This is a genomic window from Desulfuromonas acetoxidans DSM 684 (assembly GCF_000167355.1).
GTDB lineage: Bacteria > Desulfobacterota > Desulfuromonadia > Desulfuromonadales > Desulfuromonadaceae > Desulfuromonas > Desulfuromonas acetoxidans.
Genome location: NZ_AAEW02000016.1, coordinates 1 through 57671, shown reverse-complemented (window position 1 = coordinate 57671; position 57671 = coordinate 1). Strand labels below are relative to the sequence as shown.

Annotated in this window: 46 protein-coding genes and 6 tRNA genes (1 of these 52 running past the window's edge); 44 read left to right on the top strand and 8 right to left on the bottom strand. The window is 53.0% G+C overall.

Features of this window, described 5'->3' with window-relative positions:
- The 13 genes from mraY to DACE_RS17505 all read left to right on the top strand — a co-directional run.
- On the top strand, positions 1–560 hold the 3' portion of the coding sequence (gene mraY / locus DACE_RS12985) for a phospho-N-acetylmuramoyl-pentapeptide-transferase (protein ID WP_006001976.1). The gene continues 517 nt to the left of window position 1, outside the view; the window shows 560 of its 1077 coding nt (coding positions 518–1077); its start codon lies beyond the left edge, outside the window; it ends in the stop codon at positions 558–560.
- A gap of 1 nt (position 561) precedes the next feature.
- A complete protein-coding gene (gene murD, locus DACE_RS12980) occupies positions 562–1908 on the top strand; it encodes a UDP-N-acetylmuramoyl-L-alanine--D-glutamate ligase (protein ID WP_006001975.1) in 1347 nt (448 codons plus the stop codon).
- A gap of 2 nt (positions 1909–1910) precedes the next feature.
- The gene (gene ftsW, locus DACE_RS12975; protein WP_006001974.1) at positions 1911–3014 is read left to right on the top strand and encodes a putative lipid II flippase FtsW; all 1104 of its coding nucleotides are present in this window, start codon (positions 1911–1913) and stop codon (positions 3012–3014) included.
- A complete protein-coding gene (gene murG, locus DACE_RS12970; protein WP_006001973.1) occupies positions 3011–4093 on the top strand; it encodes an undecaprenyldiphospho-muramoylpentapeptide beta-N-acetylglucosaminyltransferase in 1083 nt (360 codons plus the stop codon). Before ftsW ends, murG begins: the two co-directional genes overlap by 4 nt.
- Positions 4093–5463, top strand: coding sequence for a UDP-N-acetylmuramate--L-alanine ligase (gene murC, locus DACE_RS12965; protein WP_006001972.1), 1371 nt, complete (start codon positions 4093–4095; stop codon positions 5461–5463). The genes murG and murC overlap by 1 nt, the downstream gene beginning before the upstream one ends.
- Complete coding sequence (gene murB, locus DACE_RS12960; RefSeq protein WP_006001971.1) at positions 5460–6389, top strand: UDP-N-acetylmuramate dehydrogenase; 930 nt, start codon at positions 5460–5462, stop codon at positions 6387–6389. The genes murC and murB overlap by 4 nt, the downstream gene beginning before the upstream one ends.
- Entirely contained in the window at positions 6379–7296 is a 918-nt protein-coding gene (locus DACE_RS12955; RefSeq protein WP_006001970.1) for a D-alanine--D-alanine ligase, read from the top strand. Before murB ends, DACE_RS12955 begins: the two co-directional genes overlap by 11 nt.
- Positions 7297–7335: 39 nt before the next feature.
- Positions 7336–8166: a cell division protein FtsQ/DivIB gene (locus DACE_RS12950; protein WP_006001969.1), complete on the top strand. Its 831-nt coding sequence runs from the start codon at positions 7336–7338 to the stop codon at positions 8164–8166.
- Between the two features lie 67 nt (positions 8167–8233).
- Complete coding sequence (gene ftsA, locus DACE_RS12945; protein WP_006001968.1) at positions 8234–9463, top strand: cell division protein FtsA; 1230 nt, start codon at positions 8234–8236, stop codon at positions 9461–9463.
- Between the two features lie 91 nt (positions 9464–9554).
- Positions 9555–10703, top strand: a complete 1149-nt coding sequence (ftsZ, locus tag DACE_RS12940; RefSeq protein ID WP_006001966.1) for a cell division protein FtsZ — start codon at positions 9555–9557, stop codon at positions 10701–10703.
- A 157-nt stretch (positions 10704–10860) separates the two neighbouring features.
- Positions 10861–12606, top strand: coding sequence for a radical SAM protein (locus DACE_RS12935; protein ID WP_006001965.1), 1746 nt, complete (start codon positions 10861–10863; stop codon positions 12604–12606).
- Positions 12603–13184, top strand: a complete 582-nt coding sequence (locus DACE_RS12930) for a flavin reductase family protein (RefSeq protein ID WP_006001963.1) — start codon at positions 12603–12605, stop codon at positions 13182–13184. The genes DACE_RS12935 and DACE_RS12930 overlap by 4 nt, the downstream gene beginning before the upstream one ends.
- A 162-nt stretch (positions 13185–13346) precedes the next feature.
- Entirely contained in the window at positions 13347–15260 is a 1914-nt protein-coding gene (locus DACE_RS17505) for a GGDEF domain-containing protein (RefSeq protein ID WP_006001961.1), read from the top strand.
- A gap of 1894 nt (positions 15261–17154) precedes the next feature.
- Here DACE_RS17505 and selD read toward each other — a convergent pair.
- Genes selD through selA form a run of 3 tightly spaced genes read right to left on the bottom strand, consistent with a single transcriptional unit; the run spans position 17155 to position 21558 of the window.
- Positions 17155–18195: a selenide, water dikinase SelD gene (selD, locus tag DACE_RS12920; protein WP_081450023.1), complete on the bottom strand. Its 1041-nt coding sequence runs from the start codon at positions 18193–18195 to the stop codon at positions 17155–17157.
- A 29-nt stretch (positions 18196–18224) separates the two neighbouring features.
- Positions 18225–20141: a selenocysteine-specific translation elongation factor gene (gene selB, locus DACE_RS12915; protein ID WP_006001957.1), complete on the bottom strand. Its 1917-nt coding sequence runs from the start codon at positions 20139–20141 to the stop codon at positions 18225–18227.
- Between the two features lie 10 nt (positions 20142–20151).
- On the bottom strand, positions 20152–21558 hold the full coding sequence (gene selA, locus DACE_RS12910) for an L-seryl-tRNA(Sec) selenium transferase (RefSeq protein WP_006001955.1): 1407 nt from the start codon (positions 21556–21558) through the stop codon (positions 20152–20154).
- A 130-nt stretch (positions 21559–21688) separates the two neighbouring features.
- Here selA and DACE_RS12905 point away from each other — a divergent pair, with 130 nt between their 5' ends.
- From DACE_RS12905 to DACE_RS12890, 4 genes are all read left to right on the top strand, one after another.
- Positions 21689–22147, top strand: coding sequence for an Lcl C-terminal domain-containing protein (locus DACE_RS12905; protein ID WP_006001953.1), 459 nt, complete (start codon positions 21689–21691; stop codon positions 22145–22147).
- Positions 22148–22275: 128 nt separating this feature from the next.
- A complete protein-coding gene (locus DACE_RS17500) occupies positions 22276–24942 on the top strand; it encodes an EAL domain-containing protein (RefSeq protein ID WP_006001951.1) in 2667 nt (888 codons plus the stop codon).
- Position 24943: 1 nt separating this feature from the next.
- Complete coding sequence (locus DACE_RS12895) at positions 24944–25633, top strand: YkgJ family cysteine cluster protein (protein WP_050770030.1); 690 nt, start codon at positions 24944–24946, stop codon at positions 25631–25633.
- Between the two features lie 108 nt (positions 25634–25741).
- Positions 25742–25966 (top strand): hypothetical protein, encoded by a 225-nt coding sequence (locus DACE_RS12890; protein WP_394708475.1) that lies wholly within the window; start codon positions 25742–25744, stop codon positions 25964–25966.
- A gap of 112 nt (positions 25967–26078) precedes the next feature.
- Here DACE_RS12890 and DACE_RS12885 read toward each other — a convergent pair whose 3' ends face one another.
- Entirely contained in the window at positions 26079–27695 is a 1617-nt protein-coding gene (locus DACE_RS12885; RefSeq protein WP_006001945.1) for a sigma-54-dependent Fis family transcriptional regulator, read from the bottom strand.
- A gap of 170 nt (positions 27696–27865) precedes the next feature.
- Here DACE_RS12885 and DACE_RS12880 point away from each other — a divergent pair, with 170 nt between their 5' ends.
- The 7 genes from DACE_RS12880 to DACE_RS12855 all read left to right on the top strand — a co-directional run bounded on the left by DACE_RS12880 (position 27866) and on the right by DACE_RS12855 (position 34034).
- Positions 27866–28222: a cytochrome c3 family protein gene (locus DACE_RS12880; RefSeq protein WP_006001944.1), complete on the top strand. Its 357-nt coding sequence runs from the start codon at positions 27866–27868 to the stop codon at positions 28220–28222.
- A gap of 68 nt (positions 28223–28290) precedes the next feature.
- Complete coding sequence (locus tag DACE_RS12875) at positions 28291–29838, top strand: FAD-dependent oxidoreductase (RefSeq protein ID WP_006001942.1); 1548 nt, start codon at positions 28291–28293, stop codon at positions 29836–29838.
- 117 nt (positions 29839–29955) lie between these two features.
- Positions 29956–30756, top strand: coding sequence for an OprD family outer membrane porin (locus DACE_RS18860; protein ID WP_198920330.1), 801 nt, complete (start codon positions 29956–29958; stop codon positions 30754–30756).
- On the top strand, positions 30687–31139 hold the full coding sequence (locus DACE_RS18855) for an OprD family outer membrane porin (protein ID WP_050770028.1): 453 nt from the start codon (positions 30687–30689) through the stop codon (positions 31137–31139). Before DACE_RS18860 ends, DACE_RS18855 begins: the two co-directional genes overlap by 70 nt.
- A 205-nt stretch (positions 31140–31344) precedes the next feature.
- On the top strand, positions 31345–32547 hold the full coding sequence (locus tag DACE_RS12865) for a bifunctional 3,4-dihydroxy-2-butanone-4-phosphate synthase/GTP cyclohydrolase II (protein ID WP_006001940.1): 1203 nt from the start codon (positions 31345–31347) through the stop codon (positions 32545–32547).
- A gap of 52 nt (positions 32548–32599) precedes the next feature.
- Positions 32600–33805, top strand: a complete 1206-nt coding sequence (locus DACE_RS12860; RefSeq protein ID WP_006001938.1) for an MFS transporter — start codon at positions 32600–32602, stop codon at positions 33803–33805.
- Positions 33806–33824: 19 nt separating this feature from the next.
- Positions 33825–34034, top strand: coding sequence for a hypothetical protein (locus DACE_RS12855; protein WP_040367419.1), 210 nt, complete (start codon positions 33825–33827; stop codon positions 34032–34034).
- Positions 34035–34151: 117 nt separating this feature from the next.
- Here DACE_RS12855 and DACE_RS12850 read toward each other — a convergent pair.
- The 3 genes from DACE_RS12850 to rlmD all read right to left on the bottom strand — a co-directional run bounded on the left by DACE_RS12850 (position 34152) and on the right by rlmD (position 36392).
- A tRNA-Sec gene (locus tag DACE_RS12850) sits at positions 34152–34247 on the bottom strand.
- A 62-nt stretch (positions 34248–34309) separates the two neighbouring features.
- Positions 34310–34912 carry a sulfurtransferase-like selenium metabolism protein YedF gene (gene yedF, locus DACE_RS12845; protein WP_006001935.1) on the bottom strand — a complete coding sequence of 201 codons (603 nt, stop codon included), beginning with the start codon at positions 34910–34912 and terminating at the stop codon, positions 34310–34312.
- 76 nt (positions 34913–34988) lie between these two features.
- Positions 34989–36392, bottom strand: coding sequence for a 23S rRNA (uracil(1939)-C(5))-methyltransferase RlmD (rlmD, locus tag DACE_RS12840; protein WP_006001933.1), 1404 nt, complete (start codon positions 36390–36392; stop codon positions 34989–34991).
- Positions 36393–36627: 235 nt separating this feature from the next.
- Here rlmD and ispG point away from each other — a divergent pair, with 235 nt between their 5' ends.
- Positions 36628–37704 carry a flavodoxin-dependent (E)-4-hydroxy-3-methylbut-2-enyl-diphosphate synthase gene (gene ispG, locus DACE_RS12835; RefSeq protein ID WP_006001932.1) on the top strand — a complete coding sequence of 359 codons (1077 nt, stop codon included), beginning with the start codon at positions 36628–36630 and terminating at the stop codon, positions 37702–37704.
- Between the two features lie 16 nt (positions 37705–37720).
- Here ispG and DACE_RS12830 read toward each other — a convergent pair whose 3' ends face one another.
- Positions 37721–39211 (bottom strand): AAA family ATPase, encoded by a 1491-nt coding sequence (locus tag DACE_RS12830; RefSeq protein ID WP_006001930.1) that lies wholly within the window; start codon positions 39209–39211, stop codon positions 37721–37723.
- 232 nt (positions 39212–39443) lie between these two features.
- Between DACE_RS12830 and DACE_RS12825 the strand changes: the two genes are divergently transcribed.
- The 19 genes from DACE_RS12825 to rpoC all read left to right on the top strand — a co-directional run bounded on the left by DACE_RS12825 (position 39444) and on the right by rpoC (position 57528).
- On the top strand, positions 39444–41159 hold the full coding sequence (locus tag DACE_RS12825) for a proline--tRNA ligase (RefSeq protein ID WP_006001929.1): 1716 nt from the start codon (positions 39444–39446) through the stop codon (positions 41157–41159).
- A gap of 3 nt (positions 41160–41162) precedes the next feature.
- A complete protein-coding gene (locus DACE_RS12820) occupies positions 41163–42380 on the top strand; it encodes a DUF4388 domain-containing protein (RefSeq protein ID WP_006001927.1) in 1218 nt (405 codons plus the stop codon).
- A 12-nt stretch (positions 42381–42392) separates the two neighbouring features.
- Positions 42393–43109 carry an orotidine-5'-phosphate decarboxylase gene (gene pyrF / locus DACE_RS12815; protein WP_006001925.1) on the top strand — a complete coding sequence of 239 codons (717 nt, stop codon included), beginning with the start codon at positions 42393–42395 and terminating at the stop codon, positions 43107–43109.
- Positions 43106–43840, top strand: a complete 735-nt coding sequence (gene rlmB, locus DACE_RS12810; protein ID WP_006001923.1) for a 23S rRNA (guanosine(2251)-2'-O)-methyltransferase RlmB — start codon at positions 43106–43108, stop codon at positions 43838–43840. The genes pyrF and rlmB overlap by 4 nt, the downstream gene beginning before the upstream one ends.
- A gap of 129 nt (positions 43841–43969) precedes the next feature.
- Positions 43970–44045 (top strand) — tRNA-Thr (locus DACE_RS12805).
- Positions 44046–44083: 38 nt separating this feature from the next.
- Positions 44084–44168: transfer RNA gene (locus tag DACE_RS12800), tRNA-Tyr, on the top strand.
- Positions 44169–44272: 104 nt separating this feature from the next.
- Positions 44273–44349: transfer RNA gene (locus DACE_RS12795), tRNA-Gly, on the top strand.
- Positions 44350–44372: 23 nt separating this feature from the next.
- Positions 44373–44448: transfer RNA gene (locus tag DACE_RS12790), tRNA-Thr, on the top strand.
- Positions 44449–44546: 98 nt separating this feature from the next.
- Positions 44547–45737, top strand: a complete 1191-nt coding sequence (gene tuf, locus DACE_RS12785) for an elongation factor Tu (RefSeq protein WP_006001921.1) — start codon at positions 44547–44549, stop codon at positions 45735–45737.
- A gap of 58 nt (positions 45738–45795) precedes the next feature.
- Entirely contained in the window at positions 45796–45945 is a 150-nt protein-coding gene (gene rpmG / locus DACE_RS17955; protein WP_081450021.1) for a 50S ribosomal protein L33, read from the top strand.
- Positions 45946–45971: 26 nt separating this feature from the next.
- A tRNA-Trp gene (locus tag DACE_RS12780) sits at positions 45972–46048 on the top strand.
- A 30-nt stretch (positions 46049–46078) separates the two neighbouring features.
- Positions 46079–46264 carry a preprotein translocase subunit SecE gene (secE, locus tag DACE_RS12775; protein WP_006001919.1) on the top strand — a complete coding sequence of 62 codons (186 nt, stop codon included), beginning with the start codon at positions 46079–46081 and terminating at the stop codon, positions 46262–46264.
- A gap of 15 nt (positions 46265–46279) precedes the next feature.
- Positions 46280–46813, top strand: coding sequence for a transcription termination/antitermination protein NusG (nusG, locus tag DACE_RS12770; RefSeq protein WP_006001917.1), 534 nt, complete (start codon positions 46280–46282; stop codon positions 46811–46813).
- A gap of 27 nt (positions 46814–46840) precedes the next feature.
- On the top strand, positions 46841–47263 hold the full coding sequence (gene rplK, locus DACE_RS12765) for a 50S ribosomal protein L11 (protein WP_006001915.1): 423 nt from the start codon (positions 46841–46843) through the stop codon (positions 47261–47263).
- A gap of 17 nt (positions 47264–47280) precedes the next feature.
- The gene (gene rplA / locus DACE_RS12760) at positions 47281–47982 is read left to right on the top strand and encodes a 50S ribosomal protein L1 (protein ID WP_006001913.1); all 702 of its coding nucleotides are present in this window, start codon (positions 47281–47283) and stop codon (positions 47980–47982) included.
- Positions 47983–48192: 210 nt separating this feature from the next.
- Positions 48193–48711 carry a 50S ribosomal protein L10 gene (rplJ, locus tag DACE_RS12755; protein WP_006001910.1) on the top strand — a complete coding sequence of 173 codons (519 nt, stop codon included), beginning with the start codon at positions 48193–48195 and terminating at the stop codon, positions 48709–48711.
- Positions 48712–48768: 57 nt separating this feature from the next.
- Positions 48769–49152, top strand: coding sequence for a 50S ribosomal protein L7/L12 (gene rplL / locus DACE_RS12750; RefSeq protein ID WP_006001908.1), 384 nt, complete (start codon positions 48769–48771; stop codon positions 49150–49152).
- An 82-nt stretch (positions 49153–49234) separates the two neighbouring features.
- Positions 49235–53344, top strand: a complete 4110-nt coding sequence (rpoB, locus tag DACE_RS12745) for a DNA-directed RNA polymerase subunit beta (protein ID WP_006001906.1) — start codon at positions 49235–49237, stop codon at positions 53342–53344.
- A gap of 26 nt (positions 53345–53370) precedes the next feature.
- Positions 53371–57528, top strand: a complete 4158-nt coding sequence (gene rpoC, locus DACE_RS12740) for a DNA-directed RNA polymerase subunit beta' (protein ID WP_006001904.1) — start codon at positions 53371–53373, stop codon at positions 57526–57528.
- Positions 57529–57671 lie beyond the last annotated feature (143 nt).

Genomic DNA, 57671 nt, shown 5'->3' with positions numbered 1-57671 from the left:
TTTATATTCCGTTGATTCTGCTGGTGGTGGTGGGTAGCGGTAATGCCGTCAACCTGACCGATGGTCTTGACGGTCTGGCTATCGGGCCGATGATCAGCGCGTCGAGTGCGTATCTGCTGTTTGCCTATCTGGCTGGTAATGCCAAGTTGTCCTCCTATCTGCAGATCGGTGGTGTTCCCGGAGCCGGGGAATTGTCCATCATGTGCGGAGCTATGGTGGGCGCCGGGTTGGGTTTTCTGTGGTTTAACACCTATCCGGCTCAAGTGTTTATGGGCGATGTCGGCAGTTTGTCACTCGGCGGAGCGCTGGGCATTATTGCCATCATTGTTAAGCAGGAGCTGGTGCTGGTGATTGTCGGCGGCATCTTTGTTGTGGAAGCGTTGTCGGTGATTGTTCAAGTGATGTCGTTTCGTTTTCTGGGCCGACGGGTGTTTCGTATGGCGCCGATCCATCACCATTTCGAACTTAAAGGTTGGCCGGAACCGAAGATTATCGTCCGATTCTGGATTATCAGTATCGTACTGGCTCTGGTGGCCCTGTCGACTTTGAAACTGAGATAGCATGACGAACATTGCCGGGAAACGAATTGTTGTAGTGGGGGCCGGTCTCAGTGGACTGGCGGTATGTCGCCATGCGATCTCTGCCGGTGCCGACGTGACACTGAGTGACCGGCGCAGTGCGGAGCAGATTCCAGGTCTTGAGATTCTGGATAGCCGGGTGCAGCGCGATCTCGGTGGCCACGATGACGCTGTGTTTCAGCAGGCGGATCTGATCGTTGTCAGCCCCGGTGTGCCGTTGACGGTGCCGGTGCTGGCCAAAGCCATTGATCGCGGAATACCGGTGTGGGGGGAAGTGGAATACGCCTCTCGCCACCTGACGGCGCCGGTGATTGCGATTACCGGAACCAACGGCAAGTCGACCACCACCGAGCTGGTGGGTCAGATGCTGCGTGGCTGCGGAAAACGGGTGTTTGTCGGTGGCAACATTGGTGTGCCGCTGATTGAGGCGGCAGGGCAGGATGTCGATTACGTGGTCGTGGAACTGTCATCGTTTCAGTTGGAAACCATCGACCAGCTTCATCCACGCTATGCGCTGATGCTCAATGTGTCGGTAGATCACCTCGACCGCTATCCGGATATGGCGGCCTATGTGGCGGCCAAAAAGGCGATCTTTGCCAACCAGACCGCTGATGATATCGCGGTGCTCAATGGCGAAGATGAACTGGTTATGGCTATGGTACCGGGCATCGACAGTCGTCCGGTGAGATTTTCCTCCCAACGGTTGTTGGAGCAGGGGATCAGCTTTACTCAGGGAACGATCCATTGGTGCAACAAGGGCGAACAGTGCTGTTTCAATACCGACGAACTCATGTTGTCCGGATTGCACAATATTGAAAATGTCATGGCCGCGCTGGTGCCGGTATTGTTGGAAGGTTGTGATCCTGAGCAGGCCTGGCAGGCGGCTTGTCGCTTTACCGGCCTGCCCCATCGTATGGTGCTGGTGCGTACTCTTAATGGTGTGCGCTGGTACAACGATTCCAAAGGGACCAACCTCGGCAGTGTTGAGAAGAGTGTCGGCGGACTTTCCGCTCCAGTGACCCTGATTGCCGGTGGCAAAGATAAGGGTGGTGATTACCGGGACATTCGCTCGGCGTTACAGGGGCGGGTGACAGCGTTGGTGTTGATCGGACAGGCTGCAGACTTGATGGAACAGGCGTGGGGCGATCTTTGCCCGATTTATCGGGCGGAGTCCATGGAGCAGGCCGTTGACGTGGCGCATAAGGTGACGCCGTCGCCGGGCCAGGTAGTGTTGTCGCCCGGCTGCTCAAGTTTTGACATGTTCAAAAGTTTCGAAGAACGTGGTGAGCGATTCAGTGAGGCGGTTCGGGCCCTGCATGGGAAAGAGTAACCATGGTCAAACGCGAGTATGACAACACGATTCTGATTCTCACTGTGGCTCTGGCCTGCTTCGGAGTGATGATGGTCTATTCCGCCTCGTCGATGATGGCGCTCAAGGTCCACGGTGACGGGTTCTATTTTTTGAAACGACAGGGCGTGTTTGCCCTGTTGGGCTTTGCCGCCCTGGCCATCACCATGCGCATTGATTATCACTGGTGGCGCAAGCTGGCCGTGCCGTTGTTGTTGCTGTGCACGCTGCTGCTGGCGGCGGTGTTTATTCCCGGTGTCGGCGCGAAAGCCGGCGGTGCTTACCGCTGGATTCGCATGCCAGGGTTCACGTTTCAGCCGTCTGAAGCGGCCAAACTGGCGCTGATTTTTTACCTGGCCCACTCGGCGACTAAAAAGGAAGACCGGCTCAAGGATTTTCGTTACGGCTTTGTGCCCTACATGGTGGTGCTGTTGATGTTGATCGGCCTGATGCTGGCCCAGCGAGATCTGGGCGGCTCAGCCACGATGGCGGCGGTGACCGGCAGTATGCTGCTGGTCGCGGGAACACGCTGGCGCTATCTGGTCTCCAGCGTGATCGTCGCCATGCCGACCCTGGTGTATTTCATCATGCAGGAGGAGTATCGGCGCAAACGGATCATGGCGTTCTGGGATCCCTGGCAGGACCCATTTGACACGGGGTTTCAAGTGATTCAGAGCCAGATGGGGTTTGGTCTGGGCGGTTTGATGGGCCAGGGCCTCGGCGAGGGCAAGCAGAAGCTGTTTTACCTGCCCGAAGCGCACACCGATTTTATCTTCTCCATCATTGGTGAGGAGATGGGCTATGTCACCGTGGCACTGATCATTACCATGTACTTGGTTGTGGTTTTGCTTGGTTTGCGGGTGGCGTATCAGGCACCAGATGGATTCGGACGACTGACGGCGTTCGGCATCAGTATTTTGTTTGGGTTGCAGGCGTTTGCCAATATGGGAGTGGCCATGTCTATGCTGCCCAATAAAGGGTTGGCCTTGCCGCTGATCTCTTATGGCGGCACCAGTCTGTTGTGCACGCTGTTTTCGATTGGGGTGCTGTTGAATATTTCCAGCCAAACGGTAAGGAGCCCATCATGAATATTCTGATTGCCGGGGGGGGGACCGGAGGGCATGTGTTTCCGGCTCTGGCTATTGCCCGGCGGGCCATGGAGCTGGATACGGCCAACGAAATTCTGTTTGTCGGCACCCGGCAGGGGATTGAAGCCCGGGTGGTGGAGCCGGCGGGGTTTGACATCGACTATGTTGATTTTAGTGGCTTTGCCGGTAAAAGCGTTTGGCAGAAAGCCTGCGTCATGGCCAAGCTGGTGTCGAGTACCCGGGAAGCCTTGGAGATTTTAGGCGACTTCAATGCCGATGTGGTGATCGGTGTTGGCGGCTATGCCTCGTTGCCGATGCTGGTGGCTGCCGGGCTGAAACGGATTCCGGTGGTATTGCATGAGCAGAACGCCTGGCCGGGACTGGCCAATCGGCTGGCCGCACGCTGGGCCAAACGCGTGTGCATATCGATGGCCGATGTGGCCCAGCACTTCCACGGTCGTCCGGTGGTCTTGACCGGTAATCCGGTGCGTCAGGAGTTATTCAGTTGTCGCGCCTGGCGTGGCGACCATCCCAGCCTGTTGATCTTTGGCGGCAGCCAAGGCGCTCGGGCGATTAATCAGGCGATAGTGGAGGCCCTGCCGCTGCTTAAGCGGGCGCTGCCCGAGCTGACCATTGTACATCAGACCGGCGAAGCGGCTCTGGCCGATATGGTCGCCGCGTATAATGACCGCAATTTCGACCGGGTGACCTTGCTGCCGTTTATCGATGATATGGCTGCAGCGTATCGCGACAATCAACTGGTACTGTGTCGTTCTGGGGCTACCACTGTGGCGGAATTGGCGGCCTGCGGGCGCCCGGCGGTGCTGGTGCCTTTCCCTCAAGCGGCAGCGGACCATCAGACGTGCAATGCCCGGGTGCTTGCTAAACATGATGCGGCGGTTTTACTCCCCCAAGACCAATTGACGCCACAGCGTTTGGCGGATGAATTGATTAGCCTGTTTCAAGACCCGCAGCGTCTGGCCGACATGGGCCGTCAGGCGAAAATGCTTGCTGCCAAAGGTGCTGCCGATCTGATCCTTAACGAGTGTCGTCACGTGGCACGGAAACGGACGAAATAATGTACGGAAAAATTAAACGAATTCATTTTGTCGGTATCGGCGGTATCGGCATGAGCGGGATTGCCGAGGTATTGCTTAACCTGGGCTATGAGGTCTCTGGCTCGGATCTGCGCGCCAGCGAGCTGACCCGACGCTTGGAATCTCTCGGTGGTCGGGTGAATTACGGCCATGCGGCTGAAAATGTTCAGGAAGCCCAAGTGGTGGTCACCAGTACCGCCGTGTCCTCGGATAATCCGGAAGTGGTGGAAGCCCATCGTCTGCTGGTGCCGGTGATTCCGCGCGCCGAGATGCTGGCCGAACTGATGCGCCTCAAATACGGCATTGCCGTTGCAGGCACTCATGGCAAAACCACCACAACCAGCATGGTGGCAACCCTGTTGTCTCATGGCGGCATTGACCCAACTGCCGTCGTTGGTGGCCGTCTTAACGCTCTGGGCTCCAATGCCAAGCTTGGCCAGGGAGAGTTCATGGTGGTCGAGGCCGATGAGTCCGACGGCTCATTTCTTAAACTGACACCGACCATTGCCGTGGTGACCAATATTGATGAAGATCACCTCGACTACTATTCCGGCATGGATGAGATCCGCGGTGTGTTTCTCGACTTTATCAACAAAATCCCGTTTTACGGGCTGGCAGTATTGTGCCTCGATGATGCCAATATTCAGACGCTGTTGCCTCAGGTTCAGAAGCGTTATGTCACCTACGGATTGACACCGCAGGCCGATTTCAGTGCCACGGAGATTGAACACCGTGCCGGTGGCACCGAATTTACCGTCCATTTCCGCCAGGAAAAACTGGGGCGCATCCGCCTGGAGATGCCCGGTCGTCACAATGTGCTTAATGCACTGGCGTCCCTGGCGGTTGCGCGTGAGCTGGATGTGCCGATGAAAACCATCTGTGAAGGCTTCGAGTCGTTTGCCGGGGTGCAGCGACGTTTCCAGATCAAGCTTGATGACGAAGTGATGGTGGTGGATGATTACGGTCATCATCCGGCTGAAATCAAGGCAACACTCTCCGCCGCCCGCAATGGCTGGGATCGGCGTGTGGTGGTGATTTTTCAGCCGCATCGTTACAGTCGCACCCAGGCTCTGTTTGATGACTTTGTCACGGCCTTTTATCAGGCTGATGTGCTGCTGGTGATGGATGTGTATGCTGCAAGTGAAGCGCCGATCGAAGGGGTGTGCGGTGAGGATCTGGCCAAGGCGATTGCCGGTCATGGTCACCGTCAGGTCACCTATTGCAACAGTGAAGAAGCTGTTGTTAAACAGGTGCTTGATGTACTCAAACCGGACGATATCGTCATAACGCTTGGGGCCGGTTCCGTATGGAAGGTGGGCGAAACCCTGATCGAGCATCTGACTCGTGTATGAGTAACGACTGGCGCACAGTGTTACGACAGCGCATTTGCGGCGACTGCCTGTTTGATGAACCCCTGGCGCCGCTGACCACATGGAAAGTGGGTGGTGCGACCCAGTGTTTGGTTCGTCCACGGCATGAGGAGGACCTGAAGGTCCTTTCTGCAGTGATTCAAGACGCGGGTGTGCCCTGGTGGGTGCTTGGTGGTGGCAGTAATGTGTTGATCTCGGATCAGGGTCTGCCTGGAGTGGTGGTTCAACTTAGCCATTTGTCTCAGATCGAAACGCAGCCAGAGCAACGACTCAGCGTTGGAGGCGGTTGTTCTTTGGCAGAACTGGTGCGTACCACCGTTGAGCAGGGGCTCGGCGGTATTGAAGCTCTGGCTGGTATTCCCGGTAGTGTCGGTGGTGCCGTGTCCGGCAATGCCGGTGCCGCAGGCCAGCAGATTGGCCAGCGTGTTGTCGATGCCCGGGTGTGGACTCCGCTGGAGCATCACGATGTCACAACCTGGTCGGCAGAGCAGTGTGACTTTGGCTACCGCCACAGTGCGTTGATTCCAGACCATGTTGTGATCAACGTGACATTACAGCTTGACCATTGCTCTGTCGAAGCATTACGTGCCCGAAGCAGCGAGGTGCTGGCGCACCGTCGTCAGGCGCACAATGTTGGCGGTCCTAATGCCGGGTCCGTGTTTCGTAATCCACCGGGGCAACAGGCTTGGCGTTTGATCGGTGATTGCGGTATGCGCGGTGTTCAGGTTGGAAAAGCACAGGTTTCATCGCAACATGCCAATTTTATTGTAAATACTGGCGGTGCAACAGCCGAAGAGATCTATCAATTGATCCATAAGGTGCAGCACGCTGTAGCGCGACACCATGGTGTGTCACTGCAACCGGAAGTACGCCTGCTGGGGTCGTTTGGAGAAGTGGATGAAGAATAAGCAACAACGGATCGGTGTGATCATGGGCGGCACGTCAGCGGAGCGCGAGGTGTCGTTGCGAACAGGAGCGGCCATTGTCAAGGCACTGGAAGAGTGCGGTTACACCGTGGTGGCGATTGATGCCGACAAGACCTTGCCGGCTCAGTTGATTGAAAAACAGATCGACGTGGTGTTTCTCGCGGTTCATGGTCGTTTCGGTGAAGACGGCACCATTCAAGGCATGTTGGAACTGATGCAGATCCCCTACACCGGCAGCGGTGTGTTGGCATCAGCCCTAGCCATTGATAAAGCGGTAACGAAACGGATGGTTGCCCAGGACGGTGTGACCACTCCTGCTGCGACACTGGTGGATGTGAACAGTGATGTTGATGACATTGTTGCACAGTGTGGGCATTTCCCGCAGGTGGTCAAGCCGGTGCGTGAAGGTTCGACGCTCGGGATCGCCATTGCCAACAATGCGGATGAACTGAAACAGGCCATTGCTCAGGCGCGTGACTATGATCGACGGGTTCTGGTTGAAGACTATATTGATGGGCGCGAAGTGACTGTGTCGGTGATGAATGGTCGTGCACTGTCCATTATTGAAATAGTGCCGGAATCCGGTTTTTATGATTACACCGCAAAATATACCGTCGGCAAGACCCGATATCTGGTGCCAGCACCATTACCTGAGTCGCAGTATAAAGCCATTCAACAGGCCGCTGTCGCCAGTTATGCCAGCTTGGGCTGTCGTGGTGCTGCCCGAGTCGATTTTATGGTGACTGACGACAATTTTTACTTTCTTGAAGTCAATACCATCCCGGGAATGACAGAAACCAGCTTGCTACCCAAGGCAGCAGCTGATTGCGGTATGGATTTTGCAAAACTGGTAGAGGGAATTCTCGACGACGCGTCTCTGGATCGCTAACGGGCCGTAGCAGGTTGGAGAGATTGAGGATATTTCCTGATGCGGGATATGAAGCCGACCAAAGGCAAGCGTGCTAGAGAGAATGTCCGTGTTCGACCGGCGCGGGAATGGAAAAAGGTGTTTACCCGCCTGTTGCACGGGATTCTGATTCTGTGTTGCACGGTGTTGATCGTCAGCGGAGCAACCCTGTTGATGAATCTGGTCAGCAATTCGGATCATTTTCGGGTGGAAACTATTGAAGTGGTTGGCAATCGCAAACTGACCGACCAGGATGTCATTGCTCTGTCGGATATTCGACAGGGCGTGAGAACTTTTGACTTGGATCTGGAGATTATCGGTCAGAAGCTGGCCGAAAACGACTGGATTCATGATGCGGTGGTTGAACGAAAGCTGCCACGCGGCATTGTTATTCGGCTGCGTGAACGTGAAACGGTTTTTATTATTAACCTCGACTATCTGTTCTATGTTGATCGCAGCGGCGAGATTTTTAAGGTCCTGCGCGCCGGTGACCCACTGAATTATCCGTTGGTCTCGGGAATGGACCGCCAGCAACTGCTCGATGAACCGGGCAAGAGCCGTGACCAGTTGCAGCAGGTGGCGGCCTTGATTGAACAGCTAGAGCAGCGAGAGGTGTTTGATTTACAGGATGTGTCGCAAATCAAGATCGACACGAATGAAGGTTTGATCCTCTATACCAGCCTGTACGGGGTGCCGGTTAAAATGGGCTGGAAAGACTATGCCGGTAAACTGAACCGGCTTGAAAAGATCTATCCGGAACTTGAACCCCGCCTAGCGCGGTTAAGTTACATCAATCTCAATGTTCCGGATAAGGTCATCGTCAAGAAGATGACCACTCAGACAACATTATGATGAAATATCCGCAATCGTATGGAATGCAAACCGAGAGCCCGTGAACAGGGCAGCAGGGAAGGATGGAATGAGCAATCGTAAGGAAAATCTGATTGTTGGACTGGATATCGGCACAACGAAAATCTGTGCCATCATCGCCAGTATGACGGATTCGGGACTGGATATTGTCGGTATCGGGACCAGCGTTTCCCGTGGTTTGCGAAAAGGTGTTGTCATCAACATTGAAAGCACGGTTGAAGCAATCAAGAAAGCGTTGCAGGAAGCCGAGCTGATGGCAGGTTGTGAAATTAATTCGGTATTTGCCGGCATTGCCGGTGCACATATTACCGGATTCAACTCACAGGGTGTCATCGCTATCAAGAACCGTGAAGTGACCAGTGAAGATGTCCAGCGGGTCATTGATGCGGCCAAGGCGATTGCGATTCCCATGGATCGTGAAGTGATCCATGTCATTCCGCAGGAATTTATTATCGACGACCAGGACGGCATCAAGGAGCCACTCGGTATGAGTGGCGTGCGTCTTGAGTCGAAAGTACATATTGTCACCGGTGCGGTGGCCAGTGCTCAGAACATTGTCAAAAGCTGTAACAAGGCCAGTGTTAATGTTGCGGATATTGTTCTGGAGCCGTTGGCTTCCTCCGAAGCGGTGTTGTCGGCGGACGAGAAGGAACTCGGTGTGGCGATTGTCGATATCGGCGGCGGAACCACGGATCTGGCGATCTTCGTTGATGGCGCGATCAAACATACCGCAGTACTGTCGCTGGGCGGTAACCACCTGACCAACGACATTGCCGTTGGGCTGCGCACACCCATGGCGGAAGCCGAGCGGATTAAGCACGCCTATGGAAGCTGCCTGACCAGCGATATTGGCAAGGATGAAACCATTGAAGTGCCGTCGGTGGGTGGCCGTGAGCCGCGTATTTTATCCCGGCAACTTCTAGCGGAGATTCTCGAGCCGCGGGTCGAGGAGATTTTCACCCTCGTCAACCGTGAGATTGTGCGCAGTGGGTTTGAAGACCTGATTGCTTCAGGGGTCGTGATTACCGGCGGCACCAGTATTCTGCCGGGGATGCCGGAACTGGCCGAACAGATTTTCAATTTGCCGGTCCGCCGTGGGGTGCCCCAGGGCATTGGTGGTCTGATCGATGTGGTCAACTCGCCCATCTATGCTACGGGTGTTGGCTTGGTGATCTACGGCAGTAAAAACCAGGAGATCAATAATTTCTCCATTGGCCAAGAAAAAGTATTCGACAAAGTGATGCGCCGGATGAAGGAGTGGTTCGGCGAATTTTTCTAAAAGGTGACCGGAGGACCGGTCCCCGACGGGCAAGGCAACTGTTTGCGGAGAACGGCGTTGCCGCCCGTATCATTCACATGCAGGGGGAGTCATGTTTGAATTTGATGAAACACTAGACCAGACAGCTAAGATTAAGGTGATTGGTGTCGGCGGAGGCGGTAGCAATGTCGTAGATGCCATGATTAACGCCCAGATTATCGGCGTTGAGTTTATCGTTGCCAATACGGATGCCCAGGCGCTGAAGCGCAGCGTGGCACCGATGAAGATTCAGCTCGGGACTAAACTGACCAAAGGTTTGGGTGCCGGAGCCAGCCCGGATGTCGGCCGCGAAGCGGCCATGGAAGATCGCAGTCGCATCGTTGAGTTGCTGACCGGTGCCGACATGGTGTTTGTTGCCTGCGGTCTCGGCGGTGGCACCGGAACCGGTGCCGCCCCGGTGATTGCTGAAGCGGCCAAAGAGGTTGGCGCACTGACCGTTGGTGTTGTGACCAAGCCGTTTTCCCGTGAAGGCCGTCAGCGTCTGGTTAAGGCGGAAAACGGTGTCGAAGATCTGAAAAAAGTGGTTGATTCGCTGATTGTCATTCCGAATGATCGTCTCATCGGGCTGGCTGGCAAGAATATGACCATCCTCGATGCGTTTAAACCGTCCGATGACGTATTGCGTCAGGCGGTGCAGGGTATCTCCGACCTTATCACCACCAGTGGCCTGATCAACGTCGACTTTGCCGATGTGAAGTCGGTGATGAGTGAGCGCGGGATGGCCATGATGGGGATCGGTGTTGCCGAAGGGGAAAAACGTGCCAGCGAAGCGGCGCAGCAAGCCATCAGCAGTCCGCTGCTCGAAGAGATTGATATCTCTGGAGCCAAAGGTGTTCTGGTCAACATCTCCGGTTCCAGCACCATGACCATGGAGGAGTTCGACGAAGCGTCGCGCATTGTTCACGAGAAGGTCCACGAGGATGCCAACATCATCGTTGGCCTGGTCATCAATGAAGAGCTGGGTGAGCAGTTGAAAATCACCGCCATTGCCACCGGTTTCGGTGATTCGTTTGAAAAAGATAAGCGCCACCTGAAAAATATCAAGGAAGATGTCGCTAAAATGATTGGCTCCAAGGTCGATCTCGATGTGCCGACCATCATCCGCAATCAACAGCGTGACGCGGCACGCAATATGCGTCTTAAGGGCAACGAAGAGGATGAGTATGATATCCCGACGTTCCTGCGCAAGCGTGTCGATTAATTCACTGCACACCTGCTGCAGTGCCACCCGTTATCCAGTCAGCGGATCTCCGCCCGCGAAGCTGGATAAGTTGTACTGACTCTGGTCATGTATAACTCCCTCAGATCGGGGACCCTTGTGGTCCCCGTTCCTTTTTTACCAATTCAGGGCTGTGACCATGGCGCTATCCGCTGAAGACATACGCGACAGACGCTGTCAACGGCTGGCCGATGAGGTCGGTGCGGTGACCAAACCGTGGCACGACCAGACTAAGGTCGCCCTGATCTATCCCAACACCTATTACCACGCCATGAGTAACCTGGGCTTTCAGGCTGTTTATCATGGCATTCAGCAGCGTGATGACTGTTGGTGTGAGCGTTTTTTTCTGCCAGATCGCGATGAGGTGGACTTCTATCACAACAATCACCTGCTGTCGTTGGAGTCACAACTCCCCCTGCGTGACTTTGACGTGGTGATGTTCTCGCTGTCGTTTGAGAACGACTATTTGAACCTTCCGATCCTTGCACGGATGACCCGCATGCCGTTGTGGCGTCAGGAACGTGATGCTGAGGCGCCTTTATTTGTCGCCGGCGGAATTTGTGCAATGCTCAATCCTGAGCCCGTGGCTGAATTTATCGACGTGTTCGTCATTGGGGAGTCGGAAGTTCTGTTGACGCCACTGCTTGACACGCTAAATCAGGGACTGAGTCGTGATGATGTCCTGGATGCGCTGGTGCGCCAGCCGGGATTTTACTGCCCGGCCTACTATCAGCCCCACTATGATGACAACGGTCAACGGACTGGCGTTGATGTACGTGAACCGGCTCCGGAACGGGTCAGACGACAATGGCTTGCTGACCTCAATACCAGCGACTGCCGCTCATTTATTCTTACACCCCATACCGCGTTTGGCACCATGCATCTGCACGAGGTGTCGCGGGGGTGCTCACGAGGGTGTCGGTTCTGCGCCACCGGCTTTACTTATTTGCCGCCACGCGAAAAGAGTGCCGGCATCCTGTGCTCACAGATATTGCCGGATCTTGTTGCGCAGGAAACCGCTGGCTTGGTGGGCGCCGCCGTTTCCGATTACAGCCACCTTGAGCACGTCAGCCAGTCTATTCGCGACCACGGTGGTCACGTGTCCGTGGCAAGTTTGCGCATCGACAGCCTGACCCGTGACGAAGTCGCAGCACTGCGCGACGGTGGTCAAAAGACCCTGGCATTGGCTCCGGAAGCTGGCAGTCAGCGGATGCGTGATCTAATCAATAAGAATTTGACTGAAGAGCAGATTCTCGCTGCGGTAGGTCTGCTTGCCGAGGAGGGGATTCTCAATCTCAAGCTGTATTTTCTCATTGGTTTGCCCGACGAACAGGTCGAGGATCTGGATGCATTTATCGACCTGATCAAAACCATCCGTCAGCTCTGGGTTGAGAAGCAGAAACCGTTTGGCCGACTTGGTACCATTACGGTGTCTGTTAATCCGTTCATTCCCAAACCGACAACGCCCTTTCAATGGTGCGCCATGGATACGCAGGCGTCATTGAAGAAAAAAGTGACCCAACTGCGCAAGGCGATTAACCGTCTTGCCAATGTGCAGTTGCAGGTGGAGTCCCTGCGTAGTGCTGAGTTGCAGGCCCTGCTGGCCATCGGCGATCGCCAGGTCGCTCATCTGTTGCCGCTGCTGGCTGATGGCATGAACCTGAAAGCGGCGTGCCGTAACCGGTGTGTCGATCTCAACCAACTCGTTCATCAACCCCGTCGGCGCGAGGACCTCTTGCCCTGGGGGGTGATTGATAGCGGTGTGAATACTGATTATCTATGGAACGATTACCAGCGATCCTTGCTGGGTCAATTGACGGCTCCCTGTCATCGCGCCTGTACACGTTGCGGGGTGTGCCATGCTCAAAAGGAGGAAAACGTATGAAGAAATCACTAGGTCCCCAAACCCTGGCCTATCCGACGCCCGTCTATCTGGTCGGCAGTTATGACAAGGATGGCCACGCCAATATGATGAATGCTGCCTGGGGGGGGATTTGCAATTCCATCCCCCCGAGTATCGCCGTCTCCGTACGTAAAGAACGCTATAGTTACGACGGAATTCTCCATCACAAGGCATTTACCATCAACATCCCCAATGTCGAACTGACGGTCCCGGCAGACTATTTTGGTCTGGCCAGTGGTCGCAATGAAGATAAAATTGCTGCGGCCGGCTTGACCACTGAGCAGGCCACTCATGTCAATGCGCCGTTGCTGTGCGAGTGCCCGCTGGTGATCGAGTGCCGGTTGTTAAATCACTTTGAGTTGGGTGGCCATACCCAAATGATTGGTGAGATCATGGATGTTAAAGTGGAAGAGAGTTGCCTTGATGGCAACGGCAACCCTGATATTACCAAAGTGAACCCGATTCTGTTTGCTCCGGGCAATCGGGCCTACTTCAAAGTTGGTGAAGAGGTTGGTAAGGCTTTTGCAGTTGGTAAAACGTTGATGGGAAAATCGTCATAAATGGGACAGATGCCCCGTAAAATGACACAGCTAGCCTAGCTAACATGGTTATATCACTGATAAAACATCACTGGAACCCGCGTGCTCATGACGTCCTTGCGAAACACATTAGGATGGCGCGTTTAACGTGAGCACGATGGGTTGAGCCTGCGGGAGGATGACATGCTTGAAACCAAGAAGAGGGGCCTGGTCAAACGGTTTATCCGTCTGATTACCTTTGTGGATTTGCCGATTCGCCGCAAGTTCTCATTGTTTTCCGTCGGGGTGCTGTTCTGGTTTGTGTTGTTATCCTGTGTGTCGTTTTATGTGCTGGTCGATGTCAATATCAAAACCTCGCAAGTGGTGGATCGGCTGTTGCCCTATGAGCGCTTTGCTCAGGACGCCTTACGCAGTTCCAACGAGATGGGGCATTTGCTGGTAGACCTTTCTGAAGCTGGTCGTGAACAAACCGTGACGCTGAAGTCGGAACGGGTTAAAGCCAGTTTGATGGCCATAAGCCAGGGGCTCGAACCGTTGCAGTCACCCAAAATGGCTTCACCACTGCATTTGATTTGGGAAAAGATCAGTCGCACCAGCTGGATCGACGAAGAGGGCAATCAGAACTATCTGAAAACCGTCACTCAGTCGACTCAGACATTGATGCAGCTGGTCAATGAAATCACCTTTCTTAAAATGGAACAGTTACAGAGCGGGAGTGTTGACCAACCCAAGCTCGAACAATTGACCGGCCGATTTGTCGCGGCGGAAGCGGAAATGACCAATGCCACGGTCAGCTTTCTCGAATCGATCTCTCACCAGACCAATCGCTATTCCGGTGCCATTACGACGACAACCAGTTACGCATTCTGGATGATCATCACCGTGTTGACTCTGGCCAGTGGGCTACTGGCTATTTTTACGTTCTGGATTTCCGACTCCATCGTCATTCCAGTGTCTTCAATGATTGCCAAAATACATACCTTGGCGACCGGTCATGTTGATCTGACCGATAAGATTCAGGTGCGTTCCGATGATGAAATCGGTGAGATGAGTCAGGAGTTTAACGATCTGATGGACACGGTGCACGGTATGACGGTGTTCAAAAATGTTATTGAAGAGGATGCCACTCTGGAAGATGTTTACTCGCGCATGGGCGAGGCATTTAGCACCAATGTCGGAATTGAAAATTACCGTATTTACGAGGTCAACTCTGATTATAAAGGGATGCAGGCCGTGTTTCCTGTGGCGATGTCGGAAAAAGAGCTGGATTGTCATCCCGATATTCTTACGTCCTGTGATCTGTGTCGGGCAGTGAAAACCGGCCATCCCATCTCGTCGCTGGCCTATGATCGGGTATGCAAACAGTTTATGGAGGACCAGACCAAGGTGCATGTGTGTGTACCGATGATCATTGGCGGTCATGCCGGTGGCGTGGTGCAGTTTGTTTTTGAAAAAGAGGGTGAGCAGGCGTTGAGCCGTAACGAAATTGAGCAAAAGGTAGCCAAGGCTGAAGCTTATATTAAGCAATCGTTGTCGGTTCTTGAAGCCAAGCGTTTGATGAACACGCTGCGCGAATCTTCGTTGCGCGATCCAATGACCGGTTTGTTCAATCGTCGGTTCCTCCAGGATCAGGCTGGCCATCTCATTGCCGGCACTCTGCGGCGCAAAAAGAACATTGGCTTGTTGATGTGTGATATCGATTTTTTCAAGCAGGTCAACGATCAGTACGGTCATGATGCCGGTGATCAGGTGCTTAAGGAGACCTCGGCGATTATTCAGAAATCGGTTCGCGAATCGGATGTGGTTGTACGCTTTGGTGGTGAGGAGTTTCTGGTTATTCTCACCGATATTGAGGCCGGTGACGCCATGAGCGTTGCTGAGAAAATCCGCAGCAATATCGAAGATAAGGTGTTTATGGTCGGCCCGGAAAAAATCCGTAAAACCATCAGCCTTGGTGTCAGCGAATATCCCGGCGATTCCGAAGGATTCTGGCAGTCAATTAAGTATGCTGATGTTGCCCTGTATCGGGCGAAGGAAACCGGCCGCAATAGGGCGTTACGTTTTGAAGAGTCGATGTGGACGGCTGAGGAATTCTGATTGTGATGTCAAACCGTGGGCTGCAACTGTTTATTATCTTGCAGCCCGAGGTTTGACATTCATTGCAATCCGTTTAACCGATCGAACCACCTAAGGACAAAGTCAAGGTCGCCGGGATTCGTCCCGGCAGCCGACATACTTTTGATAGGCCGCTCAAAAGTATGCAAAAGCCAGCTTGAACACCTCCTGGACCTGGATTAACCTGCACTGTGTCTGTTTCCGTCATGCGTCACGGATTCGGTTCGCCGCCCTTTAGGTCGACGAATCGTGCAACTCATCTCCTGTGGCGTAAAACGGTGATAACAATCTTCAGTCGCGCTCTATCTCTGGTGTGGCACCGATCAAACGGGCGGGACGGTGCCCGCCCTGCAGTCGTGTGTTATTGAGCAGCCCAGCCCTCCCGTTCAGCAGCGCCGAACGCAATGAACGTCAGTGCGATAGTTGTCGGCAACCTGTTTGAGGACTGATGCCGACTGGGCGAGTTTTGCCGACATCGCGGTGTTAGTGAACGCAGAGAGGGAACCCGTAAGGGCGCAATGGGGTTGTTATTGATCAGAGGAACGAGAGGTGTTGCGTGAGATTTTTTGCGTCAGCAAGGCAGAGGGAGGAGCTATAGTCGTTCTATGGCGACGACCGATAACGCGGCTGACGTGAAAAAAATCCGCAACAACTCCGTGAAGGCTGATTGATGACAACCCCTTGGGAGTCGATTTTGCTCCCCTTTTGTCGACGCAAAAGTGGGCCGACGTGCGGGCGCGGAAGCCCGCGTCACGTGGGTACCACCATCGCGAACGGATGAAGTTTGCCGGTGCGATTCGTTTCGGATGACGAACCACTGAAGATCAAGGTCAAAGTCAAGGTCGCCGGGTTTCGTCCCGGCAGCCGACATCCTTTTGACTTGCCGCTCAAAAGGATGCAAAAACCAGCTTGAACACCTCCTGAACCTGGATTAACCGACAATGCGTCTGTTTCCGTTACGCGTCACAGATCCGGCTCGCCGCCCTTTAGGTCGACGAATCATGCAACGCATCATCTTTGGCGTAAAACGTTGATAACAATCTTAAGTCGCGCTCTACCACTGGTGTGGCACCGATCAAACGGGCGGGACGGTGCCCGCCCTTGCGGCAGAGTGTCATTTAGCAGCCAAGCCCTCCCGTTCAGCAGCACCGAACGCAATGAACGTCAGCGCAATGGTTGTCGGCAACCTGTTTGAGCGTTAGCGAGTTTTGCCGACATTGCGATGTAAGAGAATGGAGAGAGGGAACCCGATAGGGTGCAATGACGGGAGTCGATTTTGCGGTACTTTTGTCGACGCAAAAGTGCCCCGACGTGCGGGCGCGGAAGCCCGCGTCACGTGGGTACCACCATCGCGAACGGATGAAGTTTGCCGGTGCGATTCGTTTCGGATGACGAACCACTGAAGATCAAGGTCAAAGTCAAGGTCGCCGGGATTCGCCCCGGCAGGCGACATCCTTTTGACTTGCCGCTCAAAAGGATGCAAAAACCAGCTTGAACACCTCCTGAACCTGGATTCACCTACACCGTGTCTGTTTCCGTGATGCTTTGCAGATCCGGCTCGCCGCCCTTTAGGTCGACGAATCGTGCAACTCATCATCTTTGGCGTAAAACGTTGATAACAATCTTCGGTCGCGCTCTATCTCTGTTGTGGCACCGATCAAACGGGCGGGACGGTGCCCGCCCTGCAGTCGTGTGTTATTAAGTAGCCCAGCTCTCCCGTTTAGCAGCACCGAACGCAATGAACCTCAGCGCGATCAGTTCCGAGTGACGAACCATTGAAGCTCAAGATCAAAGTCAACGTCGCCGGGTTTTGCTCCGGTCGGCGGCATCCTTTGACTTGTCGACCTGCTCGGGAGCGTTATTTTTCAGGTGCATCTCAGATCAATTCCATCGTACCTGCAGGCCCATCCGCCACTTCGCCGATAACAAAGGCGTGGTCACCAGCGTGTTTCAGCGCCTGACATAATGCATCAAGTCGTTCCGGATGAACGGCCATCAGCAGCCCACCGGAGGTTTGTGGGTCACACAGCAGATCAATGTCTGCTTGGGCTTGATGCTCCGCCCCGGTCACCCGCGGCATGTAGTGACGGTTATTGCGAAAACTGCCTTCCGGTACCAGTCCTGTCTCGGCCATGTCGCGCGCCAGCGGGTATTCTGGCAGGCTGGACCCGGAAATCAGCAGACGGATACCGCTGGCCTCGGCCATCTCCAGGGCGTGGCCGAGCAGGCCAAAGCCGGTGACATCGGTACAGGCGGAGATACCGACCTGACGCATCGCTTCCGAGGCGTAGCGGTTGAGTCGCGCCATCCCTTGCAGCGCCTCTGTGATCTGTGCTTCATTGATCACCTCAGCTTTCAAGGCGGTGGTCAGCAAGCCGGTGCCGAGCGGCTTCGTCAGAACCAGAATGTCGCCGGGTTTGCACCCCTGTGAGGTAATCAAATTGTCGGGGTGAACCGTACCGGTGACAGCCAAACCGTATTTGGGTTCTTCATCTTCTACCGAGTGGCCACCAACCATAGTGGCTCCAGCTTCATGCACTTTGGCGGTGCCGCCTTTGAGGATTTCCGTCAGCACATCCACCGGCAGGCAATTGGGGAAACCAACCATGTTCATCGCGGTAATCGGCTGGCCGCCCATAGCAAACACATCCGACAGGGCATTGGCCGCGGCAATGGCGCCAAACATATACGGATCGTCGACGACCGGCGTAAAGAAGTCGATGGATTGCAGCAGCAGGATATCATCGGTCAGTTTGTAGATTCCGGCATCAGCGCAGGGAATATCGTGGGACAACAACCGTGGGTCATCGTTATGTGGCAATTGGCTCAGCACCTGAGCCAGGGTCTCGGGACCCAATTTTGCCGCTCAGCCAGCGCTTCGTGCCAGTTGGGTCAGGCTGGTTTTTGATTTATCCATGATCATCCTTATAGCTGCAGGGTTAATGTCTAGAGAGAGGCCAGATGTTCTTGGCTCGGTAATTTCCAGGCTTGCCGTGCATCGTCTTTACGCATGGTGTATTTGAGATCGTCAAAATGTTCCAGCAATGCTTGAACCGGTTTGCGGGCACTGCCCAGCAGATCGCGATATTCGCCCAGGGTCAGGCTTTGATTGTCGGCAAAATAAGCCACCAGTTTTTCTACCGCTAAACGATAGCTGCTGTGGTGGAAAAAGGTGTCCTCAGTCAGTTTGATCAGGCGACCGTTGAAAAACAGATAGCCCAGGTAATCTTCCAGTTGTTCCTCACTGAAACCGAGCCTGTCGAGCATGTCACGGCGCCCTTTGGCCTGAACGCCGGCAGCACGGTAGGCCTCTTCAATTCGTTCGAGATCCTGGCGTTGTGTGTCCGTCGGGTTGGGTTGGAACCCTTCCGACTGTACCCACTCGCCCACCCGTTGCAGCGGTGTGCGTGTCAACAGCGCGTCAAACGCTTTGGGTGACAAGCGCTTGGGCAGACGTGACTTGAGGGTGGCGTGCAGAGTGCCGGGGAGTAAAGGCTTATCGTCATGTCCCTGGGTGACCAGGTCAACAAGCTGTCCTTCAAAGGCGCGTACCAGTGAGGCTGGCAGCCATTGATCAGACAGCAGGTAAACTTTGCCTTCCTGAGCCAGTTGCTCAAGATGAGAAGTGATCCGTTCGCGACCCATACCGGACAACTGTTCGAGGTCTTTGACTCGGGCGCATTGCAGCTCGGTGAGCTTTTGCAGCAAAAAGGAGCTTTCTCCAGATTCGAGCTCTTCAATCGCTTTCATCACCTCGGGGCGAAAGCGCTTATGTTTTTCTGGGCCCGGATCAATCACCAGCCCTCCGCCGATAGTGGTGACCGGCGAATAAGAGCGGATGATGAAACGATCCTGGCGATGAGCGACCATCGGCTTGTCGAGGTGGATCTGTACCAGGGCGGATTCACCCGGCTGTAATTCGTCGCGGTCGAGCAGGGCGACCAGGCCCACTACGCGGGCGGTGCCGAGGTGAAAATGGACCGGGTCGCGGAATTTGATCGGGCGAGGTGCGTCGTCGAGCAAGGTAAGGCGAGCGTCAATACGACTGGTTTGCTCAAAGATGCCCGGCGTGCTGATGACGCAACCACGCTGGAGCACGTCCCGTTCCAATCCTGCCAGATTCAGGGCAACCCGTTGGCCGCATTGGGCGGTCAATTGTTTTTTGCCATGGACCTGGACATCGCGGATGCGCACCTTTTCACCCGGTGGCAATACTTCGACGGTATCTCCAACACTGACTTGACCGGTGAGCAGGGTGCCGGTGACCACGGTGCCGAAACCGGCCACAGAGAAGTGCCGGTCGATGGGGAGGCGCATGGGGCCGTCGGAATCGCGTTGCGGCAAATCCTTCACCGCGTCAACCACGGCGTCGATCAATTGGGGAATTCCTTGTTTGGTGATGGATGACACCCGACACATTGGCGCTTTTTCGAGGAAGGTTCCGGCAACTTCTTCACGTACTTCCTCTTCGACGATATCGATCCATTCTTCATCAGCGAGATCAACCTTGGTCATGACAATGATCCCCTGGGGAATCTGCAACAAATTGAGGATCTGCAGATGCTCATGGGTCTGCGGCATCACCCCTTCGTTGCAGTCGATGACCAGTAGAACCAGGTCGATGCCGCCGATGCCGGCTAGCATGTTGTTGATAAATTTTTCGTGTCCGGGAACGTCAATGACACCGGCATGGTCGCCATTGGGCAGATCAAACGCCGCAAAGCCGAGGTCAATGGAGATGCCGCGTTGCTGTTCCTCTTTGAGGCGGTCGGTCTGAACGCCGGTCAACGCTTTGATCAGCTCGGATTTACCGTGGTCGACGTGACCGGCGGTGCCAATGATAATATTTCGTTGAGATGCCATAATCGTGGTGTCAGTTCTTTGGGCCACAGGCGGCGGTTAAGGCGTCAAGCAGCAGGGTCTCCTGAGCGGGAAGCACAGTACGCAGATTGATGATCAGCCGGTCTTCTTGAATGCGGGCAACAACAGGAATTTCAGCCTGACGTAAGGTTGTGGCGCATTGGTCCACTGAGGCGGCGGGTAATGTTAAGGCCACAGCCCAGCCCGCCAGTTCCGTGGTTGGCAGAGCGCCGCCGCCCACACAGGATGGCTCTTCGATCAGTTCAACGCGGGCGGTGTCGGCAAGACGTTTGGACAGTTGAGCGGTAAAACCTTCGCTGCGTTGCTTGAGGTCTTCGGCTTTCATGTTGAGCATGCGCAGCACCGGAACCTTGTCGATGGCTTGCTGGCGATCCAGGTAGTGACTCAGGGTTGTTTCCAACGCGGCCAGGGTCAGTTTGTCGATGCGCAGAGCGCGGGCCAGCGGATGGTTGCGGATCTTATCGATGGCCCATTTCTTACCGACAATCAGACCGGCCTGCGGACCGCCGAGCAGTTTGTCACCACTGAAGGTGAGCAGGTCGATACCGGCATCCACCGCTTCACGCACCGTCGGTTCACGGGGCAGACCAAACTCGCTGAGATCAAACAGCATGCCGCTGCCAAGATCTTCCATGACCGGAATTTTGTGCTCTTTGCCGAGATCAACCATTTGCGCGGCACTGACCGATTCGGTGAAGCCGACAATGCGGTAATTGCTGGTATGTACTTTAAGCAACAGGCCGGTATTTTCGTTAATAGCCTGACGGTAATCTTTGAGGTGCGTTTTGTTGGTGGTGCCAATTTCGCATAATTGTACCCCGCTGGCTTCCATTACATCCGGAACTCGGAATGCGCCGCCGATCTCCACCAATTCGCCACGCGAAACGATGGCTTCCTTACCTTTGGCCAACGCGGTCAATGACAGCAGAACTGCCCCGGCATTGTTGTTGACAACCGCGGCGGCTTCAGCGCCGGTCAGACGACACAGCAACTCATCAATATGACTGTAGCGATGGCCACGCTTGCCCGTGGTCAGGTTGAGCTCAAGATTAGAGTAACCGCGAGCCACTTGGTCGATATTGTCCAATGCTTCATCACTCAGAGGTGCCCGACCTAAGTTGGTGTGCAGCAGGGTGCCGGTGGCATTGATCACCCGACACAATGAAGCGCGCAATTTTTCGGTCAAGCGGGTTGCGGCCTGGCCGGCAAGGGTGTCGAGATCGACGCAAACGGTTTGTTCCGCTTTGGCGTCGAGAATAGACCGGCGACAGTGATCAACCGTTTCTTGAGCGGCTTCGACAATCAGACAGTGCGGGGCTGTGCTGTGCGCCAGCGCCGAGTGTTGCAGAAGGCGGTCGATGGCCGGGAGTTGCTTGAGCAGGGCGACATGGTTTTTCATAAGGGCAGCATGGTCCTGAGCGTATACATTTTGTATGGACTGATCCTGTCTGGCAATGTTGTTGCATGCATGCTAGACAGGGCGAATACGAATTACTTTAGGGTATCATATCCGAGACGAGGGCAACAACATGCTTCCTGTAGGTACAGAGAGGAAAAAGAAATCTGGTTGGTGGCTGTTTTCTACAGGTTTTTTTCTGTTGCTTGTCGGTGTTTTTTTTCTGACCGTCTCCCCTTCGGCTGACGAAGGTCTTGAGTGGGAAGCTCAGGAACAGGGGTTCTGGGAATTTCATACCCACGATCTGCGTTTTTGGCATAAAGATGCCGACAAGTACTGTCGCCAACTGACCAAAGGTGGCCATTATGACTGGCGTCTGCCGACAGTGGAGGAGCTTAAAGAACTGTTGCAACTGTCGGCACGGCATCGCCGGAGCCGGGCTGGGGTGGAACGGGCAATTTACTGGACGGCTACGCCTTATGGCGAAGAGGGCCGTCGATTCTGGGCGGTTTCCTTTCTCAGTGAGCAGGCTGCCGCCATGGAAGAACACAATTATAATTCTGTTGTCTGTGTTCGTGGGGGGACACACTAGCTTGCTTAATGTTGATATTTATTTTAATATGAATCTTTTGTAGAAAGGCGTTTGGGGCTTTTCACAAAAAGTTTTTATGAACCCATGGTTCATTTGATCTTGATATGTTTGCTGTGACGGGGGAGAGCATGGCTGGAAACGGATCAAATAATCAGGATGTGGTGTACGAAGAGTTGTATCACGACCTGATGGGGCTGGTCGGGGAACCGTTTTTTCGGGCTCTGACGACAAAGCTTGCTCGACTTTCCGGAGCGGATTATGCCTTTATCGGTGAGTACACCGATGATCAACGCGATCGTGTCAGAACGGTGGCTGTTTACGCTGATGGCAATAATATCGATAATCTGGAGTTTGAACTCGAAAACACGCCCTGTGCCGTTGTTGTGCGCGAGGGATTGCAACGTTATCCGCACAATGTTCTAAAACTGTTTCCGCTTGATCATCTGGCCATAGAGTTGAAGGTGGAAAGCTATATCGGCTTGCCGCTTGTCGATTCAAAAGGTGAGGTGATGGGCCCTCTGGCTGTGTTCAGTCGGCGTCCTCTCGGCGATATAGAGATGGCGGAAACCGCTTTGCATCTGTTCGCCATGCGTGCCGCTGCTGAGCTGGAACGGATTAAGATTGAGCGTCAGCGTGATGAAGAGTTGCACTTTTTGCAAAGCTTGCTGGATGCGATTCCCAATCCGGTATTTTATAAAGATCTCGACAGCCGTTACCTCGGTTGTAATCGCAGCTACGAAGATCTGCTCAGGAAATCCCGCCAAGATATTATCGGCCACCGGGCCGCTGATGTGATGCCCCCTTTGCGTGCTGTTGTGGCGATTCGCGAAGATAATAAGGTCTACGACAGTGCCTTGTCGCGCACCTACGAATCGACTATTGAAGAACCGGATCATGGCACGATGCAGGTCTTGTTCAACAAGGCGCCTTTCTTTGATCAGGACGGTGAACTGGCCGGGCTGGTGGGGACGATTCAGGACATTTCCAGCCTGCGAGAAATGCAGTCGGCCATGCAATCGCTGGTGGAGAGTACGGTGGGCTTTACCGGCAGTAATTGTTACCGGCGTGTTGCTCAACAGTTGTGCCAATGGTTTGATGCCGATTGCGCTATTGTCGGGCGGATTCAGGAAGAGGGGAAGGTTCTGTCTCTGGCGACGATTCAGGATGGGGTGTCGATGCCGTCTTATAGTTTCAATCTGTCGGACACCCCGTGTGAAAAAGTCGTTGATGAGGGGATGTGCCTGATGAGTGAAGGGGTGATGGAACATTATCCCAACTGTAGTCTGGTTACCCAGATGCATGCTGAGGGCTATGTGGGCACCCCGATTCGCGATCACAACGGCGAAGTGCTTGGTGTTCTAAGTGTTTTGTCCCGCGGTAAGATCAAATCGTTGGAACGGGCTAAGGATGTTCTTGCCATCATGGCGGCACGGGTCAGCGCTGAAATTGAGCGGGAAATTTCAGAGCAACGTCTGCGAGATAACGAAGACCATCTCGAATATCTGGTTTACCATGATGTGCTCACAGACCTGCCCAATCGGCAATTGTTCAGAGACCGGCTTCAGCATGCGATCAGTATGGCCTCTCTGGGACAACATCAGGTTGGGGTGTTGTTTATTGATCTGGATCATTTTAAAAAAATTAATGATTCACTCGGCCATGAAGTAGGTGACCGGTTGCTGTGTGAAGTAGCCCGACGCCTGCGCTTGTGCATTGGCGGGTTGGATACCGTTGCTCGTCTCAGCGGGGATGAATTTGCCATTATCCTCGATCAGCTTAATAATATCGAAAATGTGATCCTCATTGCTCAGGAGGTCAACCGGCGACTGGCTGAAATGATGGTGGTTGAAGGCTATAAACTGTTTCTCACTGCCAGTATTGGTATCAGTCTCTATCCGGGCGATGGCAAGGATGTGGTGTCGCTGCTTAAATGTGCCGATGCCGCCATGTTTAAAGCGAAAGAGCTCGGTCGTGACAATTACCGGTTCTATACCGCCGGTCTCAATGAACGCGCCAGTGAACTTCTGGCATTGGAAGGTGCGCTACGCCAGGCGGTGGATAAAAACCATCTGGTGGTTTATTTCCAGCCGCAGGTCGAACTGGCCAGCCGAAGGATTATCGGAGCCGAGGCGCTGGTGCGGTGGCAGCATCCTGAAAATGGCATGATCTCACCGGTGGATTTTATCCCCATGGCCGAGGAAACCGGCCTGATTGTTTCCATTGGCGAATGGGTGCTACGTCAGTCGTGCCTCCAGGCCCGGCAGTGGCAGGTAGCAGGTTACCCGCCGATGCGGATTTCCGTCAATATGTCGGCGCGCCAATTCCGGCAAAAAGACCTTGTGCCCATGGTACGTCGGATCCTCCAGGAGACGGGACTGAGCCCGGAATATCTCGATCTTGAAATTACCGAGAGTATTTTGATGAACGATGTTGATGGCGCCGTGGAACGTCTCGTTGAGCTGCACAGTCTTGGTATCCAGTTATCCATTGATGATTTCGGAACCGGGTATTCGTCGCTGGCCTATCTGAAAAAATTCCCCATCCAATATCTTAAAATTGATCGCTCCTTCGTGCGTGATGTCATTATCGATCCGAATGATGCCGCGATTGCCACAGCCGTTATCGATCTGGCGCGCAATATGAACCTCAACGTTATTGCCGAGGGTATTGAGCAACAGGACCAGCACCAATTCCTGTTGGACCGCGGCTGTGGTTACGGCCAGGGCTATCTGTTCAGCCGTCCGATCCCCGCTCATGAGTTTGAGCAGTTGCTGGTTAGGCAGCAAGGGGTGTGATTTGACCATGAACCAGGATGTCGCCGCGTTGATAGCCGCGTATCGTGAGGTGCTCGCTCAGGCTGACCACTGGTTTGATGACGCAGCAACTGCGCTCGGCCCGATGCTGGGCTGCCATATTGGCTGCTGTGATTGCTGCCGGGGCCTGTTTGATATCACTGTACCGGATGCCGTGGTGTTGCAAATGGGCTTTCACCGTCTTGATGCCGGTTGGCAGCAGCGGGTTTTGCGGCGTTGTCGTGAGCGGCGTGACCTGCTGCAACAGCAGTGGCCGGAACTGCAGGCGCCGTATTTGCTCAATCACCTTCACGACCGCCCCTGGCAAACCATGCCGGAACGGGATGCTACGCCTTGCCCGTTACTTGATGATGACGGCTGTTGTCTGGTCTATGCGTGGCGACCGCTGACCTGTCGGCTTCACGGCCTTCCCCAGGTTGACCATGATGCCGAGGTTTTTTCCGACGACTGTTGTCCTTACAATGAAGAGGCCGTGTATCAGTCCACATCCGGTGTTCAACGTGGACCGTTTCGCCAGATTTTCACGCGAGAAGCGCAACTGATCCGCCGGGTGAATCAGTTGTTGACCGGTCGGGATCTGTACGAACTGGATACGTTTATCCCCTTGGCTCTGATGATCGATTTTTCCGACCCCGATCAGTGGGCTCAGCCTGTGGATACCGCCAGACTGTGAATGGTGTAATGGGTTGGCGCCATTAAGACGTTGGGTTTTTAATATTAAAAAGGTTGCATCACGCGAATCAGGGGCGTAATTTTCACCATCCAAAAAATAAGAAGGATGGTGGTTGTTTTGGTTCGTTATATTTCAGACTTAAATGAGAAAACAGCACGCTTTGCCCGGCATTGTGTCGAAAAGTACACCTTTGTCGAGCTGGTCCATTCCTCCAAAGACGGGATCGACTATGTGGCGTGTGACGCATGGGGATTAACCGGTGAGGAGTGGCAGGATGCGATCTTTGCCGCCCTTAAAGAGTTGCGTGTTGAGATGCATGGTAAAACCGGCTGAATCTGCCCTTTTTTCGTGATTGCAAAGATGGCCCAAAAGGCCCTGAGCAGTGAATCTGTTCAGGGCCTTTTCCTTTTCTCACATAACAATGGTGCTTCACGCGCAGGCGGATTTATGCTTTTTCGTAACTGTTCAATTTGCGATAAAGCGTGGCGATGCCGATATTCAGTGCTTCGGCGGTCTTGGTTTTATTGCCGTCCATGGTTTTCAGTGCGGAGAGGATATAGTTTTTCTCCACCTCTTCGAGACTGGAAATTTTCCCTGAAATGGTGGGTTGCGGCATGGTCGTGCGCAACTCTTCCGGCAAATCCTCGACTTCAATCCGGTTGCCGGTGGCCAGGGCAACCCCATACTCGACAACATTCTGCAATTCACGCACATTGCCGGGCCAATGATAACTGAGCAGTTGTTTGGCGGCCTGCGGGCTGAATGCAGTGATGTCACGTTGGGAACGTTTGGCGCTTTCCGATAGAAAGATTCTCGCCAGAGGCAGGATGTCGTCCTGACGTTCCCTCATGGCGGGCACGCGCAGTTCGATCACGCGCAGACGGTAGTAAAGATCCTGACGAAATCTGCCCGCTTCAACCTCTTCTGAAAGATTACGATTGGTTGCCGAAACCACCCGAAAATCGACAGGTCTGGTTTTGTTATCACCAATGCGGCGGATCTCCCTCTCCTGGAGAACTCGGAGAATTTTTACCTGCATACTCGGCGAGATTTCACCGATCTCATCAAGAAAAAGTGTCCCGCCGTTGGCGGCTTCAAACAAGCCTACCGTATCTTTTACCGCACCTGTAAATGCCCCTTTGATGTAGCCAAACAGCTCACTCTCCAGCAGTGTTTCGGTCAAAGCACCACAGTTGATGGCAACAAAGGGGCGCACGGCACGCTGCGATTCATCGTGAATATATTGAGCGATCCGTTCTTTCCCCACCCCGGTTTCTCCACTGATGACTACGGAAGAATCGGTACCGGCAATGCGCTTGGCCAGTTCAGCGGTTTTACGCATGGCCGGGCTGCGGCAGGAAACACAAGGCAGGTCATCATCGATGTCAAAGCACGACAGTTGTCGTTGGCGATGTTTGAGCTGTTTTTCCACGCTTTTGAGTTTTGAGGTTAACTCCGACAACACCGTGTCAAAAGATTTCTGATTGTAATACGACAGTTGGCTTGCATAGGATTCGTCCCACATCTCCTTGAAGCGCCCCTCAATCTTACACACTGGATCGCCCATGCCGCAGCAGGCTTTCTCTAGAAAGTACACCTCGCGGCCGGTCCGGTTTGACACATAGCCACTGGCAAACCCGGTCAAGGTCCAGCAAGTCGGCTCATCAGCGGTGCCGAAATGAAGTTGATGCTGTTCCGCTTCGTAGGAATCGTGCCAGGTACCTTCGACCAGAGGAGCCTTCCCTTCGCCGTCGGAGCGGATGGTTGTTCCCGGTGTCATCAGGCCGCACAGAGAGTGCAGGTGTGGTCCAGTGTAAGCGTCTTTGAACAGTTCAGGGTAATCCCGTCTTAACATCTCTGCAGTTCGCCAACCATGAGCATAACCGAATCGCGTCAAGATACCGCGGGCGGTGTGTATTCCCAACGTGTCAATCAGCTCTTCCCTCAGCAATCCCAGGGCGAGTGCGTCAAAAATCAGCACCCGTTGCCCCATAAATTGGATGACGCCGCTCTCCGATGTGGTGGTCAGCAGTTCACGTAAATCAAGATCTTGTGCGCGCATTATTTATCCTTTCATTTTGATAATAACTTTATCTTTTTGAAAGGAAATGTCAATGGGGTAAAAAGTAAACCTTTGTAATTACAGCTATTTGAGTGTGTGGCATGGCTGGTGCAAAGATATAGCGTCAAAGACGCAATTCGCAAACCCAGTTCAATGGAGGTGAAACAACGATGAAGAACTGTCTGATTTTTTTAACCCTGTTTCTGATGGCGGCCTCGGCGGCCCAGGCGATGAACGTTGGTGGTGCACATGCCGATTTTGATTTTTCCTGCGCAGATTGTCATCACCAGGACGAACCGGAAAAAGCTCCGAGCATGAAGGACTGTCTGGCCTGTCATGGAACCTATGAGGAGTTGGCGGAACTGACCAAGCCGGAAGGGGAGCCCGACCCGACCGATCCGGATACGTTTGCCAATCCGCATCATTCCCATATGGGACCGGTACCGTGCATGGAATGCCATAAAACCCATCAGAAATCAGTGCTGATCTGTGAGGACTGCCACAACTTCGACATGCAGCCGAAGTAGTGCACCTCAAGAGTATTGTCCTTCGTTTGGACAATGTTCATTTTCCAACCTTCAAATGGAGAAGAAACATGAGGAACGTATTGAAAAGATGTCTGTCGGTTTTTACCGTCGTCGTTGCTGCCACAACGTTTTCACTGCCGGCATTTGCTGAGCAGGTGATGAATACCGATGTTGTTATCATCGGTGCCGGGACCTCCGGTCTGGCAGCTGGTGTTCAGGCTATTCAGAATGGTAACAAGGTCATTTTGCTGGAAAAGCAGGCGAAAGTTGGCGGTACCGGCAACTTCTGTGAAGGCCTGTTTGCTGCTGAAAGTAAGATTCAGAAGCGCATTGGTATCGATGTCTCGAAGGATTTCGCTTTTGATACCATTATGGAATACAGCCATTACAAGGCCAATGGTGCCCTGGTATCCTGCTTTGTCGACAAATCTGCTGAAACCATTGATTGGCTCGACGAACTCGGAGTCAAGATTGAGTATGTCGGCGTAGGTGGTTTCGGCGGCCCGCTGACCTGGCACGTTATTGCTCCTGGTCCGGATTACCCGGATAAAAATCCCCACGATTACCACTGTGCGCGCATGATCAATGTCTTCAACAAGTACATCCTTGATCATGGCGGTGAGATTCTGCTGCAGACTCCCGGTACCGGCCTGATCAAGGAGGACGGTAAGGTTGTCGGCGCTTTTGCTGAAAACAAAGATGGAGAGAACATTCGTATTAATGCCAAGGCGGTCATCATCGCCACCGGTGGTTTTGCCAATAACAAAGAGATGATGAATAAGTACTCTCCCTATCCTGACCTGATCCCGGTCGGCAACATGGGCAAAGACGGCGATGGTATCCGTATGGCGTGGGACGCCGGTGCTGCGGAAGAGGGTGTTGACGTCATGCAGATGTACCGCCCCGGTCTCAAGGGTTTCCATCCTGCTGACCAGATGATTGCCCTGGCTGTTCAGCCTTATTTCTGGGTCAATCCCCGTGGTGAGCGCTACACCGACGAGTCAAGTGTCCAACTGTGGCCCTATGCCGGTAACGCTCTGGTGCGTATCGGTGGTACCGCATACTCCATCTACGATGATGCCACCCGTAAAAAAGCCGTTGAAGAGGGTATTGAGATGCCTCTGGGCGAGTGGGTTATTCAGGGTACCAAGCTGACCAACTGGGAAAAATCATTTTACAAAGAGCTCAAGCGCGACCGCGGCAATGTCTTTAAAGCCAACAGCATCAAAGAGCTGGCCAAAATGCTCGACATGGACCCTGCGGTTCTGCAGAGCAGCGTCGACAAAATGAACAGCTGGGCGCAAACCCGTGAAGACGGCGAGTTCAAGAAAGACAGCAAGTTCCTGCGCGCAGTTGCAACGCCTCCTTTCTATGCCACGAAATTGACCCCGCGTCATCTCGGTACCCTTGGTGGCGTACGCATCAACGAGAAAACCGAAGCTGTTAATGAGCATGATGAGGCTGTTCCCGGTCTCTATGTTGTCGGTACCGATGCCGGTGGTATGTACGGCGACAGCTACGATCTGCTGCTGGGTGGTGGAACCGCTGGTTTTGCCGTCAACTCCGGCCGGATAGCAGCCGACAGCGCCAGCGAATATATCGGTGCCGCACAGTAATGTGACGTTGCGCTGATTCGCGTCAGTTCCTCCCCTGCGGGTGGCGGAAAAGACCGTCACCCGCAGGAAAAACTGACGTTCCCCCTCAATTCGCCTAAAGCAAAGGACTTGGAAGAGATGAGAGCTTTAATTTTAGCACTGGTAATGGTCTGTCTGGCGCTACCTGCCATCGCCGCAGATAATCTGAAGGAAATGTTTTCTCAAGGATCCGTCCGCGGTGAGATCAGCTTGCTCAATTTCACCCGTGACTTTAAAAATGGGACCCAGGATAAACAGGATTCTGCCCTTGGCGGCGCGTTGTACTACAAAACCGACGCCTTTAACGGGATCACCCTTGGCGCAGCTTTCGCCACCACTAACGGTGTGGGTGATTACGATGACAAAGGATTTTATTACGGCATTACGGCACCTGTTCATGAAAGTGTCAGCCGTCTCCAAGAATATTATGTTCAGGCCCAACGCTTTAATACCACAGTTAAAATCGGTGCCCAGGAACTCAATACACCGTTTCTCAATATCCATCCGATTCGCATGATTCACAGAACCTACCGTGGTGTGTCGGTGGTTAACAAGTCGATTGATAATCTGACCTTGATGGGATTTTACCTGACCGACCATATGGGCTGGGTGGATGACGAGTTTATTTCCTTCACGAACGATGTCTATATCGGTGGCGCTGCCTATAAACTGCCGTTCGAAGTCGTCAATACCAAGGCGCAAGCCTGGTACTTCACCATGAAAGACAGCTTCCGCCAGACCTTTTTTAAAGTCGATTTCAGTAAAAAATTAATGATTTTGTTCTTCATGCCGCACCGACCTTTTTCACACAGAAATCCCAGGGAGATGAGTTGGATGGTGAGCTGGATACCTATCAGTATGGTGTTAATGCCGGGGTCAGTGCCTACGGTTTCGATCTGACCGGGTTTTACGCCAAGACCGGTGATGACTCGATTCGTGATGAATGGGGTTACGGCAAAGTCGTCATCCAGCAGGTGGTCAATTCCGGCGATTCCCTGTCTGGTGATCGCGGCCATGAAGATGCCTATGCGGCACGCTTGTCCTATGACTTCGGCGCTGCCGGCATTAACGGTCTCAAGGGCTATGTGTTCCATTCGCTGTACGATGCACCGGCCAGTACCATCAACGAAACCGATTTCAGCCTGCAGTACGCGTTTTCAGGGGCGTTGGACGGCCTGAGTGTGCGGGCACGTTATGCCATGATCGACAAAGACAGTGGTCAAGAGGATCTAAATGATGTCCGTTTTTATCTGACCTACAAGTTTGCTTTCAGCGGTAAATAGATCTGGAGACATTCGGGGGGCGTGGGACTCTGGACTGTCCCACGTCACTCCGGTAAATCGAATGTTCTCATGTGTAAGCAGCTCAATGCGTTCGCCTCCACGCGTAACCTGTTCTTCAGTACTTTCTCCTGTTGAAGAAATTTCTTGAGCTGCTTGCCTCCACATCCCCCGGCTCTGCCGGGGGATCTTTAAAGAGGTTCAGACAATGCCCTTACTTTCGATAGAACAAGCCATTGATGAGATTAGCGCCGGTAATATGGTGATCCTGGTTGATGACGAAGATCGCGAAAACGAAGGTGATCTGGTTGTTGCCGCTGAAAAGGTCACTCCTGACATTGTCAACTTTATGGCGCGCTTTGGCCGTGGATTGATCTGCCTGAGTCTGACCGGGCAGGACTGTGACCGCCTGGAGTTGCCACCGATGGCGGTTGAAAACAGTTGCACCTTTGGTACCGCGTTTACCGTGTCGATCGAAGCGCGGCAGGGTGTTTCCACCGGCATCTCCGCCGCCGATCGGGCGCAGACCATTTTAACCGCCATTGATAACGAGAGCGTTGCAGGTGACCTGGCGCGGCCTGGGCATGTTTTTCCTTTGCGAGCACGAGATGGCGGAGTGCTTGTCCGCACCGGGCAGACCGAAGGCTCGGTTGATCTGGCTCGCCTGGCCGGGCTGAAACCTGCCGGAGTGATCTGCGAAATCATGAACGACGATGGCACCATGGCGCGTATGCCTCAGCTCCGTGAGTTCGCCGTCAAACACAATATCGGCATTTGTACCGTCGCCGATCTGGTCGCCTATCGCCTGCGTCATGAACCGCTGGTGCGGCGGGCAGCGGAAACCGTGTTGCCAACCCCCTACGGCACCTTTCGGGTGATCGGTTATCAAAATGATATTGATGGCCTGGAACACCTGGCTCTGGTTAAGGGGGAGGTCAACCCACAACAGCCGACCCTGGTACGAATTCATTCCGAATGCTTAACTGGCGATGTGTTCGGTAGCCTGCGCTGTGACTGCGGTCTGCAGTTGTCCAAAGCCATGATGGCCATTAGCCAGGAAGGCTCAGGAATCATTCTTTATCTGCGTCAGGAAGGGCGTGGTATTGGCTTGATCAATAAGCTGCGTGCTTATGAATTGCAGGATCAGGGCCACGACACTCTCGAAGCCAATCTGCGACTCGGTTTTGCGGCCGATTCGCGCGATTATGGTATTGGTGCGGCCATGCTCAGAGATCTTGATGTGCAGCATGTTCGCCTGATGACTAACAATCCGGACAAACTTGATGCCCTGGAGCACTATGGCATGGCAGATGTTGAACGGGTCCCGCTGGCGATTGAACCGGTGGACAGCAACCTTCACTATCTGCAGACCAAGCAGGCCAGAATGGGCCACCTGTTGGAGAGTCTTTAGCGGCCTGTTGAGCCCGTAGCGGTAGATCGTCATGATTTTCCAGGGGGACACCATGGATAAAGCACATCGTTGGTTGTTTAAGGGCGTCTTCTTTATCAATTTTGCCGTGACCCTCGGTTTGGGCGTTTCCGATGCATTTTTTTCGGTCTTTGCCCAAAGTCTTGGTGCGCGCGGAGCGATTCTCGGTGCCGCCATCGGCTTCTATGCCGCGTCCAAGATTGTGTTCAGTCCGTTTATGGGCAAACTGTCAGACCGTTTTGGCCGCAAACGCCTGATTGTGATCAGTCTGATGGTGTTTCTGCTGGTTTCGCTGCTGTGCCTGTCGATAACCCGAGTGCAAACACTGATTATTTTGCGTCTGATGCAGGGTCTTGGTTGCGCGATGTTCCGTCCGGTGGTGCTGTCACTGGTTGGTGAAACCACATTGCCGCATAGCCGCGGGAAAATGGTCGCGACCTTTGACATGTCCTTCTACGGCGCCTTAAGCCTTGGTCCGCTGATCGGCGGAATTATTATGGACCAGTGGGGCTTTGATGGCATTTTTGTGTTGCTCGCCGGACTGTGTCTCGCGGCATTGCTGGTTGCTGTGCTGTTGATCCCCACCGATGACAATACGGCACGCACGACCACCATGCCTGTGTCCGCAAATCGTCAGGCCCGCTCTCGCCGCTCTCTTCAACACAGTGCTCTGCCGGGATTGTTGGTGTTTATTTTCGGCCGCGCCTGCGGCATTGTCATCTTTGTTTCCTTTATGCCGATCCTGTTGATGTCGAAACTGGGGCTGACCGGTGTTGAAGTGGGGATGGTCATGGCGTCCACATCGGTCGTTATGACCTTGTGTCTGCGGCCGATGGGAAAACTGACCGATCGCTGCTCTCGATCTGTGTTGGTTATGGTTGGCGGTACCGTGGTGTCGCTGCTCTATGTTCTGATCCCCTTGGCAACAACCTTTCATCAGGTTCTTGTTCTGGGGATGGCTATCGGCCTGTTCAGCGGACTTTCGCAACCGGCAAGTACGGCTCTTCTGGTGGAAGAGGGACAGCGATTTGGCACCGGATTTGCTGTCGGCATGTTCAATGCCAGCCTCAATCTCGGCTTTGTCGTCGGCCCTGTGCTCGGAGCGCTGTTGCTGAGCAGTGAGGGTCTGTCGTCGGTGTTTTATGTAGCCGGGTTGTGCGGAGGCCTGGCCGTTGTCCTGTTTTCAATCACAACACGGGCGACGGCCTCGTATGGCCAAGCCTGGCATGTTCGATCGTAAGTGTTTCAAGGAGGGTGCTTTGATCAAATACATCAAAGAATTGAATGGAAGGATTTTTGATTACGCCAGCCATTGCGTTGAGCGTTACACCTTTTCCGAACTGGTTGATTATGCCAAAGACGGCATTGATGCCATCGCGTGCCGTGAATGGGGCTTGAGTGGTGAAGAGTGGCAGGATGCCATCTTTGCTGCACTAAAAGAGTTGCGGATTGTCGAGCGCCGGGTTTAGCGACAGACCGGCGATCATGTGGCGGAACCTTCTTGGGGCAAGCGTACTTTTTTGAGCCGGAAAACAGACAGAGCAGTCTCTATAACGAAAAGAGATTGCTCTGTTTTTGTTGGATTTTGGCGGGAGCAGATGGGAATCGAACCCACCGGGGACGGGATACGCCCCCCATCGGCTTTGAAGGCCGTGAGCGCCACCAGGCTACTAGCTACTCCCCCGTTTGAGGGAAGATGTATATCAGCTAGGCAGATTTGATTCAAGCATTTTATCCGTACGCCCTATGGCTGGATAATGCGGTCGGCCTGTTGCATGGCTTCAACCGTGTCGAGCATGTTGGACACCTGCCCCACCTTGAGTTGATCTTTCAACTCGTAAAATTCCAGGCACAAGCCGCAGACGTTGATGGTAACTCCCGACTCTTCAAGGCGTTGCAGTGGTTCGAGGACCGCAGAGCCTTCACAGGTCAGTTTGACACCGCCGTTGACAAACAGCATGGTCGAGGGCAACTGGCTGGACTCCAACAGGGTGCAGATGAAGTTGCGCATCAGCACTTCGCCGAGCTCATCATTGCCACGTCCCATGCAGGCGCTGGCGATGTAAACCACGGTGTCTTGCGTGATTTTTTTCGTCGTTGCTGGTGGCGCCTGTGTTTCAACGACCTGGGGAGTCTCCTGTGGGGTCAGATCAAGGACGATCTCATCGCCTTTGCTTGTTGCCGTTACGGCAAACCCTTCTTTGGTGGCCAGACGGGTGACATTGGCCTGGGCGATATCATTACCGACACGCACCTGAACCGGCTCATCGGGATGGGCCAGAATCTGTTTACGGGTTTCCAGAACGGGGCGGGGACATTGCAATTCGCGACAATCAAGAATTTTCATTGGTTATACCTGTCATGTGCAGAGGTTATGAGCCCTCATCCTAATGCAATTGTCTGCCGGAGGCAAGCCCTTGCTCTCAAACTTTTTCGCTGTTGTCCATGCGCAGGCGGACCACCGATTCCACATGGGCTGTCTGGGGGAACATATCCACCGGCTGCAGCTCTTCAACCGTGAAGCCTTGCTGTGTCAACAGGTGGAGATCCCTGCCGAGGCTGTACGGATTGCAGGAAACATAGATCAGAGTCTGTGGGCGCAGTTGGCCGAGGGTGGCAATAATCTCCTCACTGCAGCCACCGCGCGGGGGATTGACCACGGCAACTTTGAGTGGGGACAGCTCCCGCTGCATGTCGTGGAGAATCTCGCCAGCATCACCGACGATAAAACGGCAGTTGCCCAGTTCATTGAGTTCCGCGGCAGCTTTGGCATTAAAGATGGCGTCTTCGTTGATCTCAATTCCTGTGACTTTTGCTCCACTGGTAGCCAAGTGCATGGCGATGCCGCCGACACCACAATACAGATCGACTGCTGTGTCTTTGGGTCCGAGGTCAGCCCAGGACTGGACCTGGGCATAAATGCGTGCAGCTTGCCGGTTGTTGACTTGAAAGAACGATGTCGGCGACAGGCGCAGACGAATATCTCCGACCTGATCAATCAGGTCGCCGGCGCCAATCACTTTAACCGTGGTTGAGCCAAAGATGACATTGCCGGTGGAGGCGTTGATGTTCTGATGCACTCCGATGATCTGCGGCACCTTTTTCTTCAACCATTTGGCCAGATGGGTCATCTCGCGGTAGTTGCGTTCGGTTGTCACCAGGGTGACCAGAGCCTTGTTTGCCTGTGGGCTGACGCGGATGGCCACATAGCGCAACAGACCACGGCGTGACACCGGGTTGTACACGTAGATATCCTGTTTTTCGATCTCTTCACGTAAGGCTTGGGCGATCTGGTTGATGAGTGGATGCTGCTGCGGGCAATTGCCGATATCCAACACCTGATGTGAGCCACGTTTGTAGAGGCCGACCCGCGCTTTGCCGTGCACTTTGGCAATGGCCAGTTTGGCGATGGTCCGGTAGCCGAAGGTCTCTTCAGAGGACCACACCGCATGAACCGTGACGTGGCCTAGGGTCGGGTAGTGGCTTAACGCATCCTCAATCATGCCCCGTTTAAAGTCGAGCTGATGGCGGTAGCCGAGGTGAATCAGCGGGCAGCCTGAACAGTTCTTTGCCAGCTTGCAGCCCGGCGTTACGCGTTGGCGGCTTCTGCGCAGGACTTTAATCAGTTTACCGATGATCCGGCGCTGACCCTCATGGTCAATCGCGGCCAGAACGTCCTCGCCAGGCAGGGTACCGGCGATAAGGATCTCTTTGTTTTCGTGGCGGCCGACACCGATTCCGTCAACGTTGAGATGGTCGATTGTTACGGTGATCGGTTCTTGTCTCAGGGCAGGGCGTTTTGCCGGACCGCGGGTATTTTTTTTCATAAAGCGTCCATGGTGTTATAAATAGATGTGATTGGGGCGACAGTAGCCGCTTGAACGGGGTGTGTCAATGCTATCTTTGCGTCTTGACGCTGCTGTGTGGCTGTGGCTAGATGCGTGAGGTTTTGATAAGAGTCCGAATTTTGTGAGTAGATCGTTGAAAAATATTTAAGTTGTTAATTTATCAGTTGTTCTGGCATGGCCCGCATCGGTTGGGGTGAGAACGAAGGAGAAGGTTGTGAACACAGAACGCAAAACACGTGCGTTGCAGGTTGGTTCGGTGGCGGTTGGTGGCGGTGCGCCGGTTTCCGTGCAGTCCATGTGTAATACCGACACCCGCGATATTGCAGCAACATTGACCCAGATTCGTGCCCTGGAGGCCGCCGGTTGTGAAATCGTCCGCTGTGCTGTGCCGGATATGGACGCGGCGAATGCGTTACACGGGATCGTTGATGGCTGCACCATTCCACTGATTGCCGACATTCATTTTGATTACCGTCTGGCCCTGCAGGCTGTTGACAGTGGCGTGGCCGGATTGCGTATCAACCCCGGCAACATCGGCGAATCATGGAAGGTGGCCGAAGTGGTTAGGGCCTGCTCTGAAAGGCGTTTGCCGATCCGTATCGGTGTCAACGGTGGCTCGCTGGAGAAGGAGTTGCTCGAGCGCCATGGTCATGCTACCGCACAGGCCATGGTGGAGAGCGCCCTCGGCCATATCCGTATTGTTGAAGAACTTGGTTATGATCAGATGAAAGTCAGCCTCAAGGCGTCTGACGTGCGACGTACTGTAGAAGCCTACCGTTTGCTGGCCGACCAAGTTGATTACCCGTTACATATCGGTATTACCGAAGCGGGCACCACCTGGGCCGGAACCATCAAGAGTGCCGTCGGACTGGGGGCGCTGTTGTACGACGGCATTGGCGACACCCTGCGTGTGTCGCTAACCGGCGATCCGGTGGAGGAAGTGCGGGTCGGCTGGGAGATCCTTAAGTCGTTGAAGTTGCGCCAACGCGGCCCGGTCTTTGTCAGTTGCCCCACCTGTGGCCGGTGTCAGATCGATCTGATCCGCGTCGCTGAGGAGGTGGAGGTGCGTCTGCAACAGCTGACGGCACCGTTGACCATTGCGGTGATGGGCTGTGTGGTCAACGGTCCGGGAGAAGCGCGCGAGGCCGACCTTGGCATTGCCGGTGGCAAAGAGATGGGCCTGTTGTTTCGCAAGGGGGAGATCGTTCGACGTTTACCGCAGGCGGAATTGGCCGATGCCTTGGTGGAAGAGGCGCTGGCTCTCGCCGAGCGCCTCGAAGAGCAAGGTTGAATTTTTGCAGGTGTTGTCAGCGCTCACTGTGTTCGCTGGCGGGAACCGCTCTCTTGAATGCCCAGGCTTCAATTTTCTTGATCTGTTCGGCCATGGTGACTGAGATGGGCACGGTCTGACCGATGGCTTCCATAATATCTTTTTCCGTCATAACACGTTGAGCCGCTTGGGCTTCAAAACGGGCGCTGGCCACGGCCTGTTCGATCTCGGCCCCGGAAAACCCTTTACTGGAATGGGCCAGGGTTGTGGTGTCGTAAGCGCTGCTGTCCTGACCTTGCCGGTCAAGATGGATGGTGAAGATCTCTTTGCGTTCATTGAGGCCGGGCAGCGCGATATAAAAGATTTCGTCAAAGCGGCCTTTGCGTAGCACCTCGGCCGGTAACATTTCAATGGCGTTGGCCGTGGCCGCCACAAACACCGGACTTTTCTTTTCCTGCATCCAAGTAAGGAAGTAGCCCAGCACCCGCGATGATGAGCCTCCACCGCTTTTGAAGCCTTGCTCGGAAATGCCCGATTCGATCTCATCAATCCACAACACGCAAGGCGAAATGGCTTCGGCTAACTGGCAGGCGCGGTGCAGGCTGCGCTCCGGGGTGCCATAGGTCCCTTCGTAGACGGTAGACATGTCGAGACGCAGCAGAGGCAGGCTCCAGCGGGCGGCAATGGCTTTGACGAACAGACTTTTTCCGCAACCGCTGATCCCCATCAGCAGCACGCCGCTGGGCAGGTTTTCGCCGCTGCTCAGCTCATCAACACCAAAGGCCTTTTCGCGGCGGGCCATCCAGTGTTTGAGGTTCTCCATGCCACCGACATGGTCGGGTTGCAGATCGTTGTCGATGAACTCAAGAATGCCGGTCTGCTCCAGGGCGCGCTTCTTGTCGAGATGCAGAGCGCCGATCACTTCGGCAACATCGTTGCCCTTGGTGAGGCGTGCCATGCGCAGGGCGCGCTCCAAGCGGATCAGATCAAGGCCCTGAGCGGCCAACACCATTTTTCGCAATGCGTCATCCTGCTGCAGCAGTTGATCGATATACGGGTCTTGCTCGCGGTGCGTTGTCAGGTAGGAAGACAGCTCCGCCGCGTTGGGCAGCGGGTGGTCGAGTTGGACAAAATGGCTTTGCAGCGGCTCCGGAATCGCCGGGTCAAGGGCCAGAAAAACCAGGCTTTTTCTGGCGTTGCTGCGTTGCTGGGAAAAATTGATCATCAGGCGTTGGATTTTCGGATTGTTGTCCCAATACCAGTGCATGTCGACAAAGACGAAGATGGCGTGTCCCGTTTGATTGAGCGCCCAGCTCAGAGCATCTGCCGGATCGGTGGTGTTGTCGATACCGTCAAAGCCGCTGGTGCACGACCATATTTTAGGCGGCTCCATCCCTTTGAGGTTGCGGGTTGCAGCGGTTTGAATCAGTTGGATGGTACGTTGTTCGTTGCCGGTATTGATGGCGATCAGGGGGGTTCCTGCAGCAACGTGTTGGGCAAAGGTGGCGGTGGTGAGTAGCTCTTTCATAAGACCTCGTGGCTTGACGGTAGCGGGTGTGGTGCGGGATTTTATCAGACGCTGTCACCTGGACCATCAATGTTGTCTTTGGCGACAGTTCCGAACCGGGGGTGCCGTCGTGGTTAGAATCCTTTCAGCGCCCCGGCATTGCTTGCATTTTAACCCGAAATAAGCTAGCGTGCGAACGTATTTACGAGATGATAACACGATCAGTTTTTATTGCCATAAAAGGAACGGAATCATGCGTTTAACCGAGTATTTGCTGCCCACGTTGAAAGAGAATCCGGCCGATGCGGAAATTGTCAGCCATCAATTGATGATGCGCGCTGGAATGATCCGCAAGGTTGCTGCGGGAATTTATACCTATCTGCCGCTGGGATTGCGTTCCATCCGTAAGGTGGAGCAGATCGTCCGCGAGGAGATGGATCGTGCCGGTGCCATGGAGCTGTTGATGCCGATGGTGGTTCCAGCCGGGCTATGGGAAGAGTCTGGCCGTTGGGAACAATACGGCAAAGAGTTGCTGCGCATCAGAGACCGTAAGGACACGGAATTTTGCCTCGGACCGACCCACGAAGAGGTGATTACCGACGTGGTGCGCGGTACGGTGCGTTCCTATCGCCAGTTGCCGCTAAACCTGTACCAGATCCAAGGTAAGTTCCGTGATGAGATCCGGCCCCGTTTCGGTCTGATGCGTGGTCGTGAATTTATTATGAAAGATGCCTATTCCTTTGATCTGGAAGATGCCGGGGCGGATACGGCCTACGAAAAAATGTACCAGGCGTATCAGCGTATTTTTAAACGCTGCGGCCTGAAATTTCGTGCCGTGGAAGCCGATACCGGTAACATCGGCGGGTCGTCCTCCCATGAATTTATGGTGCTGGCCGAGTCGGGAGAAGACGCGATTGTCTCCTGCGATCAGTGTGATTACGCGGCCAATGTCGAAAAAGCCCAGATGCGCCAGGAGCAAGGGAGCAGTGGCGAAGGGCAGGCTGAGTTGCAGAAAATCGATACGCCGGAGCGTAAGACCATTGCCGAGGTGGCTGAATTTCTCGATATGGACCACAGTCGCCTGATTAAAACGCTGCTGGTGCAAACCGATACCGGCGAGCAATTGGCCGTACTCCTGCGTGGTGATCGTGAGCTTAACGAGATCAAGTTGTGCCGCTATCTCGATTGTCTTGAGGTGGTGATGCTCGGCGATATCGCCGTGGAGGAGTTGACTGGTGCACCGGTAGGCTTTGCCGGACCTGTCGGCCTGGATTGCCGGATTTTGGCTGATCTTGAAGTGCAATCGATGGCCGATGCTGTGGTTGGCGGCAATGAAAAAGACGTTCATTACATGGGCGCGAACCCTGGGCGCGACTTTAGTGTCGAAGCTTATGCCGATCTGCGTCAGGCCCAAGCCGGTGACGGCTGCCCGCGTTGTGACGGCACCCTGCAGATGTGGCGTGGTATCGAAGTTGGCCACGTGTTCAAGCTGGGAACGAAATATTCCGAAGCTCTGGGAGCAACGGTCCTTAATGCCGAAGGCAAAGAGGCGCCTTTGGTCATGGGCTGTTACGGCATTGGCATCGGCCGAACCGTTGCCGCCGCCATTGAACAGAATCATGATGACCAAGGGGTGATCTTTCCGATGCCCATCGCGCCGTTTCAGGTGATTATTACATTGCTCAACCCCAAAGATGAGCAGGTGATGCAGGCGGGCAGCGAACTGTACCAACAGTTGATGGACGCCGGGGTTGAAGTGTTACTTGATGACCGTGACGAACGGCCTGGTAGTAAGTTCAAAGATGCCGAACTGATCGGTATTCCGATTCGGGTGACGGTGGGTAATCGTGCGCTCAAAGAAGGCGCTTTTGAGGTGCAAAAGCGTCTGGAAGGTGAACGGATGATGATGCCGGTTGCAGAAACTCTGTCCTGGTTGGTCGACGAAGTCAAACGTCAACTCATGGAGTAGGCCATGTATCGTGTGACACTGGATGATAGTGGCAGGGTCAATCTGCCGCATCGCGTTCTTTCATCAATGAAGGGGCGTGACCTTCAGGTCGTTTCCTCCTCTCCTCAGCATATTCTGCTGGCGGTCGAAGGGGAACGCGTTCCCTGCATGTCCGCGGTTCTTGGTTCGGTGGCCATTGCCGACGTTTTGTCCTTTTTTAATATGTTTCGTCAGACCGGGATTCTCTATCTCGATATCCCTGATGGCAACCGTCAGGTGTTCTTTCAGGATGGTGAAATTATTTTTGCCACCAGCCAACGCGTTGAGGAAAACCTCGGCGAAATCTTATGTGAAATTGGCAAGTTGGAACGCAGCCAGCTCAGCCAAGTGCGCTCTGAACTTGGTCCCGGAGATTCTCTAAGCAAGGTTTTAGTGAAAAAGAACCTGGTGGCTGCGCGCGATTTATGGTTGGCCACCCGGCAGCAGGTGGAGACGATTGTTTACAATCTGTTCTCTTGCGAAGAGGGGAGCTGCTATTTTGCTGCCGGTGATCTTAATCGCGATGATATTGTCAAGTTGTCCATGAGCACCCAGAATCTGATTATGGAAGGCTTGCGCCGCGTTGATGAAAAAGCACTCTATCTGCGCCGCCTGCGTTCGCTGGAATCGATGCTTGAATATACCGGAAAGGATCCCGCCGAACTGTCCGATGAGGAGAAAAATGTCCTTGGTCTGACCTATTCGTCTCCCGGCCAGGTCGGTCAGTTGATGACGCGTAGCGGTTTGCCCGAATTTGACGCTTTGCGGGTTCTGCACCAATTGGTAGAGAAGCGTTTTCTTAAAGTCAACGAAGCCAGGCCCGAACCGGTCAGTGAAGCGTTTGCTGAACTGTTTGAGGTGTTTAATGGCGTTTTGTGTCTGCTGTGTGAGTGTGTTGATGCGCAGAATCATGGGTTGATTGAGGATGCCAATCGCTTTATGCGTGAAGCGCCACATCCGATGAATTACGTGTTTCGGGGGGTGCGTCTGAATCAGGACGGTTCTGTGTCCGGGGGGCAGTTGGTTAAAAATCTCACCGGCCTTGAAGAGGGCGACCAGAAGAAGTTGCTGGTCGACAGTTTGAAAGAGCTGGTCTATGCCGAGTGTCTGACCGTGCGTCAAGTGCTTGGCACACAGGGGAGCAGTGATGTTATTCGACGTGTTCAGGAGATTGTCGCCCGAACCCGTAAGCTGGTTGAATAGGAAGGGGATTTGATGAAAGATCGGTTGATTTTTGCGCTGGATGTCGACAGTTATGATGAAGCTCGGCAGTGGGTACGCATTCTCGCTGATGAGGTAGGGATGTTCAAGGTCGGCAAGCAGTTGTTTACCCGGTGTGGTCCCCAGATTGTGGATATGATTCGCCAGGCCGGGGGCGGCGTTTTTCTTGACCTTAAATATCATGATATCCCCAATACTGTTGCCAAGGCCGGTATTGAAGCGGCACGTATGGGTGTGCAGATGTTCAATGTTCATGCGCTGGGCGGCGGCAAGATGATGCGGACGATGGTTGATGAAGTTCGGGAGGCCGCCGTCAAGGAGGGTTTTCCTGTGCCGATCACGTTGGCGGTAACCATTCTCACCTCGTCGTCTGAAGAAGATCTGCGTCAGGTGGGGATCGACCTTCCTGTGACGCAGATGGTGCCTCGGCTTGCAACGTTAGCCAGGGAAAGTGGACTGCATGGTGTGGTGGCCTCGGCTCAAGAATTGCCGCTGATTCGTCAGGCCTGCGGTGGTGACTTTGTCGTTGTGACCCCTGGTGTGCGCCCGGCAACGGCGGCACGTGATGATCAACAACGGGTGATGACACCGGGGGAAGCGATTGCCGCCGGCTCAGATTATCTGGTTGTCGGTCGGCCGATTTCCAAGGCAGATGACCCGGTTCTAGCGGCACGCTCTATTGTTGCGGAGATGACCGAGGCTGGCGCGTGAGTCAATATCTGTTTGGGCTTAATGCGGTTTTTGAGGCGCTGGGACAGGGACGAAAGGTCGTTGCGCTTTACGTTGAAGCGCAACGTAATCCGCGTCTTGAGGAAATTGTTGCCCAGGCAACCGAACGACATGTTGCTGTGAAGCAATGCGAGCGCCGCCAGCTGGATAAAATGGTTGGAGATGTCCGGCATCAGGGCGTTGTTGCCCAGGTAAAGGCTCAGGACTTTGTCTCTTTGGCGCAGTTGCTTGCGCAGAGTTCGCAGTCAGAGCGTTTTTTTCTGATTCTTGATGGTATTACGGATCCACACAATTTTGGTGCCCTGATCCGTTCTGCAGCTGCTGCCGGGTGTCAGGGGGTGATTTTTGCCAAGGATCGCTCCTGTCCGGTAACCGGCATTGTCGAGAAGACGGCTGCCGGTACTTTGGGTTATGTGCAGCTGTGTCAAGTGACTAATCTGGGGCGAGCCATTGAAGAATTGAAAAAGGCCGGAGTTTGGGTTTATGGCCTGGCGGGAGAAGAGGGGCAGTCGTTGTTTGAGGCACCCCTGAGTGCTCCGATTGCTTTGGTGGCCGGCAGTGAAGGTCGGGGGATCCGTCCTCTGATTCGTAAGTTGTGCGATGGTTTGATTGCGATTCCTATGCCGGGGAGGGTGGAGTCGTTGAATGTCTCGGTGGCGACGGGAATCGCTCTGTTTGAGGTGGTTCGTAACCATCTGAAAATAAAAAAATAAAAAACCGCAAAAGTCGGTTGACAGTATCAGGCGAATCATTTATAAATCACTTCGCTTGTCGCGGCAGGAAAAAACCGCGGAAAAGTGTTTGCAATATATATTTCGTTGGTGTATAGATTGCGACTCTGTGCTGGCGTAGCTCAATCGGTAGAGCACCTCACTTGTAATGAGGATGTTGTGGGTTCAATTCCTATCGCCAGCTCCAATAAATAGAATGGGCGCAAGCCTTTCAGAACGTCCCTTGGAGGGGTTCCCGAGTGGCCAAAGGGAGCAGACTGTAAATCTGCCGTCTAAGACTTCGGAGGTTCGAATCCTCCCCCCTCCACCACAATTTCATATCGGATGAATACGTTTCACCTGTCGCAGGAGCCTTGCGAATGTACTGCGAAGGTGAGTCGGACTAGTCCTTAGGTTGTAAAGTCCGAATTTTGGGCGGGAGTAGCTCAGTTGGCTAGAGCATCAGCCTTCCAAGCTGAGGGTCGCGGGTTCGAGTCCCGTTTCCCGCTCCATTTAAAGTAGAACAGGTGTGAGTGCCCACATAGCTCAGCAGGTAGAGCACTTCCTTGGTAAGGAAGAGGTCACCGGTTCAAGTCCGGTTGTGGGCTCCATGTGTTCTGTTTTTCGTTTTCGGATGGGCTGTCGGAAAGAATCTTGTTGGCCAGTATAGTTATTATTGTCGAAGAGAAATCATCGAGAGGAAGAAGTCATGGCAAAGGAAAAATTTGAAAGAACAAAGCCCCATGTCAACATCGGTACGATTGGCCACGTTGACCATGGGAAAACAACACTGACTGCGGCAATCACCAAAGTAATGGCTGGTCTCGGTCAGGCGGAAGCCCGCGCATTTGATCAAATTGACAACGCTCCTGAAGAGCGTGAGCGTGGTATCACCATCGCAACAGCTCACGTTGAGTATGAGACGGAAAGTCGTCACTATGCTCACGTTGACTGCCCTGGTCACGCTGACTATGTAAAGAATATGATTACCGGTGCGGCACAGATGGACGGTGCTATTCTGGTTGTTTCTGCAGCTGACGGCCCCATGCCTCAGACTCGTGAGCACATTCTGCTCGCTCGTCAGGTTGGTGTTCCTGCCATTGTTGTGTTCCTGAATAAGGCCGACATGGTTGATGACGAAGAGCTGATGGAGCTGGTTGAGCTGGAAGTTCGCGAGCTGCTGTCCGCTTATGACTTTCCTGGTGATGACCTGCCTATCGTTGCAGGTTCCGCCCTTAAGGCTCTCGAAGCTGACCAGGGTGCTCCTGAGGAGCAATGCATCATCGACCTGATGAACGAGGTTGATGCCTATGTTCCCGAGCCTGAGCGTGCAATCGATCAAGCCTTCCTGATGCCGGTTGAGGACGTCTTCTCCATCTCAGGTCGTGGTACGGTTGCTACCGGTCGTGTTGAGAGTGGCATTGTTAAAGTTGGTGAGGAAGTTGAGATTGTTGGCATGAAAGCTACCACCAAGACAACCGTCACCGGCGTTGAGATGTTCCGCAAGCTGCTCGATCAAGGTCAGGCTGGCGACAATGTTGGTCTGTTGCTGCGCGGTGTTAAGCGTGAAGATATTGAGCGTGGTCAAGTTCTGGCCAAGCCCGGCAGCATCACTCCTCACACCAAGTTTAAGGCCGAAGCCTATATTCTGACTAAAGAAGAGGGCGGTCGTCATACGCCGTTCTTCAAAGGCTATCGTCCTCAGTTCTACTTCCGTACCACTGACGTCACCGGTGTTGTAGAGCTGCCTGAAGGTGTTGAGATGGTTATGCCTGGCGATAACATCGCCATGACCGTCGAAATGATCACCCCGATCGCCATGGACAAAGAGCTGCGCTTCGCGATTCGCGAAGGTGGTCGTACTGTCGGCGCCGGTGTTGTCAGCGAAGTTATTGAGTAGATAGTTAACCTTTGACTGGCGCTCCTGTTTTTTTCGGGAGCGCCAGCGGAGAATAAAAATGAGTGATATTATAACTCTGGCGTGCACAGAGTGTAAGCAACGTAACTATACGACGACTAAGAACAAGCGCAATCTTCCGGATCGTCTTGAATTTAAGAAGTATTGCCGTTTTGATCGTCGCCACACTCTGCATCGTGAGACGAAGTAGCTGAAACGTTATGTTTTAAGTGTTGCAGGCCAGTAGCTCTAATGGCTAGAGCACCGGTCTCCAAAACCGGGTGTTGGGGGTTCGAATCCCTCCTGGCCTGCCAATTTTACTTCCAACGTCTTGAGGTTATTACGTGATTGCAAAGGTATCGGGGTTTCTCGGCAACGTTAAAAGTGAACTGATTAAGGTGACCTGGCCGACCAGGAAGGACACCTATGCATCGACGGTGGTGGTGATCGCTTTTGTGTTGCTGGTGGCAGTATTCTTGTGGGGTGTTGACAATATCTTGTCTGTACTTGTGAAGAATTTGCTCAGCTAAAAAGGGAACATGACGATGGCGATGCAGTGGTATGGCGTACATACATATTCAGGGTTTGAAAATAAAGTAAAGCTGAACCTTGAAGAGCGAATTAAGATGTTGGGAGCTGAGGACCTTTTTGGTGAGGTTCTGGTTCCGTCCGAAGTGGTCGTTGAGCTAAAGAATGGCGAGCGTAAGACTTCCACGCGGAAGTTTTTCCCTGGCTATATTTTAGTTCAGATGGAATTGAATAATGAGACGTGGCATATCGTCAAGGACACAGCCAAGGTAACTGGTTTTGTCGGTGGCGGTACAACACCTCCTCCTATCCCTGATGCCGAAGTAGAAAAGATCACGGCGCGCATGGAAGAGGGAGCTGAGCGTCCCAAGCCAAAAGTTCAGTACGAAGTTGGTGAAACGGTTCGGGTTGTTGATGGTCCGTTTCTCAATTTTACCGGTATTGTCGAAGATGTTAAGCCTGACAAGGGCAAGCTCAAGGTCATGGTAAGTATATTTGGCCGTGTTACCCCTGTTGAGCTGGATTTTATACAGGTTGAAAAGACCAGTTAGGCTGGGCAAATAGTTAAGGAGTAGGTAATGGCCAAGAAAGTAGTTGGACAAATTAAGCTGCAAATTCCGGCGGGTAAGGCAAACCCTTCACCTCCTGTCGGCCCGGCACTGGGTCAACATGGTGTTAATATCATGGAATTCTGCAAGGCATTTAATGCCAAGACGCAAGGTGATGATGGGATGATTATCCCTGTTGTAATCACTGTCTTTGCAGACAGGTCTTTCAGCTTTATCACCAAGACCCCACCGGCAGCAGTTCTGCTGTTGAAAGCAGCGAAGATTGCCAAAGGGTCCGGAGTCCCCAACAAGAACAAGGTTGGGAAGGTAACGATGGATCAGGTTCTTGAGATTGCACGTATCAAGATGCCGGATCTGAATGCATTTGATGAAGACGCGGCTGTGCGCACCATTGCTGGTACTGCACGCAGTATGGGTCTTGAAGTCGAATAAAGTTGGAGTGACAGCACATGGCTACAGGTAAAAACAGTATCGCTGCAAAAGGAAAAGTTGACAGAGCTGTTGCTTATTCATTGAGTGACGCCGTTGAATTGGTCAAAGGGGCCGCTTTTGCCAAATTTGATGAGACCGTTGATCTGACCGTACGTCTCGGGGTTGACCCGCGTAAGGCCGATCAGATGGTTCGTGGTGCCGTCGTACTTCCCCATGGTTTGGGTAAGTCGGTCCGCGTTCTGGTGTTCGCCAAAGGTGAAAAAGCACAGGAAGCTCTCGATGCCGGTGCCGACTTTGTCGGCGGCGATGACCTTGTTGAGAAAATCCAGGGCGGTTGGTTCGACTTTGATACCGCAATTGCAACTCCTGATATGATGGGTGTTGTCGGTAAAATTGGTCGCCTTCTTGGTCCCCGTGGCCTGATGCCGAACCCGAAAGTTGGAACAGTTACCTTTGATGTTGGCCGCGCTGTTGGCGAGTCCAAATCGGGTAAAGTAGAATACCGTGTTGAAAAAGCCGGTATTATCCATGCTCCGGTTGGCAAGGTCTCCTTTGATGCAGACAAGCTTCAGGACAATGTTGTTTCTCTGATGGACGCTCTGGTTAAAGCCAAGCCGTCAACGGCTAAGGGAACCTACCTGAAGAAAATCAGTCTCTCAAGTACGATGGGGCCTGGTATTCAGGTTGACGTCCCGGGCATTCAGGCTCTGGTGAAGTAACATAATTGAATAACGCTATAACCAGCAGTGCCGGAGTGTCTCCGGCGCTGTTGTTTAGTAAGTTCCCTGTCTAAGACAGCAGGTACCCTGTGGTTTAATGTGCAACAACGCCTGCCGAGACTGAAAAAGACCACTCCGTGATCTTCCTTCGGTTTTCAACGACTGAACAGGGAGTATTACTTCTAGAAATCTAGGAAAGGAGGAGAGTGGATGGCTACAGATAATAAAGTACAACTTGTTGAAGAGTTCGCTGCCAAACTGGCCACGGCAAAAGCTGCGTTTGTTGCTGATTATCGTGGATTGAATGTCGACGAAGTTAACGAGTTGCGTGGTAAGCTTCGTGGTGCTGGTGTTGAGTATCGCGTTGTAAAAAATACCCTGCTTCGTCTGGCTGCTAAGGGAACCGATTTTGAGTGTCTGGGTGACTATCTTCAAGGTCCGACTGCAATTGCAATCGCCCAGGAAGATCCGGTTGCACCGGCAAAAGTTCTGGCTGAATATGCCAAAGACAGTAAGTTCTTTGAGCTGAAAACAGCAGTTCTTGAAGGTAAAATCCTTAGTGAAGGCGAAGTGAAAGCATTGGCTGAACTGCCGAGCCGCGAGGTTCTGTTGGGCAAAATGCTTGGATCGATCAATGCGCCGGTATCCAACTTTGTTGGTGTTCTGGCTGCAGTGCCACGTTCTCTGGTTCAGGTGCTTGGCGCCATCAGAGATCAGAAGGCTGCATAACAATAATCACTAGTAAACGAAGTGCTTTAGCATTCATCATATTGACGGAGAAAAATCATGGCTGATATCACAAAAGAGCAAGTAATTGAATTTATCGAGAACATGTCTGTTCTTGAACTGTCTGAACTGGTAAAAGAACTGGAAGACAAATTTGGTGTTTCTGCTGCAGCTCCTGTTGCTGTTGCTGCTGCCGGCCCTGCTGGCGATGCCGGTGCTGCTGCTGAAGAGAAGACTGAGTTTGACGTTGTTCTGACTGGCGCTGGCGACAAGAAAATCAACGTTATCAAAGTTGTTCGTTCTGTTACCGGTCTGGGCCTCAAAGAAGCCAAAGAGATGGTTGACGGCGCTCCCAGCACTGTTAAAGAAGCTGCTGCTAAGGAAGAAGCTGAAGACATCAAGAAACAACTCGAAGAAGCTGGCGCTTCTGTCGAGCTCAAGTAGTAAATCCCTCGATATTTCTGCACGAAGCCAAGGTCGTCTTTGCGGCCTTGGCTGTTCTACGTTCTTTTCTTAAGGAGTGGCCATGGCTTATTCGATCGCGAATAACCAGTTATTGCGCAAGCATTTTTCTGAAATTCAGCGAATTATCGAAATTCCCAATCTCATCGATATTCAGAAAAACTCGTATAAACGCTTTCTTCAGGCGGACCTGCCTGCTTCTGCCCGTCAGAATATCGGTCTTGAAGCGGTTTTTCGCTCCGTTTTTCCCATCCGCGACTTCAGTGAAACATGTTCATTGGAATATGTCTCTTATGTGCTGGAAGTCCCTAAATACGATGTCGAAGAGTGCCATCAGCGTGGTATGACCTTTGCCGCTCCGGTAAAAGTCCGTGTTCGTCTTGTTTCATGGGACGTGGACAAGGATACCGGTGTGCAGTCTATTCGCGATATCAAGGAACAAGAAGTTTACTTCGGTGAAATTCCTTTGATGACTGAAAACGGCACCTTTATCATAAATGGCACCGAGCGGGTTATTGTCAGTCAGCTGCATCGCTCCCCCGGTGTTTTCTACGATCACGACAAAGGTAAAACCCATTCGAGTGGCAAGCTGCTTTATAATGCTCGGGTGATTCCTTATCGTGGTTCGTGGCTCGATTTCGATTTTGACCATAAAGATATCCTCTATGTGCGCATTGACCGTCGGCGTAAGTTGCCGGCAACCGTGCTGTTGCAAGCATTGGGTTACAGCGCTGAGGAGCTTTTAAAATATTATTACGACACCGAGACGTTGCAGATTAATGCTGAGGGCTACACCAAGACGGTTAATCTTGATCTGCTCGCCGGTCAACGTACCGTTCTTGATGTTGTCGCTCCGAATGGCGATGTTCTGGTTAAGGCCAATCGCAAATTCACCAAAGCAGCAATTCGTAAGATTTCTGAAAGCGGTCTTGAGACGATTGCGATTGATGAGAGTGAGGTTCTCGGTAAGGTTGTTGCGACTGATGTGGTCGACACTGAAACCGGTGAAGTTCTCATTGAGTGTAATCAGGAACTGACCGAAACCGGTATTCAGTTGCTGCGTGAAAAAGGGATTACCTCTGTTGACGTCCTGTTTATTGATAACCTGTATGTCGGTCCGTATCTGCGTGATACGCTGCTGCAGGATACCGTCAACAATCCAGAAGATGCGATGATTGAAATCTATCGTCGTCTACGTCCTGGCGATCCGCCGACGGTTCGCAGTGCGACGGCGCTGTTTGAAGGGTTGTTCTTCAATTCTGAACGCTATGATCTGTCCGTTGTCGGCCGTTTGAAATTAAACTATAAGCTTGGTGTGGAAACGCCGCTTGAACACCGGACTCTGACCAAGGAAGATATCCTTGAAGTCGTCCGCTATCTGATCGATTTGCGCAATGGTAAAGGTCATGTCGATGATATTGACCACTTGGGCAATCGTCGTGTTCGTGCTGTTGGCGAATTGCTTGAGAATCAGTACCGTGTTGGTTTGGTACGGATGGAGCGTGCAATCAAGGAGCGCATGAGTCTGCAGGAAGTGGACAGCTTGATGCCGCACGACCTGATCAATTCCAAGCCGGTGTCTGCTGTGGTTAAGGAGTTCTTCGGTTCGTCACAGCTTTCCCAGTTTATGGATCAGACCAACCCGCTGTCTGAAATCACCCATAAACGCCGTCTTTCAGCTCTCGGACCCGGCGGTTTGACTCGCGAGCGCGCCGGTTTTGAGGTACGTGACGTTCACCCGACTCACTATGGCCGTGTCTGTCCGATCGAAACACCTGAGGGGCCGAATATCGGTTTGATTGCATCACTGTCAACCTATGCCCGCATCAATGAGCACGGCTTTGTTGAGACGCCGTATCGTTTGGTTCAGGATGGTCGTGTCACCAGCGAGATTAAATATTTCTCCGCGTTGGAGGAAGAGGGGCATGCGATTGCTCAGGCTAATGCTGAGCTGGATGATGATGGGTGCTTTGTCAATGAAGTGATCAATGCACGACAAAGCGGCGAGTTCATGATGTTGCGTCGCGAAGATATTCAGCTGATGGATGTTTCTCCCAAGCAGCTGGTGTCAGTTGCCGCAGCACTGATTCCTTTCTTGGAGAATGATGACGCCAACCGTGCCTTGATGGGATCGAACATGCAGCGTCAAGCTGTTCCGCTGCTGCGTGCTGATGCACCTCTTGTCGGTACCGGCATGGAGCGCATTGTCGCCCACGACTCCGGTGCTGCCGTTGTTGCCCGCCATGACGGTGTGGTTGAGTCTGTCGATGCCTCACGTATTGTGGTGCGCATTGATGAAGGACAGGACGATGAAACGGGAACCGGGGTTGATATTTACAACCTGATCAAGTTTATCCGTTCCAACCAGAATACCTGCCTGAATCAGAAGCCGATTGTTGAGGTTGGCGACCATGTTGAGCGCGGTGCGATTATCGCGGATGGCCCTTCTACGCAGTGGGGTGAATTGGGTCTGGGGCAAAATGTCCTGGTCGCCTTTATGCCTTGGGAAGGTTACAACTTTGAGGACTCCATCCTGATTTCCGAGAAACTGGTTAAGGAAGACCGTTATACCTCGATTCACATTGAGGAGTTTGAGTGCGTTGCTCGCGATACCAAGCTCGGCAAGGAAGAGATTACTGACGATATTCCAAACCTTGGCGATGATGCACTGAAGGATCTTGATGAGAGTGGCATTATCCGCATCGGTGCTGAAGTCAAGCCGGGCGATATTCTGGTAGGTAAGATCACGCCTAAAGGTGAAACGCAGTTGTCTCCCGAAGAAAAGTTGCTCCGTGCCATCTTTGGCGAGAAAGCCGGCGATGTTCGCGACACGTCACTTCGGGTTCCACCTGGCGTGGAAGGGGTTGTTATCGGCGCTCGTGTGTTCTCACGCAAAGGCTCTGATAAAGACAGCCGTACCGAAAAGATTGAGCAGCATGAAATTGATAAATTGCTCAAAGACCAGAATGATGAAATTCGTATTATTCGTGAATCCGCCCGCCACAAGCTGACTGATCTTCTTTGCGGCAATAAGCTGGCGGCATCAGTCACGGACGATGACGGTAAAGTTCTGCTGAAGAAAAACAGCGTACTTGAGGCTGATCAGCTTGAAGCGCTTTCTGTTGCGCGTTTCCAGGAGATTTCTCTGGTTGATGGTGAAGCGATCGAGGATCGTGTCGCTGAGCTGATGCGTGGTCTGGCTGATCGCGAAGAGCTGATCAAGCGGGTTTTTTCAGACAAAATCGATAAGATTAAGCGCGGCGATGATCTGCCTCCTGGCGTAATTAAGATGGTTAAGATTTATATTGCCATCAAGCGTAAGTTGTCGGTGGGTGATAAAATGGCCGGACGTCACGGTAACAAAGGTGTTCTGTCACGGATTTTGCCTGTCGAAGATATGCCCTACTCGGAAGACGGTACGCCGGTTGAGATTGTTCTGAACCCGTTGGGTGTTCCTTCTCGTATGAATGTCGGGCAGATTCTTGAGATCCATCTGGGTCTGGCTGCGCGTGGTTTGGGTAATCAGATCCAGGAAGTTCTGGATCGCCAACACACGCACAATGAGCTGCGCGAGAAGATCAAGGATGTTTATGATGATCAGGAATTGAATCCATTCCTTGACGACTTGTCAGAAATGGATGTCAACAAACTGGCTAAGCGTCTGGCGCCGGGAATTCCTATGGCGACACCTGTCTTTGAGGGTGTCAGCGAGTCCATGATTAAAGAACAGATTACCCGTTCCGGATTCTCTCCGTCGGGGCAAATGACACTGTATAATGGTAAGACGGGTGAAGCATTCAAAGAAAAAGTCACCGTTGGTATCATGTACATGTTGAAATTGCACCACTTGGTTGATGATAAAATCCATGCACGGAGTATCGGTCCTTACAGTCTGGTGACCCAGCAACCGTTGGGCGGTAAAGCCCAATTCGGTGGACAGCGTTTGGGTGAGATGGAGGTTTGGGCCATGGAAGCCTATGGTGCGTCGCACGCTCTGCAAGAATTCCTGACGGTCAAATCCGACGATGTCGCCGGCCGGACACGCATGTATGAAGCGATTGTTAAAGGTCGTCATACCCTGGAAGCAGGGCTGCCGGAGTCGTTTAACGTTCTGATCAAAGAGCTGCAGTCCTTGTGCCTCGATGTGGAACTGTTGGAAGACGAAGAAAAGTAATCTGCCATCCCTTGAGGAGATGAGTTTTGGAAGATATTTTCAGCTTATTTGAGCGCCCCAAAGATCCGTTGAGTTTTGACACTATCCGTTTGTCGTTGTCTTCCCCGGAGACGATTCGCGAACGGTCCTTTGGTGAGGTGAAGAAGCCGGAGACGATTAATTATCGGACCTTTAAGCCGGAACGCGATGGTCTGTTCTGCGCTAAAATCTTTGGTCCGGTCAAAGACTACGAGTGTAATTGCGGTAAATATAAGCGCATGAAACACCGCGGCATTGTCTGTGAGAAGTGCGGTGTCGAGGTCATTCCGAGCAAGGTGCGTCGTGAGCGTCTGGCGCATATTGATCTCGCTTGTCCTGTTGCGCATATCTGGTTTTTGAAGTCGTTGCCGTCACGGATCGGTACTCTGCTAGACATGACTTTGAAGGAACTGGAAAAGGTTCTATATTTCGAGGCCTACGTTGTTCTTGATAAGGGTGACAGTCAGCTCGAAGTTGGTCAGATACTCACGGAAGACAAGTATCGTGAGCTGATGGATGAGTTTGCAGGTCAATTTACAGCCAGCATGGGTGCTGAAGCGGTTCGTGAGCTGTTAGCAGCATTGGACCTTGAAGAGATCGCTGAAGAGTTGCGTGTCGAGATGCGTGAGTCGTCCAGTGAGGCCAAACGTAAAAAAGTGGCCAAGCGTCTCAAAGTTATCAATGCGTTTACCCGTAGTGGCAATCGTCCTGAGTGGATGATTCTCGAAACGATCCCGGTGCTGCCGCCAGAGCTACGCCCGCTGGTGCCTTTGGATGGCGGACGTTTTGCAACCTCAGACCTTAATGACCTGTATCGACGGGTGATTAATCGTAATAACCGCTTGAAGCGTTTAATGGAGCTGCGTGCTCCTGAAGTTATTATCCGTAATGAAAAACGGATGTTGCAGGAGGCGGTTGACGCTCTGTTTGACAACGGTCGCCGTGGTCGGGCCATTACCGGCCCCAACAAACGTCCGCTCAAGTCGCTCTCCGATATGCTCAAAGGTAAAGGTGGTCGTTTCCGTCAGAATCTGCTGGGTAAGCGTGTGGATTACTCCGGACGTTCAGTTATCGTTGTTGGCCCTGAGCTAAAGCTGCACCAATGTGGTTTACCAAAGAAAATGGCCTTGGAGCTGTTCAAGCCGTTTATCTACAACAAGCTTGAAGAGCGTGGTTTCTGTACCACAATCAAGAGTGCCAAAAAGCTGGTTGAGAAAGAGAAGGGTGAGGTCTGGGACGTTCTTGAAGAGGTCATTAAAGAGCACCCGGTTATGTTGAACCGTGCTCCGACCTTGCACCGCCTCGGCATCCAGGCCTTCGAGCCTGTTCTGGTCGAAGGCAAGGCGATTCAGTTGCACCCGCTGGTCTGTACCGCATTTAACGCTGACTTTGACGGTGACCAGATGGCGGTTCACCTGCCGTTGTCCATCGAGAGTCAGATCGAAGCGCGCGTTTTGATGATGTCGACCAACAATATCCTGTCACCTGCGAACGGTAAGCCGATTATCGTACCGTCACAGGACATGATCCTCGGCATCTATTACATGTCGCGAATTCGTCCTTTTGTTCTGGGCTCCGGAAAGATTTTTGCCTCAGAGAGTGAAGTGCGTATTGCTTATGATTCCGGTGAGGTCGATCTCCAGGCTGGAGTAAAAGTGCGGATGTGTCGTGCTGACGGTACGGATCCTGAGTTGATTGAAACATCTGTTGGTCGTGTGCTGTTGCGCGAAGTTGTGCCTCGGGTGATCCCTTTCGATTACATTAATAAGGTCATGACCAAGAAGCAGGTGGCTGAGCTTGTTGATGCAAGCTTCCGCCTCGCTGGCAATAAGGAAACCGTTATCCTGGCGGACCGTCTTAAGCAGACCGGTTACCGTTTCTCGACAATTGCGGGTATCTCCATCTGTCTCGACAATATGGTGGTTCCTGAATCAAAGCAGGATTACATTGATGCCGCTGTTGCCGAAGTCACGGAAATTCAGAATCAGTACACTGAAGGTTTGATCACTGACGGAGAACGCTACAATAAGGTTGTCGATATCTGGGCCAAGTGTACTGAGGACATCGCTTCGACAATGTTGGGTGACCTGTCTGTGGATCGGTTTGAGTCTGAGTCTGGCGAGACCGTTGAGGCGTCTTCATTTAATGCCATTCACATGATGGCCGATTCCGGTGCTCGTGGTAGTGCCCAGCAGATTCGTCAGTTGGCCGGTATGCGTGGTTTGATGGCCAAGCCGTCCGGTGAGATCATTGAAACACCGATTACAGCGAATTTCCGTGAAGGTCTGACCGTACTCCAGTACTTCATCTCGACTCACGGTGCACGTAAGGGTCTGGCGGATACCGCGCTGAAAACCGCGAACTCCGGATATCTGACGCGTCGTCTCGTTGATGTTGCTCAGGATGCTATTATCACGGAGAAGGATTGTGGCACCATTGATGGTATCCTGGTCAGTTCTCTGACTGAGGGTGGTGAGGTTATCGAATCTTTGGGTGACCGTATCCTTGGTCGTGCTGCTCTTGAGGATGTCTGTGATCCGGTGACCGGTGACGTCATTGTTGCTGCCAATCAGGAGATTGACGAAGTTCTGGTCAATAAGATTGAGCAGGCCGGAATTGAGAAGCTCTATATCCGTTCGGTCCTGACCTGTAAGAGTCGCCATGGTATTTGCGCCACCTGTTATGGTCGAGATCTGGCTCGTGGTCATATGGTTAACCTTGGTGAAGCTGTTGGTGTTATTGCGGCTCAATCCATTGGTGAGCCTGGAACCCAGCTGACCATGCGGACCTTCCACATCGGTGGTACGGCCTCGCGTCGTGCCGAGCAGACCTCTCTTGAGGCTCGCTTTGACGGTGAGTTGCAGTTTAGTAACCTGAAAACCGTCGTCGACCGTGAGGGTCATCATGTTGTCATGAGTCGTAATGGTGAAATTGTCATTGTCGATGAAACCGGACGCGAGCGGGAGCGTCATGCTCTGGTTTACGGTTCACGTGTCATGTTTGATCCGGGCACCAAGATCACGGCAGGAGCATTGCTCGCTGAGTGGGACCCGTACACCATGCCGATTCTGACTGAGGTTGGTGGTCGTGTTCACTTCGGTGATGTGATCAGTGGTGTGACCATGGACGAAAAGGTCGATGATGTTACCGGTTTGTCGCGTAAGGTTATCATTGAGTCCAAGGCAACAGACAAACGTCCCCGTCTGACCCTGAAAGACGAAGAGGGTCGTTCGGTGAAGCTGCCCAATGGTTTGGCTGCTCGTTATATGTTGCCGGTCGGAGCCAACATTATCATCCCTGAGGATGAGCTGGTTCAGGCTGGTGATGTCCTGGCGAAGATTCCGCGTGAGACCACCAAAACCAAGGATATCACCGGTGGTCTGCCGCGCGTTGCTGAACTGTTTGAGGCACGTAAGCCCAAAGAGTTTGCCGTTCTCACCGAGATTGATGGCGTCGTAACCTTCGGTAAGGACTCCAAGGGTAAGCGCAAGGTTGTCGTGACCCCGGAGGTGGGTGAGCCGATTGAATATCTGATTCCCAAGGGTAAGCATATCAACGTGCATGAAGGTGATAATGTCCTGGCTGGTGAGCCCTTGATGGATGGTCCTCGCAATCCGCATGATATCCTGCGCGTTCTTGGTGAAAAAGAGTTGGCTAAATACCTGGTTGACGAAGTTCAAGAGGTTTATCGCTTGCAGGGTGTTGCCATCAATGACAAGCACATTGAGACGATTGTTCGTCAAATGTTGCGTCGTGTCCGCATTATCGAAGTGGGGGATACAGACTTCCTGCTTGACGATCAAGTGTCGCGTGTCGACTTTGAAATTGAAAACGACCGCATCATGGAGCAGGATGGCCAGCCGGCCGTTGGTGAACCGATTATGCTGGGTATTACCAAGGCCTCTCTGTCGACGGAATCATTCATTTCGGCGGCGTCGTTCCAAGAGACCACCAAAGTTCTTACCCAGGCATCAATTGAAGGTAAGGTCGACCATTTGCGTGGTTTGAAAGAAAACGTCATCATGGGACGTCTGATTCCGGCAGGTACCGGCATCGTGAAATACCGCAGTGCGACGTTGATGACGCCTGAACCTGAAGAGGAAGTGGTTAATGCTGAGGAAGAGGAGACTGACGACGCCGTTACGGCCGAAGAAGTTTCTGAGTAAACTCAGCGCATTACAATAAAAAATGCGAATCAATAACAACTGCCTTGACAATCGTTGGGGCAGTTGTTATTGTTCCGCGGGTTTCCCCTCTGGGGGATACGTTCTTTCAATTCTGTGAATAGTAATTTCGGGAGTAAGAAATG

Bases quoted from the DNA above. Each gene is read 5' to 3' on its own strand.
- pyrF (WP_006001925.1), top strand. From the start codon at position 42,393: ATGAAAGATCGGTTGATTTTTGCGCTGGATGTCGACAGTTATGATGAA.
- rplL (WP_006001908.1), top strand. From the start codon at position 48,769: ATGGCTGATATCACAAAAGAGCAAGTAATTGAATTTATCGAGAACATG.
- DACE_RS12930 (WP_006001963.1), top strand. From the start codon at position 12,603: ATGAAGAAATCACTAGGTCCCCAAACCCTGGCCTATCCGACGCCCGTC.
- tuf (WP_006001921.1), top strand. From the start codon at position 44,547: ATGGCAAAGGAAAAATTTGAAAGAACAAAGCCCCATGTCAACATCGGT.
- rlmD (WP_006001933.1), bottom strand. From the start codon at position 36,392: ATGAAAAAAAATACCCGCGGTCCGGCAAAACGCCCTGCCCTGAGACAA.
- DACE_RS12950 (WP_006001969.1), top strand. From the start codon at position 7,336: ATGCGGGATATGAAGCCGACCAAAGGCAAGCGTGCTAGAGAGAATGTC.
- DACE_RS12860 (WP_006001938.1), top strand. From the start codon at position 32,600: ATGGATAAAGCACATCGTTGGTTGTTTAAGGGCGTCTTCTTTATCAAT.
- DACE_RS12885 (WP_006001945.1), bottom strand. From the start codon at position 27,695: ATGCGCGCACAAGATCTTGATTTACGTGAACTGCTGACCACCACATCG.
- rplJ (WP_006001910.1), top strand. From the start codon at position 48,193: ATGGCTACAGATAATAAAGTACAACTTGTTGAAGAGTTCGCTGCCAAA.
- ftsW (WP_006001974.1), top strand. From the start codon at position 1,911: ATGGTCAAACGCGAGTATGACAACACGATTCTGATTCTCACTGTGGCT.
- DACE_RS12955 (WP_006001970.1), top strand. From the start codon at position 6,379: ATGAAGAATAAGCAACAACGGATCGGTGTGATCATGGGCGGCACGTCA.
- rplA (WP_006001913.1), top strand. From the start codon at position 47,281: ATGGCTACAGGTAAAAACAGTATCGCTGCAAAAGGAAAAGTTGACAGA.
- yedF (WP_006001935.1), bottom strand. From the start codon at position 34,912: ATGAAAATTCTTGATTGTCGCGAATTGCAATGTCCCCGCCCCGTTCTG.
- DACE_RS12830 (WP_006001930.1), bottom strand. From the start codon at position 39,211: ATGAAAGAGCTACTCACCACCGCCACCTTTGCCCAACACGTTGCTGCA.
- ftsA (WP_006001968.1), top strand. From the start codon at position 8,234: ATGAGCAATCGTAAGGAAAATCTGATTGTTGGACTGGATATCGGCACA.
- rplK (WP_006001915.1), top strand. From the start codon at position 46,841: ATGGCCAAGAAAGTAGTTGGACAAATTAAGCTGCAAATTCCGGCGGGT.
- DACE_RS12935 (WP_006001965.1), top strand. From the start codon at position 10,861: ATGGCGCTATCCGCTGAAGACATACGCGACAGACGCTGTCAACGGCTG.
- DACE_RS12825 (WP_006001929.1), top strand. From the start codon at position 39,444: ATGCGTTTAACCGAGTATTTGCTGCCCACGTTGAAAGAGAATCCGGCC.
- DACE_RS12905 (WP_006001953.1), top strand. From the start codon at position 21,689: ATGCTTCCTGTAGGTACAGAGAGGAAAAAGAAATCTGGTTGGTGGCTG.
- DACE_RS12865 (WP_006001940.1), top strand. From the start codon at position 31,345: ATGCCCTTACTTTCGATAGAACAAGCCATTGATGAGATTAGCGCCGGT.
- murD (WP_006001975.1), top strand. From the start codon at position 562: ATGACGAACATTGCCGGGAAACGAATTGTTGTAGTGGGGGCCGGTCTC.
- rpoB (WP_006001906.1), top strand. From the start codon at position 49,235: ATGGCTTATTCGATCGCGAATAACCAGTTATTGCGCAAGCATTTTTCT.
- murC (WP_006001972.1), top strand. From the start codon at position 4,093: ATGTACGGAAAAATTAAACGAATTCATTTTGTCGGTATCGGCGGTATC.
- selA (WP_006001955.1), bottom strand. From the start codon at position 21,558: ATGAAAAACCATGTCGCCCTGCTCAAGCAACTCCCGGCCATCGACCGC.
- DACE_RS12880 (WP_006001944.1), top strand. From the start codon at position 27,866: ATGAAGAACTGTCTGATTTTTTTAACCCTGTTTCTGATGGCGGCCTCG.
- nusG (WP_006001917.1), top strand. From the start codon at position 46,280: ATGGCGATGCAGTGGTATGGCGTACATACATATTCAGGGTTTGAAAAT.
- DACE_RS17505 (WP_006001961.1), top strand. From the start codon at position 13,347: ATGCTTGAAACCAAGAAGAGGGGCCTGGTCAAACGGTTTATCCGTCTG.
- DACE_RS12875 (WP_006001942.1), top strand. From the start codon at position 28,291: ATGAGGAACGTATTGAAAAGATGTCTGTCGGTTTTTACCGTCGTCGTT.
- rpmG (WP_081450021.1), top strand. From the start codon at position 45,796: ATGAGTGATATTATAACTCTGGCGTGCACAGAGTGTAAGCAACGTAAC.
- ftsZ (WP_006001966.1), top strand. From the start codon at position 9,555: ATGTTTGAATTTGATGAAACACTAGACCAGACAGCTAAGATTAAGGTG.
- selB (WP_006001957.1), bottom strand. From the start codon at position 20,141: ATGGCATCTCAACGAAATATTATCATTGGCACCGCCGGTCACGTCGAC.
- DACE_RS12820 (WP_006001927.1), top strand. From the start codon at position 41,163: ATGTATCGTGTGACACTGGATGATAGTGGCAGGGTCAATCTGCCGCAT.
- DACE_RS18860 (WP_198920330.1), top strand. From the start codon at position 29,956: ATGAGAGCTTTAATTTTAGCACTGGTAATGGTCTGTCTGGCGCTACCT.
- DACE_RS17500 (WP_006001951.1), top strand. From the start codon at position 22,276: ATGGCTGGAAACGGATCAAATAATCAGGATGTGGTGTACGAAGAGTTG.
- murB (WP_006001971.1), top strand. From the start codon at position 5,460: ATGAGTAACGACTGGCGCACAGTGTTACGACAGCGCATTTGCGGCGAC.
- murG (WP_006001973.1), top strand. From the start codon at position 3,011: ATGAATATTCTGATTGCCGGGGGGGGGACCGGAGGGCATGTGTTTCCG.